Annotated in this window: 42 protein-coding genes and 1 pseudogene (1 of these 43 running past the window's edge); 11 read left to right on the top strand and 32 right to left on the bottom strand. The window is 47.6% G+C overall.

All coding sequences use genetic code 11. From position 1 onward, the window contains the following. From AC1RR2_RS18735 to AC1RR2_RS18725, 3 genes are all read right to left on the bottom strand, one after another. On the bottom strand, positions 1 to 162 hold the 5' end (the start) of the coding sequence (locus AC1RR2_RS18735) for a tetratricopeptide repeat protein (RefSeq protein WP_493223797.1). It extends 1,215 nt beyond the left edge of the window; 162 of the gene's 1,377 nt are visible here — the first part of the coding sequence; the start codon lies at positions 160 to 162; its stop codon lies off the left edge, out of view. Between the two features lie 101 nt (positions 163 to 263). Continuing rightward, positions 264 to 2,225, bottom strand: coding sequence for a CHASE2 domain-containing protein (locus AC1RR2_RS18730; RefSeq protein WP_493223796.1), 1,962 nt, complete (start codon positions 2,223 to 2,225; stop codon positions 264 to 266). 100 nt (positions 2,226 to 2,325) lie between these two features. Next, entirely contained in the window at positions 2,326 to 3,714 is a 1,389-nt protein-coding gene (locus AC1RR2_RS18725) for a FecR family protein (protein WP_493223795.1), read from the bottom strand. A 232-nt stretch (positions 3,715 to 3,946) separates the two neighbouring features. Between AC1RR2_RS18725 and AC1RR2_RS18720 the strand changes: the two genes are divergently transcribed. Further along, positions 3,947 to 4,651 (top strand): Crp/Fnr family transcriptional regulator, encoded by a 705-nt coding sequence (locus AC1RR2_RS18720; protein WP_493223794.1) that lies wholly within the window; start codon positions 3,947 to 3,949, stop codon positions 4,649 to 4,651. A 29-nt stretch (positions 4,652 to 4,680) separates the two neighbouring features. Here the strand turns inward: AC1RR2_RS18720 and AC1RR2_RS18715 are convergent, their stop codons facing one another. Both AC1RR2_RS18715 and AC1RR2_RS18710 read right to left on the bottom strand, forming a co-directional pair. After that, on the bottom strand, positions 4,681 to 8,067 hold the full coding sequence (locus tag AC1RR2_RS18715) for a glycosyltransferase family 4 protein (RefSeq protein WP_493223793.1): 3,387 nt from the start codon (positions 8,065 to 8,067) through the stop codon (positions 4,681 to 4,683). A gap of 13 nt (positions 8,068 to 8,080) precedes the next feature. After that, positions 8,081 to 9,601, bottom strand: a complete 1,521-nt coding sequence (locus AC1RR2_RS18710; protein WP_493223792.1) for a class I SAM-dependent methyltransferase — start codon at positions 9,599 to 9,601, stop codon at positions 8,081 to 8,083. A 286-nt stretch (positions 9,602 to 9,887) separates the two neighbouring features. On the opposite strand from AC1RR2_RS18710, the gene AC1RR2_RS18705 reads away from it, so the two are divergent. Genes AC1RR2_RS18705 through AC1RR2_RS18695 form a run of 3 tightly spaced genes read left to right on the top strand, consistent with a single transcriptional unit; the run spans position 9,888 to position 13,414 of the window. Continuing rightward, positions 9,888 to 11,345 carry a mannose-1-phosphate guanylyltransferase/mannose-6-phosphate isomerase gene (locus tag AC1RR2_RS18705; RefSeq protein ID WP_493223791.1) on the top strand — a complete coding sequence of 486 codons (1,458 nt, stop codon included), beginning with the start codon at positions 9,888 to 9,890 and terminating at the stop codon, positions 11,343 to 11,345. A gap of 24 nt (positions 11,346 to 11,369) precedes the next feature. After that, entirely contained in the window at positions 11,370 to 12,164 is a 795-nt protein-coding gene (locus tag AC1RR2_RS18700) for an ABC transporter permease (protein ID WP_493223790.1), read from the top strand. Beyond that, positions 12,161 to 13,414, top strand: a complete 1,254-nt coding sequence (locus AC1RR2_RS18695) for an ABC transporter ATP-binding protein (RefSeq protein ID WP_493223789.1) — start codon at positions 12,161 to 12,163, stop codon at positions 13,412 to 13,414. Before AC1RR2_RS18700 ends, AC1RR2_RS18695 begins: the two co-directional genes overlap by 4 nt. 21 nt (positions 13,415 to 13,435) lie before the next feature. Here the strand turns inward: AC1RR2_RS18695 and AC1RR2_RS18690 are convergent, their stop codons facing one another. The 7 genes from AC1RR2_RS18690 to AC1RR2_RS18660 form a co-directional block, all read right to left on the bottom strand. Beyond that, positions 13,436 to 14,548, bottom strand: coding sequence for a glycosyltransferase family 4 protein (locus tag AC1RR2_RS18690; protein ID WP_493223788.1), 1,113 nt, complete (start codon positions 14,546 to 14,548; stop codon positions 13,436 to 13,438). A 9-nt stretch (positions 14,549 to 14,557) separates the two neighbouring features. Next, positions 14,558 to 15,709 carry a glycosyltransferase family 4 protein gene (locus AC1RR2_RS18685; protein ID WP_493223787.1) on the bottom strand — a complete coding sequence of 384 codons (1,152 nt, stop codon included), beginning with the start codon at positions 15,707 to 15,709 and terminating at the stop codon, positions 14,558 to 14,560. Between the two features lie 5 nt (positions 15,710 to 15,714). Beyond that, positions 15,715 to 16,689 carry a GDP-mannose 4,6-dehydratase gene (locus tag AC1RR2_RS18680; RefSeq protein WP_493223786.1) on the bottom strand — a complete coding sequence of 325 codons (975 nt, stop codon included), beginning with the start codon at positions 16,687 to 16,689 and terminating at the stop codon, positions 15,715 to 15,717. Continuing rightward, positions 16,673 to 17,710, bottom strand: a complete 1,038-nt coding sequence (gene gmd, locus AC1RR2_RS18675) for a GDP-mannose 4,6-dehydratase (RefSeq protein ID WP_493223785.1) — start codon at positions 17,708 to 17,710, stop codon at positions 16,673 to 16,675. The genes AC1RR2_RS18680 and gmd overlap by 17 nt, the downstream gene beginning before the upstream one ends. 351 nt (positions 17,711 to 18,061) lie before the next feature. Further along, on the bottom strand, positions 18,062 to 18,727 hold the full coding sequence (gene pyrE, locus AC1RR2_RS18670) for an orotate phosphoribosyltransferase (protein ID WP_493223784.1): 666 nt from the start codon (positions 18,725 to 18,727) through the stop codon (positions 18,062 to 18,064). Between the two features lie 24 nt (positions 18,728 to 18,751). Further along, entirely contained in the window at positions 18,752 to 22,531 is a 3,780-nt protein-coding gene (locus AC1RR2_RS18665) for a glycosyltransferase (protein ID WP_493223783.1), read from the bottom strand. Between the two features lie 9 nt (positions 22,532 to 22,540). Continuing rightward, positions 22,541 to 22,972: a hypothetical protein gene (locus AC1RR2_RS18660; protein WP_493223782.1), complete on the bottom strand. Its 432-nt coding sequence runs from the start codon at positions 22,970 to 22,972 to the stop codon at positions 22,541 to 22,543. A 260-nt stretch (positions 22,973 to 23,232) separates the two neighbouring features. Between AC1RR2_RS18660 and AC1RR2_RS18655 the strand changes: the two genes are divergently transcribed. After that, the gene (locus tag AC1RR2_RS18655) at positions 23,233 to 24,003 is read left to right on the top strand and encodes an exodeoxyribonuclease III (RefSeq protein WP_493223781.1); all 771 of its coding nucleotides are present in this window, start codon (positions 23,233 to 23,235) and stop codon (positions 24,001 to 24,003) included. Positions 24,004 to 24,095: 92 nt separating this feature from the next. Here AC1RR2_RS18655 and AC1RR2_RS18650 read toward each other — a convergent pair whose 3' ends face one another. The 6 genes from AC1RR2_RS18650 to AC1RR2_RS18625 all read right to left on the bottom strand — a co-directional run bounded on the left by AC1RR2_RS18650 (position 24,096) and on the right by AC1RR2_RS18625 (position 31,964). Next, complete coding sequence (locus AC1RR2_RS18650; protein WP_493223780.1) at positions 24,096 to 24,992, bottom strand: M48 family metallopeptidase; 897 nt, start codon at positions 24,990 to 24,992, stop codon at positions 24,096 to 24,098. 92 nt (positions 24,993 to 25,084) lie between these two features. Further along, on the bottom strand, positions 25,085 to 26,392 hold the full coding sequence (locus AC1RR2_RS18645; RefSeq protein ID WP_493223779.1) for an AmpG family muropeptide MFS transporter: 1,308 nt from the start codon (positions 26,390 to 26,392) through the stop codon (positions 25,085 to 25,087). Positions 26,393 to 26,395: 3 nt separating this feature from the next. Beyond that, positions 26,396 to 27,001, bottom strand: a complete 606-nt coding sequence (gene metW, locus AC1RR2_RS18640) for a methionine biosynthesis protein MetW (RefSeq protein ID WP_493223778.1) — start codon at positions 26,999 to 27,001, stop codon at positions 26,396 to 26,398. Then, positions 26,998 to 28,125: a homoserine O-succinyltransferase MetX gene (metX, locus tag AC1RR2_RS18635; protein WP_493223777.1), complete on the bottom strand. Its 1,128-nt coding sequence runs from the start codon at positions 28,123 to 28,125 to the stop codon at positions 26,998 to 27,000. Before metX ends, metW begins: the two co-directional genes overlap by 4 nt. 309 nt (positions 28,126 to 28,434) lie before the next feature. Then, the gene (locus AC1RR2_RS18630; protein ID WP_493223776.1) at positions 28,435 to 30,651 is read right to left on the bottom strand and encodes a carbohydrate binding family 9 domain-containing protein; all 2,217 of its coding nucleotides are present in this window, start codon (positions 30,649 to 30,651) and stop codon (positions 28,435 to 28,437) included. 245 nt (positions 30,652 to 30,896) lie between these two features. Then, a complete protein-coding gene (locus AC1RR2_RS18625; RefSeq protein ID WP_493223775.1) occupies positions 30,897 to 31,964 on the bottom strand; it encodes a porin in 1,068 nt (355 codons plus the stop codon). A gap of 349 nt (positions 31,965 to 32,313) precedes the next feature. Here AC1RR2_RS18625 and coq7 point away from each other — a divergent pair, with 349 nt between their 5' ends. Continuing rightward, on the top strand, positions 32,314 to 32,943 hold the full coding sequence (coq7, locus tag AC1RR2_RS18620) for a 2-polyprenyl-3-methyl-6-methoxy-1,4-benzoquinone monooxygenase (RefSeq protein WP_493223774.1): 630 nt from the start codon (positions 32,314 to 32,316) through the stop codon (positions 32,941 to 32,943). Between the two features lie 4 nt (positions 32,944 to 32,947). Here coq7 and AC1RR2_RS18615 read toward each other — a convergent pair whose 3' ends face one another. From AC1RR2_RS18615 to AC1RR2_RS18595, 5 genes are all read right to left on the bottom strand, one after another. After that, positions 32,948 to 35,230 carry a UvrD-helicase domain-containing protein gene (locus AC1RR2_RS18615; protein WP_493223773.1) on the bottom strand — a complete coding sequence of 761 codons (2,283 nt, stop codon included), beginning with the start codon at positions 35,228 to 35,230 and terminating at the stop codon, positions 32,948 to 32,950. A gap of 128 nt (positions 35,231 to 35,358) precedes the next feature. Continuing rightward, on the bottom strand, positions 35,359 to 35,874 hold the full coding sequence (locus tag AC1RR2_RS18610; protein ID WP_493223772.1) for a 3'-5' exonuclease family protein: 516 nt from the start codon (positions 35,872 to 35,874) through the stop codon (positions 35,359 to 35,361). Between the two features lie 371 nt (positions 35,875 to 36,245). Next, a complete protein-coding gene (locus AC1RR2_RS18605; protein WP_493223798.1) occupies positions 36,246 to 36,704 on the bottom strand; it encodes a DUF2721 domain-containing protein in 459 nt (152 codons plus the stop codon). Positions 36,705 to 36,962: 258 nt separating this feature from the next. Continuing rightward, a complete protein-coding gene (locus AC1RR2_RS18600; protein ID WP_493223771.1) occupies positions 36,963 to 37,808 on the bottom strand; it encodes a hypothetical protein in 846 nt (281 codons plus the stop codon). 434 nt (positions 37,809 to 38,242) lie between these two features. Continuing rightward, complete coding sequence (locus tag AC1RR2_RS18595) at positions 38,243 to 39,775, bottom strand: response regulator (RefSeq protein WP_493223770.1); 1,533 nt, start codon at positions 39,773 to 39,775, stop codon at positions 38,243 to 38,245. 562 nt (positions 39,776 to 40,337) lie between these two features. On the opposite strand from AC1RR2_RS18595, the gene AC1RR2_RS18590 reads away from it, so the two are divergent. The 4 genes from AC1RR2_RS18590 (at position 40,338) to AC1RR2_RS18575 (ending at position 48,366) form a co-directional block, all read left to right on the top strand. Further along, positions 40,338 to 42,731 carry a DEAD/DEAH box helicase gene (locus AC1RR2_RS18590; protein WP_493223769.1) on the top strand — a complete coding sequence of 798 codons (2,394 nt, stop codon included), beginning with the start codon at positions 40,338 to 40,340 and terminating at the stop codon, positions 42,729 to 42,731. Positions 42,732 to 43,092: 361 nt separating this feature from the next. Continuing rightward, the gene (hsdR, locus tag AC1RR2_RS18585; protein WP_493223768.1) at positions 43,093 to 45,483 is read left to right on the top strand and encodes an EcoAI/FtnUII family type I restriction enzme subunit R; all 2,391 of its coding nucleotides are present in this window, start codon (positions 43,093 to 43,095) and stop codon (positions 45,481 to 45,483) included. Between the two features lie 281 nt (positions 45,484 to 45,764). Beyond that, complete coding sequence (locus tag AC1RR2_RS18580; RefSeq protein WP_493223767.1) at positions 45,765 to 47,207, top strand: type I restriction-modification system subunit M; 1,443 nt, start codon at positions 45,765 to 45,767, stop codon at positions 47,205 to 47,207. A 172-nt stretch (positions 47,208 to 47,379) separates the two neighbouring features. After that, positions 47,380 to 48,366 carry a tyrosine-type recombinase/integrase gene (locus AC1RR2_RS18575; protein ID WP_493223766.1) on the top strand — a complete coding sequence of 329 codons (987 nt, stop codon included), beginning with the start codon at positions 47,380 to 47,382 and terminating at the stop codon, positions 48,364 to 48,366. A gap of 12 nt (positions 48,367 to 48,378) precedes the next feature. Here AC1RR2_RS18575 and AC1RR2_RS18570 read toward each other — a convergent pair whose 3' ends face one another. The 3 genes from AC1RR2_RS18570 to AC1RR2_RS18560 form a co-directional block, all read right to left on the bottom strand. Next, complete coding sequence (locus AC1RR2_RS18570) at positions 48,379 to 48,693, bottom strand: hypothetical protein (RefSeq protein ID WP_493223765.1); 315 nt, start codon at positions 48,691 to 48,693, stop codon at positions 48,379 to 48,381. Positions 48,694 to 49,303: 610 nt separating this feature from the next. Continuing rightward, positions 49,304 to 49,543, bottom strand: coding sequence for a hypothetical protein (locus tag AC1RR2_RS18565; protein ID WP_493223764.1), 240 nt, complete (start codon positions 49,541 to 49,543; stop codon positions 49,304 to 49,306). A 128-nt stretch (positions 49,544 to 49,671) separates the two neighbouring features. Then, positions 49,672 to 50,463 carry a DNA adenine methylase gene (locus AC1RR2_RS18560; protein ID WP_493223763.1) on the bottom strand — a complete coding sequence of 264 codons (792 nt, stop codon included), beginning with the start codon at positions 50,461 to 50,463 and terminating at the stop codon, positions 49,672 to 49,674. Positions 50,464 to 50,628: 165 nt separating this feature from the next. On the opposite strand from AC1RR2_RS18560, the gene AC1RR2_RS18555 reads away from it, so the two are divergent. Beyond that, positions 50,629 to 51,396 (top strand): hypothetical protein, encoded by a 768-nt coding sequence (locus tag AC1RR2_RS18555; protein ID WP_493223762.1) that lies wholly within the window; start codon positions 50,629 to 50,631, stop codon positions 51,394 to 51,396. A gap of 1 nt (position 51,397) precedes the next feature. Here the strand turns inward: AC1RR2_RS18555 and AC1RR2_RS18550 are convergent, their stop codons facing one another. The 6 genes and pseudogenes from AC1RR2_RS18550 to AC1RR2_RS18525 form a co-directional block, all read right to left on the bottom strand. Next, on the bottom strand, positions 51,398 to 51,910 hold the full coding sequence (locus AC1RR2_RS18550; RefSeq protein WP_493223761.1) for a hypothetical protein: 513 nt from the start codon (positions 51,908 to 51,910) through the stop codon (positions 51,398 to 51,400). After that, on the bottom strand, positions 51,907 to 52,884 hold the full coding sequence (locus AC1RR2_RS18545) for a lysozyme family protein (RefSeq protein ID WP_493223760.1): 978 nt from the start codon (positions 52,882 to 52,884) through the stop codon (positions 51,907 to 51,909). Before AC1RR2_RS18545 ends, AC1RR2_RS18550 begins: the two co-directional genes overlap by 4 nt. 277 nt (positions 52,885 to 53,161) lie before the next feature. Continuing rightward, on the bottom strand, positions 53,162 to 53,482 hold the full coding sequence (locus AC1RR2_RS18540) for a hypothetical protein (RefSeq protein ID WP_493223759.1): 321 nt from the start codon (positions 53,480 to 53,482) through the stop codon (positions 53,162 to 53,164). 21 nt (positions 53,483 to 53,503) lie between these two features. Then, complete coding sequence (locus AC1RR2_RS18535) at positions 53,504 to 55,246, bottom strand: hypothetical protein (protein WP_493223758.1); 1,743 nt, start codon at positions 55,244 to 55,246, stop codon at positions 53,504 to 53,506. Positions 55,247 to 55,272: 26 nt separating this feature from the next. Next, positions 55,273 to 56,196: a hypothetical protein gene (locus tag AC1RR2_RS18530; RefSeq protein WP_493223757.1), complete on the bottom strand. Its 924-nt coding sequence runs from the start codon at positions 56,194 to 56,196 to the stop codon at positions 55,273 to 55,275. After that, positions 56,196 to 57,671 (bottom strand): annotated as a pseudogene (locus AC1RR2_RS18525) (hypothetical protein); the annotation flags it as partial. The gene AC1RR2_RS18530 and the pseudogene AC1RR2_RS18525, both read right to left, overlap by 1 nt.

Here is a 57,671-nt window from a genome sequence, read left to right as displayed (position 1 = left end):
CTTCGCTTCACGATAGTAAGCATAGACTGATGGAAACTCTTGCAATTTAGCGAGTAAAACATCCTCGTGTTGATTGACCTTTTGCGCAAATGCTGGCGACGACAGCAACTGTGACAGCAAGATGAGTTGACAACACACTAAAATGTGCAGAAAAAAACGCATGTATGTGAATAAAATTCGGGCTAGGATTGCTTCAATTAGCTGGATTATAAGGCTTAATATAAGATTTAAGATAAGTAAGCCATATCTATACGGAAATTCTTTCAAAGCGCAGATGGCGCATAAACCTGAATCATTTGCTGACGACCTCGTATTGAGGTTTGCCCTATGTATTCAATATGATCAGGTCTTAGGTGTTGAGCGCAAACCTGTCCAATCAGAATGTGCTGCTGAAATTGTGCCGCTAAGCCTTCAATCCTGCTGGCCAAGACGACGGTCTCGCCGAGCGCCGTGTAGGTACGCCGGTGCTCTGAACCAAAATGTCCTATCAAAGCGTGACCAGACTCCAAACCTATGCTTACGCTCACTGGTGCGATGCCGAGTTCCATACAAAAGTCTGCCAAATTGCGAATTCTTTGCAGCATTTCTTGCGCCGCGTCGAAAGCATGCTGTGCATGATCAGGGTCATCATCAGGGGCATTCCAGAATGCCATCACCGCATCACCAATAAATTTGTCTATCGTGCCATGATGATTCACCACAGCATGCGCCATTTCACTAAAAATCTTATGCATTAAGGTGGCGACAATTTCTGGGCTTTGGGTTTCAACTATTCCTGTAAAGCCACGAATATCGGCAAACAATACCGTCACCTCACGCCGTGCAGCGTCAATCGTCGTATCAATCTTTTTCCCATTTTTTCCACGTCTTGCCGGCAGCACCAAACGTTGCGCAACTTGTTTAGGCAGATAGGCCGACAACAGGCCGAGCACACTAACGTGAGCAGAACTTGAGCTGTACAAGGCTAACAAAATGCAAGTCAAAATAGCGAGTGGCGGAAAGAATAGAAATGCGCCCAAGGGTAAGGATAGGTTGACGAACACATGCAAAGCCAAAGCACTTACAAACCCAAAACTCAAAGACAGGATTAACCAGCCTGGATAAAGCAGCATTATCGCTGTTGGCGCATGTACTTTTCTTATCATCCAGTGCAATAACCATGCCATTGGTAATAAAATCAAGGCAACTAACAGCAACGCAATCCGCGGCTGGTAAGGAAAATGATTGTCGAACAAAGCCGACAATACCTCAGCATGCGGCACCAGACCGGCGGCGCCTGGGTTAATCGGAGTTACTATCACGTCCGCCATGCCCAAGGCGGTTGAACCGACTAAGGCAACACTCCCTTTTAATTGGGCTGGTTCAATTTTTTTCTGCAAAATATCAGTGGCGGAAAAAGACATCCAGCCACCCTGATTATGTCGGTATGGCACGGTAATTAATCCTTGCTGGGTGAGCGGAATACGCGCGATGGCCATATCTTCGCCATCCATGACCAACATTTCCCAGGGTGGCGCCAACCAACCATTACCTGCCTGCAGTTTTAATGTAGGCCTGTCTAATAGACCTGAAAACGCGGCAATTTCAAGTAAGGGCATGCAACGTGCGAAAGTCGTCGGCGCACAAATAATCGGCGGCAAACTGCGAATCGCGCCATCACTATCTATCATCGGTGTGATATGGCCTACGCGGGTTGGCATAATGAGCTTATGATTACTGGTGGTCGGCAAGCCTGTTGTACGCGGCGCTGCAGCAGTGATACGGGTACCGATCACGGAGGGCAAATCTTGACTTAACTCAGGCAGTTCACGATTCAATAAATCATACACCACCGCACCTGTGACCTCGGGGCGCTGTATCTGGCTCGCTAAAACCTCGTCTTTTTGTCGCACTTCGGGGAACACAATATCAAGTGCAACGCCGGAAATTTTGTAATCGTCGACTAAAGTTTTGATCAGTGCGCCGACTTTATCTCTAGGCCAGGGCCAAGGTCCTTCTTGCGCCACACTCTTTTCGTCAATGTCGATAATAACCAGACGCCGTTCTCTGGTATCCCAGCCTTGTCTATGGGCGATAAAGTCCGTCCACTGGATCGCAACTTTAGTCCGCCAATCACTGAGCGCATGCTCGACTGGCGTCGTTAATCCAGGCAGTAATTTATCAATGAATAGCGAAGTCAGCAGAGCGAATATTAATACCAGAAGGCGAATTCGTTCACGTGACATAATGGATTCTTAAAACAAAAAATCAGGAGACTTCTCCTGATTTTTTTTTAGCCGCTGAATGAAAGGATTATTCAAAATTGACTTGTCATCGCCAGCAGATTTATTGTATCCAGCGTGTGGCACCAAAAATCGTCCCGCTATTGATATTCCGTTGAAAAAGATAGCCGACCTGATCACCATTTTTGGATAAGCTACCTGCCACTATCGTATCTGGCGAGGTGGTTTCACTCAAGAACACGCCTTGGAAAGAAATATCACCTGCGGCACGAATTTCTGTTGGAGAAATTCCTTTGACATTCACGATCAGTGAGGTATCAAATTTTCGGTTGGCAAAATCAATCACCAGATTGGTGTCGGAAACGCTGCCTGCCGTCAAAGACTTATCAGGATTCATCAGATAAGTTTCGGAGTCGGCTAATTTAAATTTAGCCACGCCGGAACTTGGTACGAAAACTTCACCTTTTTCGCGCGCCATACCGAACACCACATTACTAAAGGTCGTTTCACGATCTGGTGCTAATGCAGAATTAGTGGTACCGCCATCCGCAACAGTGGTCCAACGACCCCACCAGATTTTTGCTGGAACCACAGGCTCTGGTATGACTTCGGCTGGCTTTTCAACAGGCTTGTCGATAGGCTTATCAACTGGCTTTTCATTAGGTTTATTCGCACTCGCCAAAGTATCAATTTTGGTCTTAATCGTCGTCACCGTCACAGCTTGGTTAGTGTCTTGCTGTACCGTCGATACGGAAGACGTTGATGACTTATTGCCGCGATCCGCAGCCGGCTCTTCAGGACGAGGAGGCGACATCAGATTTGGGGAATTCAGGGATTTTTCTGCAGGCACCAAGACCGGCGCGTCTTTTTTATTGCGCAACTCAAGATATGCATCGCGCATCGCAGCTGTCAAGACGCGTGCAGTGGCGTTATTACATGGACCAAAAGAGGTCGATAAACATTCTTCGCTCAAGGGCGTCATGACAATCGCACCACTCTGTACGATCACACGGGTCACATCTTTTTCGGTATTCACAACAAAATCAGTACCACGAATCCCGATGGCGGCCAATGGTGTATTGAGACGATAGGATTGCTTTGATGCTTCACCCGCTTTGCCAGTAATGCTGCGTGCCGTACCTTGTTCGAGTACAAATTTGATGCGGCTGTTCTTTGGCTCAACTGCATCGTACTTATATTCTTCGATACGGAAACGTGACATCGGACGAATGCTGACAAAGGCACCATCTATCATTTTAATATGTACATGGCCGTTGGCACCTGTCAAAATAATCTGACCGGCTTGCAGTTTGTCGCCACGTGAAATCGCCTGGCTGCTCTTCGCGTCGGTGGAAGAATTCGCATCACCAATCACAAACGATACCGTACCCACAGCCTCACTGGCGTACGCCACCGAAGGTAGAACAAGTACGCCCAACACGACAAAGGAAGTCGCCAAATATTTTTTAAGACGGAAGAAAAAATTCTGCATAGCGCCCAACACTTTTTTTAAAACAGCTAAAATCGACTTTTAGTGGTAGTTTACTAGCGCTTATTGGCTAGCGTATACCATAGCTTAAACTTTTATACCCTTTTACTTTACACCCGATTTTACCGCATTTCAGGTATCGTGTTGTTTTTATGGATGTTTTTCTTCATTAAATTAATTTTTTATTATCTCAATAGTATCAATTCCAAACTCCTGACCACTAACAAATATATTCATGTCAATTGCAATAGAAGTAGCGGCTAATATTCCCTTATTCAAAGATTTCGACGAGCCATCCTTACAAAAGGTTGCCAGCCTCATGTCGAGCCGCACTTTTTTGAGCCATGACATCGTCATGCGCAAAGGCGAAACCGCAGAAAATCTTGCTTTTTTACTCAGTGGAAAACTGCAAGTGGTTGATTTAAGTGAAGAGGGTCGTGAGATCGGCATTCACTTTATTCAACCAGGAGCTTATTTTGGAGAACTTTCAGTCATCGATGGTTTGCCGCGCTCAGCCTCGGTCATTTCAGTAAAATTATCGGAAGTCGCATTTCTCCCAAGCAATCACGCCCGCGAATTAATTTTTCATCATCCGCTCATTGCGAAACGATTGATGACACATTTTGCTCAGATCGTGCGCGCCGCTTCGAATCAACGCACTTTACTGAGTATTCCGAATGCCTTTCAACGAGTTTTTGCGCAACTGCAAACCTTCGTACGAGAATCAAAAGATGGGCAAGTAATCGAAGGCATGCCTAAGCAACATGAAATCGCGATCATGGTCAATACCAGCCGCGAAACCGTGTCGCGCGCCATTCATACTTTGATGAAACTCAACATCGTGGAAAAGCAAGGCGCAATACTTATCGTAAAGAAGCCTGAACAGCTTAAGCATGTTGCTACTGTCGGCGTGGATGAAGCGAGTATGCCGAAAAAATAATCCGATTGAGCCCTTAACAGCTTGATTCTTCAGCTTGATTCTTCAGCCGACTCTAATCGATTGGCCACACCATCGATCAAATTTAGCAAGCGTCGTGATAGGCCAGGCCAACGGCGCTCTTGCAACCAAAGCTCCGCTTGCTTCATTTTTTCCTGTAAGTTTTGCGGGGCATCCAATAATTGCGTAATGCCGAGAGCCAAATCACTTGGGCTAATGCCAGCCAATTTCGACACGGCATCCTCCACATCTTCGAAGATGCTCAAGGGCGTCACTGCCACGGGACGACCACTGGCGAGTCCTACCCGCACCGCAGCACTAGATGATTCTTGCGTTTGTTGATAAGGAAAAACGATTAAGTCCGCATGAGCCAGCAAATTTAGCGTTTCGGTGTCTGACAAAAAATCCGTCAGCAGGCTGACCTTTTCTTGCAAACCCAGTCGGGCGATTAATTCTATGCAACGCTGTTTCAAGTCCGCCGATACCGGAACTGGGTATAAGGAATTAACTAGCATGAGATGGTAATCACGCTGCGTATGATCGAGTAAAGAAAATGCTTCTATCAGCTCGGGAATGCCTTTATGCGGTAGCAAAAATCCATACGAAGCGATCATGGTTTTTGGGGAATCTTTGACTGCAGCCTGCGCAACATTCATCGCCACAGGTGGCAATGCAATACCATGCGGGAAGTAGCATACATTCTGAATCAGATCCCAGTTCTTCAAGCGGTTTATGTCGTCGATACCATGCACGAATATTCTGTCGACTATGGACAAGTGCTGGCGAATACTCGATAAGGTCTTGGTTTGCTCAGGTAGTACGACGTCCGCGGTTGAATGAAAAAACACATATACCGCTTTACCGCGCGCCTTAAGTTGCTCGATGGCGCCAGCCAAAATTGCGAGACTAAAGAAGCTGAAATTGTATTGAATCACGACCACATCTAAGTCAAGCTCTTCCACCAATTCAAGCACATAATCAAGCTCCCCGGTTTCGCTCGCGGTCCAACAACGAATGACATTAGTTTGATCGACGTCCATTCTTTCGACGATATGATTCGCCAAAATAGTCAAGCGCCCCACAGGAAATGCCTGCGTCAAGTAATTTGAATAATTTGCGATGCCACATCGTGCATTCCAAGTACTAATCCAGGCGATCTTCGGTTCATTTCTCAATAAGGGCTGCTGCGATAGGGCATTCACTGCAGCACGCACTCTTTGCGCCGTTTTTTCCCAAGTAAATTTTTCTGTAATTCTAAGTCGTGCCAACTCACTTTTTTGTAATCGCTGGACCTCGTCAAGCGCATGCACTTGTCGCATTAATTGCGCTAAATGCTGCAAATCTGGCTCTGCCCATAAAGAGTGTGTGAGTTGCATGTGGGTCTGCGCCTTTTGGAAGGTAAAGTCACAACACCACGCCGTCGTATCATCACAAAAATCAGTTTGCCCCCCCCAAGCCGTAGTGATCACAGGCAGATTAAAGAGCATCGCCTCGGCTATAGGCAAACCCAAGCCCTCACCCCGGCTAGGTGCCACAAAAGCGTCGGCAAAATGATATAGCGCGACGATTTGAGCATCGTCCCAATCTTCACTAACGATGAGCACATGCGGGAATTGCGCATCGGCCTGCTGACAGGCGCGCAATTGCTCAAGCGCTGTATTATGAATATTAGGAAAAGTCTTGATAATCAGGCTGACATCGTCACTGGCACGAAATGCCTGGCCGTAGGCCCGCAACAAAACATCCACGCCTTTTCGAGGAAAGCAGGAAGAAATATGCAAGAACCGAAAGCTCCTACAAGCCGCAGTCATTGATTGGGGTAATGGCTTTGCTTCGATTTGCAATAAATGATCGACGCCCGCACCGGTGACCGCAATCGGTACCCGCACACCTTGATCGCGCAGGGTTTTTGCGACGACTTCGGACAAGACAGTAATCAAATCCAGACGCCGGTTAAATTCTTCAACATAGGCGATGGGAAAGCCCGTTTCTTCCCAGCCGTAGGAATGAATCGCTCGCACTGTGGCTGGCATATTATCGAGGTGCGGCGGATAGCAGAATCGCAGCGCCGCATAAGGCGGCAGCTGCGCCTCCACCGACGCCTGATACAACTTGTGACAAACCGGATCGTTGCGCAAAAATCCTGCTGCAGGGACAAAATCGCCATGCCCTTCATGTGAACGCAATCGCACAGCGAGCTGGTCTTGGTCTAAAGCTTTGGCTAATTCACGATTCACGATAGCGAGACTATAAGTGGAATCGAAAGGACCTTCAATTTGCCAATCTTCTGAGGCTTCTGGCGTATCCAGTCGCACATTCGATACGGGCACATCGACTTGAATTGAGTATAAATACTCGACCAGTTGCGTCGTCACAGTGCTTAATGAAAAACGCTGCAGATTGACCAGCTGACGCTCTATCATCTGACGTCGCAAACCCGGCTCTTGCGACAAGGTCCAAACTGCGTGCGCACAATCCCAAGGGCTGCTATCGGCCGGCATCAGTAAACCACCGACACCCAAAGTATCAGCAATATTGCTACTGTCACGCGCTATCACAGGCAATTTGTAGCGCATCGCTTCTATCAAAGGCATACCAAACCCTTCGTGCGCACTTAAGCATACAAAGACGTCGGCACTACGATACAAACCTATCAGTTTTGCATCGCTCACTTTGCCAGTAAACAACACTTGATCTTGCAGATTTAGCTCAACGATTCTTTGATCGATCAAAACTTTATAGTGACCGCTGGTGACTACACCTGCGAGTATCAAGCGCACCGGTGTAGGTGATTTATGCTTTAAGTGATGAATCAAATCAATCAGTTCAAGTTGCTTCTTATTTTCACAGATACGCCCGACGAATAAGACATTATAGGCATCACGCAAATCCGCCAGGCCCTCCACATCAGGTAGGATCTGCGTCAATTTTTCAAAATCCACCAGCATGGGTATGGTGGCGACATGAGCGTAATTATTCGCTAGCAATTCCTGTGAATTGAGTTGCGATACCCCAATCGCTCCCAAAAAATGCGGTGCCCAATCTCGTAATTGCTCGCGCCCCAGATCCGCCCAACGACGAATATCGCCATCCTCTGGTAGCAACTCTGTCGGTGTAATATTGTGATACACCATGACTTTAGGCATGCTTAATGCAAGCAACCATTTCCAGTTGTCGTAGCCAAGACAATGATGCGAAAACAGCAGTACATCATCACTCACGGGCAGCTGCGAAATATCGAATACTTCGTCGCGCAAGTCTTCCGGAATCGTCTCAGAATAAATGTTGGAAATAAAACCTAAACTACGCAATAACTTACGAATATAAAACATACTATTCGTCACACCATCGCCAGTATTGCAGGCAAAGCTAAATTGATGAATTTGTTTAGGCGACATCTTTTGTACTGATCCGGACATAATCGAATGCATATTATTTGCGCGCAATCACTGCGTAATCTTGAGCGCTAAAAAGGAATTTATTCAGCGTCTGTGCAAGCTGGCTTTCGCCAGTCATTTGATAATCATCTGGGAATGGGTGAAGACGTTTAATTTCCACATGACGAAAACCGCGCTGCTTGGCAATGAATTGCGCCACATCTGGCACGATAGGTTTTAGATGCGTAGGATCGTAATAAAAATTGCATGCGCCAATGATGAGATTTTCTGGATTTGGAGTTTCAAAAATCAAAATACCATCATCACTCAGGGCATCGTATGCAGCGTCGAATAGGGCAATCAATTTTTCAAACGGCAAGTGTTCGATGATATGAAAACCACTCACACCTGCCAGGCTGGATTTTTCTTGCTGCTGCAAAAACGCGATGCCATCAGCGACTTTCGCGGCATAGCCTTTTTGAAGACAGGCATCAACCATGCTCGCATTCGAATCAATTCCGATTGCGGGTATGCCTTGTTCACTCAATAACTCCAGCCATTCGCCACGACCACAACCGACATCGACAAACAGTTTTCTCTGCTCAACTGGCTGCGCGAGCAGGCGATCAAAATAAGTTAAGTAGACTTGTTGACGCTGTTTGATTTCAGCGCGAGAACCACGAAACTGGGCTTCGAAATCCAGATAGAATTTAGCCAGATCGAGCTCTTGCTGCTCGTCTGAAACCGCCGGCTTTTCGGCTCCTGCATTTTTTATCCCGGAGTTATCGGCGGCTTGCTCCAGCGCTTCTATCCTATGCAACAAGGTGGCATAGATTTGTTGTTCCCGACTTTGATCGATTTGATTTATACGCATCAATTGAGTGAATTGTTTGAGCTTGCGCGCAAGCTCTAATTGCTCAATCTGCATTAAACGTTTACCAATATCGAGATTGTCGAACTGATGCAAGCGCGCCGCGATTTTTACCGCTTCAAGTTTCTCGATACGCACCAGTAAGCTTTGCATGCAATTCAGCACTTCCTGATTTTTCAAGCTAACAATGTGCTGAACGGCATTTATCCAGGTATCGGCATATGGTTCCAACTGGTTGATGCGTTGGTTTACACCATGCAATTGTGCCTGTAGTAATTGATTTTGCTGACGCAAGACATCAATCGCGACTGTATGACGATAACGTGTCAAGGGCAGACGAATAAAGGCATTGATCCAGCCAAAGCCGTAGCCTATCAAAGGCAAAGAACGCAAGCGGCCTTTCAATGACAACCGGGGATCGAACAAGGCGGCAATACGCGCTTTGGCATAAGGAATCAAGCCCTGTGGCCAAACTTTACCTGGCATTTCTTGTGGAAAATCCTGCTGCAGGTTGTCATGACTCGCTGGAAATACCGGTTTCTGCGTCGAAACATGGGGATCAATCTCACCCGGCGCTATGACTTTTTGATGCAGTGAAACACCCACATCCATGTGCGAAGATAGTCCCCGCACGCCGCCCGTATTCGATAGCATTCGTTGGCGGATCAAAGCATCGTCTGCAACATGTGGCTCTTGTGTTTTCATAATATAACTATTCTTCGCCATCCGGCTAACGCATCGCTGAAAATGTCTCAGTATAAATGATCAAGCTACTACTGCGCTCTATAGATCCTGTGTTTCTACAATATTTACACAAACTTGGACAGAGATAAGATCAATCTGCATGTACAATAAGCGATTTTATTGTTTGCCTGTATTTACTCATGGCGTCATTTTTTATGCCTGTTTGCAAAGGCGATCAAGCCTGACCCACAACAGGCCACAGTAGAGTATTCAACACATCAGTAAGAAACAAATCTGAAGGAAGAGCATGTTACTTCAACCGGTAATTTTGTCGGGCGGTTCCGGCACTCGTTTATGGCCACTGTCACGCGAAAAACACCCTAAGCAATTACTCTCGCTGTTTAATAATGAAACGATGTTGCAGGCGACGGCACAACGCGTCAGAGATTTTCAAGGCGATATCGCCGTCAGTCCAAAGTTAATCGTCGTCTGCAATGAAGAATACCGCTTTATCACCGCTGAACAATTACGCGAAATTGATTATCAAAATTGCGCGTTGATTTTAGAACCCTTCGGTAAAAATACAGCGCCCGCGGTTACTCTCGCTGCGTTGAACGCCTGCGCCAATGAGCAAGACAGTGTGCTCTTGATTATGCCTGCCGACCACGTGATTGCGGACGAACAAAAATTCCACGCTGTGGTATCGAGCGGATTGGCGCAAGCACTGCAAGGTGCGATGGTTACTTTTGGTATCGTGCCAAGCCGACCAGAAACCGGTTATGGCTATATAGAAATTGGTGCGCCAATTAATGGTGGCGTCCCAGTCGAACTAAAAAATTTCGTGGAAAAGCCTTCACATGAAGTCGCCCAGCAGTACATCGCTAGCGGCAATTATGTATGGAATAGCGGCATCTTTATGATGCGCGCCAGTGTCTGGCTCAAAGCGATTCAGCATTTCAATTTGCCTATGTTTCAGGCTTGCGAGCGATCTATACAAGAAGCGAAGGTCGATAATGACTTTGTTCGTATAGACAAGCTCGCATTTGCTGAATGTCCATCCGACTCTATCGACTATGCGGTTATGGAGAAATTGGCGAAGACGCCTGAACTCGGGATCCCTGGCTGTGTTGTGCCGTTTGACGCTGGCTGGTCTGATGTCGGAGCCTGGGATGCGGTCTGGCAAGTTTCCGACAAGGATGCCCAAGGCAATTCGGTGCGCGGCGATGTCTTGATGGAGAGTTCAAATAACTGCCTGGTGATTTCCGACAGTCGTCTGGTTGCCTGTCTCGGCCTCGATGACGTGATTGTGGTTGAAACGCCGGACGCAGTGTTAGTCACCAACAAGCAAAATACCTGCAATATCAAGCGCATCATCACTCGTCTCAAAGATAATAGCTATGTGCAGACGGACAATCATCGTAAGGTATATCGGCCATGGGGTCATTATGATTCTGTCGATAGTGGCGCGCATTTTCAGGTGAAACGTATCGTGGTCAGACCGGGTGGGAGCCTGTCGATGCAGTTACATCATCATCGCGCTGAACACTGGATAGTCGTGACTGGTACAGCCCGTGTGACCCGCGGTGAAGAGGTCATGACTTTGAGCGCAAACGAGTCAACCTATATTCCACTAGGAGTAAAACACCGGCTAGAAAATACGGGCGACATTGATCTTGAAGTAATTGAAGTGCAATCTGGCACCTATCTCGGTGAAGACGATATCGTACGTTTTGGCGACATTTATGGTCGTGTTGATAGTGAATAATTTTCTGCGACTGCGAGCGATTAATTGAAAGCCCTTCTCGCCTCTTTATGGGGTTTCCGTTTTTTTATGCTGTCCTCCATCAAGGCCGAATTTCGCGGCCGTTTTGCACGCAGTAAATTGGGTGCTTTATGGATGATATTAAACCCCTTAGCACAAGCGACTATCTTTGCGATTGTTCTATCTGAAGTCCTAGCCGCGAAACTACCGCATGTCGACAGTAAAACTGCGTATGCGGTCTACCTCATGGCGGGTACCGCGGCCTGGGGTCTATTCGCGGAAATCGTCACACGCTGCACCACTGTTTTTATCGATTATTCGAATACGCTCAAGAAGATTTCATTCCCGCGTTTATGCTTGCCTTTGATCGTAGGCGGCAGTGCGCTGCTGAATCATTGTTTGTTATTAATGGCAATCCTGGTGGTATTTTTGTTTTTGGGGCACGCGCCAAATGTTGCTTGGTTGATACTGCCCTTAGGAATGTTACTTATCGTACTATTTGCGTTTGGGCTGGGCATCATACTCGGCTTACTCAATGTATTTTCGCGAGATGTCGGCCAAGTTCTAGGGATAGTGATGCAATTGTGGTTTTGGCTTACACCCGTTGTCTATCCAGCAGATAGTCTGCCGAAACGCTTCAATTTTGTGTTGGCGATGAATCCTATGTCAGGACTAGTGAAAATTTATCAGGATGCCTTGTTATATGGGCGCTTACCGAATTGGGAAAATCTGATTACGCCTTTCGTCACTGCAAGTATCTTATTTCTATTCGCCTTTTGGATTTTCAGAAGAGCCAGCGCAGATCTGGTGGATGCACTATGAGTCAAGTAAATCAAACAGTTCTGAAAATTGATCAAGTCGGAAAATGCTACGCCAAATTTGACGGCAATTTTTCGCGTCTGCTCAATTGGATAGGCTTTACAATTAAACCAGCTTACGAGTATTGGGCCAATAAAGATATCAGTTTTACCGTTGAAGCCGGACAAGCGATTGCGATTATCGGTCAAAACGGCGCTGGCAAAAGTACCTTGCTCAAGATGATTACGGGTACTGTCCGCCCCACCGTGGGCAGCGTCAACGTCACGGGTAGGATTAGTGCCATGCTCGAACTCGGTCTAGGCTTTAATCCTGAATTTACCGGACGTCAAAATGCGTATATGGCTGGCGGTCTGATGGGTTTTAGCAATGTTGATTTAGATCGCCTGATGCCAGAGATTGAAGATTTTGCTGAGATCGGCGATTTTTTTGATCAGACTTTACGCGTATATTCCAGCGGCATGCAAGCGCGACTGGCTTTCGCAGTCGCCACAGCGGTGCGTCCTGACATATTAATTGTCGATGAGATTTTGTCAGTAGGCGATAGCTATTTTCAACACAAAAGTTTCGATCGTATTCGTCAGTTTAAGGAACAAGGTACATCCATCATTTTAGTCACGCATGGGATGAGCGATGTTCGCTCCCTATGTGATCATGTCATCCTAATTGATAAAGGGCAGATCCTTAAACAAGGTGCACCAGATGAAGTAGTCGATTTCTATAATGCCTTGATCGCACAGAAAGAAAATGAAAAACTGGCGATAGAACAAAGTCGTGACCCGCAAGGTTGGTTAAAAACCCGGTCAGGCTCAGGTACTGCGGTGGTAAAACGTCTTATCCTACAGGATCAGGATACTCTGGAAGAAGTCGCGGCAGCACGAGTAGGCCAAGCAATTCAATTATTGTGTGAAGTGGAAGTCGTCGCCGATATCCCCGAACTGGTATTGGGCATGATGCTGCGCGACAAGCAAGGCAGTGTCATTTGGGGCAGTAATACCTGGCATACCAAGCAGGTGCAAAATAATTTGCAGGCAGGTGCCAGACTTAGTTATGTTTTACCGTTCCAATGCAATTTAGGACCGGGTTCATACTCAATCACTACAGCACTCACCAAGAGTGAGTCGCATCTCGATCAAAATTTCGAATGGTCAGATAATTTATTGATATTCGATGTGATCAATGTCGACAAAACCATTTTTATTGGTAGTCAATGGCTGGATACACGATTCGTAGTCACACAATTGAATTCGCATTAACTGCAATTCGTATGACTGCGATTACTTTGACAGCACATTCTGATACAGCGTTTGATAGCTCTTGGCCATGCGTTCCGCTGTAAATAACGACAGATAACGTTGTGCGGCTTGTGCGCCCATTTGTTGTGCCTGTTGCGGATGATTGCATAAATATTGCATCGCCTGACGGAATGCAATAGGGTCATTGGCGGGCACTACCAGGCCCGTTTCTTGATTGATATTGACATAGGAAGTACCGGTACCGATTTCACAAGAAATCATCGGCTTCCCAAACATCGCCGCTTCCAACAAAGTAATACCGAACGCTTCCGAGCGCAGATGCGATGGGAAGACCAAGGCATGGCATAAAGTGAGTAATGCTACTTTATCTGCCTCGGGCAAAGCACCTAGAAAATGAACATGATTCAAGCCTAAGCGTTTCGCTTGTGCTTTTAATTCTGCTTCAACCGGACCATCACCCAAGATGACTACCGGCATTTGCGTACCCGCAACGGCATCCAACAATACGTGCAGTCCCTTGTAGTAACGCAGCATACCGACAAAGAGAAAAAACGGCTGGGGAAATTGAGTACGCCATTGCCGCAATTGCGCCTCTGTCGCGACCGGATAAATATCCTTATCCAAACCGTAAGTAATAATCTCTGTCTTGTCTTTATACTTTGCCAGAATAGGGCTAGTGGCAAAATAATTTGGCGAGGTTGCGACAATGCGATCAACGCTATTGAGAAATTTTGTCTTCAATGGCCGGTAAAGTTTCAACAGAACTTTCTGCCTAACGATGTCTGAATGATAGGTCACCACACTAGGCTTCTTAATCGCACAGGCAAAATGTGCCAAGTCCATAAACGGCCAGGGAAAATGATAGTGGACGATATCTGCCTGTGCCGCAAGCGCCTTAAAGCGCGCGAAGGCAGACCAGGAAAATCCCGTCGATGCGATCTCGACATTTAAAGGCACGCGATGAACTTTATGTCCTTCGAACTCAATTTCCAAGTTGTGGTGATCGCGGGTTAAGGTCAGTACTTCGGCATCGATGCCCAGGCGTGAAGTCCCCACCACCATCTGACGGATCACTTGCTCTACGCCGCCAAAACTGTCGGGGTAATAGGTACGATAGAAATGCAGAATTTTCATTTTTTATTCTTACCCAATAGTTTGGGCAACTTGATATGCGTGAACTGTCTGATTCACACAATTTTCCCAAGTTAGTTCACCGGCTCGTATTAAGCCCTGTAAACAAGCCTGTTGACGCCATAATTCATCTTGCAAGCTCAGTGCCAAACCATCACAAATCGATGCCACATCTTCCGCATTCACCAAGTACGCAGCACCCGCAGCTACCTCGGGCATAGACGATGAATTGGCAGTCAATACTGGCACACCACTCGCCATCGCCTCGATGATAGGTAAGCCAAATCCTTCGTACAAAGAGGGGTAGGCAAACAAACGACATCCGGCATACAACATGGGCAAAGTATCTTGTGGCACATAGCCCAAATATTTTAACCATCCTTCATCGGCAGCTTGTATCAGCTGCGCATGAATATCCTGGCTATTCCAACCTTCGGACCCAGCAATCACCAGCGGCCAACGCTGGCGTACAGCCGCCGGCAAACGTCGATAAGCCAAGAGCAGACGTGAAATATTTTTGCGTGGCTCTATCGTCGACACGAATAAACTATATCCGCCGTAGGTCAAACCAAATTGACGCATGACAGCCTCGACCTGCTCCGCTGTCCTTGGGTGATAAACAGGATCGACACCAAGAGGAACAGCCTGAATCTTCTTTTCAGACAAACCGAACTCTTGCATCAATTCCAGTTTGGTGGCTGCAGAGTCGGTTATTACCAAGTTGGCTCGCTCTACCGCTTGCGGAATCAGCTTACGCATACGATCAATTCTGGTTCTAGGGTGCCAGCCATTTAAATGATAGGCTGATAAGTCATGTATGGTCACCACACTTGGCAGATCGGACTGAGGCACAAAAAAATTCGGCCCGTGAAAAATGCCATTCTTAATTTGATTTAGCTGACGTGTCGCCATGACAGGCATCATCATGCCGTACAGTTTCGATACCAGTGGAGACTGTCCTAGTCTATGACGCAAACGGCTAGAAAAATTGCCTGCCGGGGATCGATGGTGATGATTATCAAGATCAGGCAGCCCGCGCCACAAACCATCCGACAAATAACGGATTGATTCTATTTGAGGATGCTGAGGTAGCCGCGTTGCCAATTCCCACACATATCGACCGATACCCGCAAGAGGAGGACGCACAGCCTCGATCGATAACACGACATTCACTCAATAACCTCGACCAACTTTGGTGTTACCGAAGCTATTGATAACTTTGCCTGTTCGGGCATTTCACGTCCTAACATCCATGCCAAGGTTTCCCGCAAAGTGATTGTTGGCAAACTACCTATCGCGCTTACTAATTTCTGTGGATTACCGACTAGTTTTCGCACCTCATTCGGACGTACAAAGGCTGGATTGACTGCCACATTAATTTTATAGCCCGCAAGTTCCTCGACCATAGCGATCACTTCGCGTAGCGTATGTGGCTTGCCTGAACAAATATTAAAAGTCTGTCCTGCTGGTGCCAATTGCAGCAATTCGCGATAGGCGCGGGCGATCGTTCGAACATCGGAGAAGTCTCGCGCAACATCGAGATTACCCAATTCAATCTGCCGCAATTGCTGTTTGAAATGACTAACGATCTTAGGGAGTAAAAAATTTTCAGACTGTCCAACACCAGTGTAATTAAATGGTCTGGTGATAAAAATCGGCAATTTATCCATCCAGATTCGTGCCACGTGCTCGACCGCAACTTTGGAGACGGCATAATCATTGGCGGGCAAAGGCGGCTCTGATTCGGCGATGACTTCCGAAGTGCTATTTCCATACACATTAGCACTACTTGCCACCAAAATAGATCTGGCCTGATATGGACACTGCGCCAGTGCCTCTAAAACATTACGCGTACCAACCACATTAATCCGGTAGATATCTTCAATATTCCCATGCGCGACAAACGAAATCGCCGCCAGATGGGCGACGATATCAGGCTGGACTTGGTTGATGAGCTCTCGCACGGCGGTTGGGTCGCACAGATCGACATAAAATACGCGCTCACCCAAAGCCTCGTTGCCGAAAGCCGTACCATACACCTCGTAGCCACTCGCTTCCAGTTCGTGCGCTAAGTACTCGCCGGTAAAACCGCGCAAGCCAGTAATCAGCGCACGCGGGCGCCCGTGTTTAGAACGAGTGTCCATGAGTATTTCGTTGAATATCTGCTTGTACCATCATCTGACACAATTGCTCTAAAGTGGTTTTTGGCTCCCAACCTAAGACGTCTTTTGCTTTTTGTGGATTGCCAATCAACAGCTCCACTTCGGCAGGTCGATAAAACTTGGGATTCACTTTGACTAAAATTTTATTGGTCGTAGCACAGCGAGCAACTTCTTGCTCGGCTACACCTTCCCACTTCAATTGAATATCCGCCGCCTTAAAAGCCATCGTCACAAAATCACGCACGGTTTCGGTACGATTTGTCGCTAACACAAAAGTATCAGGTACATCTGCCTGTAACATGCGCCACATGCCTTCAACATATTCTTTGGCAAAACCCCAGTCGCGTTTCGCGTCCATATTGCCAAGCTCAAGGCATTCCAATTTACCCAGTTTGATTTTTGCCACTGAATCGGTAATTTTGCGGGTCACGAACTCACGACCACGCAAGGGCGACTCGTGATTAAACAAGATACCACTACAAGCAAAAATATCATATGACTCACGATAGTTGATCGTCATCCAATGCGCGTACAACTTTGCCACGCCATAGGGACTGCGTGGATAAAATGGTGTCGATTCAATTTGCGGTACGGCTTGTACTTTACCAAACATCTCCGAGGTGGAGGCTTGATAAAAGCGGATTTTAGGATTCACAAGTCGAATCGCCTCTAACAGATTTAAGGCGCCCAAGCCTGTAATTTCGGTGGTGGTCACTGGCTGTTCAAATGAAACGCCGACAAAACTTTGCGCTGCCAGGTTATAGACCTCTGCCACTTCTGTTGTCTTGATTAAACGTATGCTCGCAGACAAGTCAGTCAAATCATACTCAAGCAAATGAAGCTGAGGATGCTGATCAATCCCCAGCTCTTCGATACGCCAAAAGTTAACCGAACTGGTGCGTCGGTAAGTGCCAAACACGGTATAACCTTTTTCCAGCAGCAATTGCGCCAAATAGGCACCGTCTTGCCCTGTAATACCAGTGACTAATGCTTTCTTATTCATTCAAAAACCTTTCGCCTGAGCGAACATTAATATTTAATTATTTCTTAACACTCAATAAGGATAGGACTTACGCAAAATTGCGCTGTCTAGAGCCTGCCCTCGAATGCTTGAGTCGGGGGCGTGGAGCCGAAGACAGTGCAATTGCACGGCGAGGCGAACACAACAAGGCCAGCGTCTGTTTTGCCTAAGTCCTAAAGGAATGTTTTCACGTTGTGAACACTATATCTGTGATAATTATCACATGCCCACAGTATACCTTCTCTTCTTCGCCAAAAAACTTAGTTTTTATCATCAAATTGCAAGCAAACTATTTAGAAATAAATAACAAAAGCTTTTTCATGTATACCAGTCTTAAATCGCACCGTACTTTTGGCGATAAGCTCCGACAGCATCTTTGTACTGCGCGATCGGTGAGGCGGCACTTTCATTGGACAGACATTCAAACAAATCATTCAAATTCGCAATTGCGATGACAGGAATGCCATATAGCTGACTGACTTCCTGTACGGCGGAATGAGCCGACAGTTGATCATCTTTTCCGGCGCGCTCCATACGATCCAAGGCAATCAGCACCGCCGCTGGTGTCGCCCCTGCTGCGCGAATCATCTCGACCGACTCTCTTACCGACGTTCCCGCAGAAATCACATCGTCAACAATCACGACACGACCTGCTAATTTGGCACCTACTATCGTGCCGCCTTCCCCGTGATCTTTGGCTTCTTTGCGATTGTAGGCGAAGGGGTAATTGCGCCCTTTATTCGCCAGCGCCACTGCGGTGGCTGACGCTAAGGTAATTCCCTTGTAAGCCGGGCCAAATAACATATCAAATTCGACCCCAGACTCAATCAAGGTTTGGGCGTAATAATTCGCGATTTTGCCTAAATTTGTACCGTCATTAAACAAACCCGCATTAAAGAAATACGGCGAAGTTCGTCCGGCTTTAGTGATAAATTCGCCAAAACGAATCACTTCAGCATCGACTGCAAATCGGATAAATTCTTGCTTTAAATTGTTCATTTTATATTCACTCTTTCTCAGTATTTACTTATACTCATGGCCCGTGGGTTCGCCATCATCCTCTATTAGCTCAGTTTTTTGCTGACTAAATCTACTGACAGCCGCGCATAATTGCTTGGCGCTCTCTTGCCAGGTTAACCATGGCATATGCTGTATTTGAGGAAGTTCAGATTTCGCAAAAAGCTGTAACCAACGCTGAATTTGATGTGCCAAGGCGCTTGGTGATTCACCCTCAAAATAGCTTATGAAGTTACCGCAAATTTCTTCAAATACGGGCAATTTACGAGCCAAAACAGCTAACTCATATCTGGCGGCTTCAATTAATGGCAAGCCAAAACCTTCACCCCAGGATGTCATGAGCAAACAACTGCTACGGCGATATAATTCAGCCAATTTTTGGTCATCAATACCTTTGAGCCAAAACAGGCGTCGCTGATTTTCTGGATGTACTTCGATGCGGCGTGCTAATGCCTCGGTTTTCCAACCTTGCCCACCAACAATCACCAAACAAGCATCCACGCCCGCCCGCCAGACTTCTTCCATAGCATCCAGCGCATATTCATGTCCTTTGCGCGGCTCCACGGTACCCACCATCAAAAAACAAACCTTGTCTTGCAAAACATTTTCTAAGGCAGTGTCAAAGTGCGTCGCCCCAATGACGGGCATGCTGGACTCTATATCTGCGCCTAAGTGAAAGTGTTCAACCCCGAATTGCTTACTTAATTCTGGATAATGCGTATCTATCCACTGCTGTAATTCGACCGCAACCGCATTTGAAATACAAATTGCACCATCGGCATTTTGTGCCAGGACATGGATCCATTTTTCAAAAATACCTGACAAGTCTTTTTCAAAGAAGTGAGGCGCGATTATGGGCAATAAGTCATACACCACGAAATACACTTTGACACCGATAGTCCGCATCCTTTGCAGCACATAAGGATATTGAACGACCGGACCACAATTAAGATCTAGTCCCAAGAAAATGTCCTTGGACGAGAGTTCGAGTAAATCGTCTCCGCTACTTAAATCGGGCAAACCAAACTGACGACAAGTAAAACCTCGTGCATATTTCAAACCATGTTCAGTAAGTATGACTGGTTCGACTCTACCAGCAAACAACGGCGATGTGAGCAAGGCAGACAGAATCGCCCGGACCACGCGTTGTATGCCTGATTTCGCATCCACTTGGGCTAAGGTGGTCACATCAATCAGCAAACGGTTTTGTGCCGCTAGCATCGTATTCGCGGCAACACTGCGCGCCATTTCAGATAAGTCAGCATCTGTCGGCAAGGCAGCCTCTGAAATTGCGGCTAATTTTCGCAATAGAGCTTCACTGCCGCTGCTGGCTAGATTGGTATGGCTGCGTTCAATTGCATTGGCATACTCGCGCGCAATTACATAGGGTTGATGAGCCTGAGCTATGTGGTCAATGCTACGGTTCCCCAACATGCTTCTTAAGCCAGTATCCTCAAACAAGTTCAACAAATAATTAACCAGCTCTTGATCGGAAAATTCATCCGCCAACTTGAGCAATGCCTGATCCGGCAACTCGGCCATGGTGCCGTTTCGATTAATAATAGTCGGAACGCCATATGCCATACAATCGAGCACCGTACCTGAAGTTTCTCCACGTGACATGGTACGCAACTGAACCGCCGCATCGGCAGCCATCAAGTAGCGCCGGAAGACGACGGGATCAGCAAATCCCGTGATACGAATCCGGTCGCCACAATTTGCTCGCTTGATTTGGTCGACCATCTCTGCACCATATTGCGCACCATCATTTTGGCCAACGAATACGAGATGACAATGTTCGTTTTGTGCCAGTCCAGAATCTATCCAGGCTTGCAATAAGCGGTGATTCAATTTAGTCGGACCGAGCATGCCAAAAGCACAGACTAAGAAATCATCATCACTTAAATTCAAGGCTTGTTTTGCCGCGATGCGATCAAATTTTTCAGGCAAACAACGAAGATGGGGGATGAAATTCCAATCGGAAGCCAATTCCTCGCCATACCACTTCTTAGCCAAATTTTTCGAAAACTGAGAATGCACAATCACAGCTTGAGCTGCACGAATGACTGGCAAGCTACAAGGATACTTCCAAATAATCTGATGGATATTCGCCGTATTTTTATTTTCTATCAGTGCGTTATAACCGTGTGATTCATACAAGGCGTCGAACCAGGCGCCTTTTGTCACGCCCAGATAATCGAGGTGAGACACGACATTACTTAAATAGAAATCGTGCAAGACCAGTACACCGGGATGTTTCTTCAACAAAGCAAACATGTGCCCGTGAAACGGGGAATTCCCAAAGTGATACATAATGCGATCAAAGCGATGCGCGTTCTGCTCAAACCATGCGACTGAGCGCAGAGGGAAATTCGCGCTAAGCCAGGGTGTACTGATTGTTTTTTGATCGCTGATTAAATCGATGTCGTAATAGCGTGCCAATTCTGGCAAAAGCTCTGCGCTGTAATCAGCGATCCCTGTTTGTTCGGGCGGCAGTGGTGACACGTAGGCTAATCGAGGCTTTTGCGAGAATTGCGGCGCAACCGTGATCGCGTTTTTTGCGCGCTGTCTCTCATCACTTGCTTCAAACGCCGCGATGCTAAGCCGTGCAGACTCATCCCATGAAAACTTTTTACACTGCACCAAGCCATGTTCGCGAAGACTCAATCTAAATGCGTCGTCACTCAAAGCCTGCACCATTTTCTCTGTCATTGAATGCTGAGAAAACGGATCAAATAATGCATCGGCACGCCCTATAACTTCAGGCAAGCTGCTGGTATTGGCCGCAATCACAGGAGCACCACAAGTCATCGCTTCCAAAGCAGGCAAACCAAAACCTTCATGCCAGGAAGGAAAGACGAACAAACGGCAGGCATGATAGAGAATTGGCAGCTCTTCATCAGGAACAAAGCCCGTCATCACTACCGATCCGATTTCCAGGCCTTGCTGTGCAGCGAGTTGTAACAGGCGTTCTTTCTCTTCTGGATGCACGCTACACACGATCGCAAGTTGATGATGCGCCCGCAAGGAGACCGGCAGGTTAGCGTAGGCACGAATAAGTCCGTCGATGTTCTTTCGCAGATCAATTCCGCCGGTATACATGATGAAATGCTGACGTAAACCATGACGTGTCAGTACATCATCGACCTGCTCTGGCGCGTACTGAGCCACAAAGAATCGTTCATCAACCGCCGATGAAATATTTACGACATGATCGTTCGGCAATTGCAGATAATCAAGCGCTTCTGATCTTGAGGAATTTGATATTGCTAACAATAAATCAGCGTTTTTCAGCGCTTGCAATTTTCGGTAATACCAGGCGCTCATTTTTTCATCGCGCAAGTAATGTTCGCGATGAATCAAGGGAATCAGATCATAGAGCGTCACTGCGGATTGAATCGATGATGCGCTCTGAATATCGGTTACAGCATCATCAATCCAACCTTCAAACAAACTACTGACATGCACCAGATCGGGTTGAAATTGGCGATAGGCATGCTCACGAAGCATCTCACTAGCGCGACGGCGCCAGGCATTTTGCGCATGGACACCAGAAACACCACTTAATGCAAACCAGGTATGAAATTGTTCGTGTGAAAGCAGTCCTGCGAATTCATTCCGTATCGGCCCTATGGTTTCGGGGAAGGCCGCACTGAGCAAAATACGCAAGTCGTGTGAACCGGCGCGCTGTACCATCGCTTTTGCCAGAGACATCGAGTAACGCCCAATACCACGCGTGCGGCTGCCTGTCGATTGACAGGCTTGTAGATCAATGAGAATGCGCATAAATGTCGATTATTTTTTTGTTATTATGTTTTCTTGAAATAAGGCATATAGTTGTTGCGCTTTTGGCGTTAATCCTACCGTGCCAGATCGCGCTGGTTCATTTGAAAAGCTCTGAGAATGAGTCTGCGCTTGATTCAAGGCACCAACCGCACTGCGCACCCTCGTTTTCAATTGTGGGAATCGATTTAAGCATCGTTTTCCCAATTGCACTAAATATGGACGACGCGCCAAAATTTGCAGGAAACGAACACAGGCACGCTTGGGTGAAGTCAGAACAAACTTAACACGTCTTAAATTAAGAGATAGGAATCTCAACGGTGCAGTGAGTCGCCAAGACCAACTATGGTAGACGGCGTGCAACTCGGCACGTAATTTTTCTTCATTCATTTTTGGCAGCAATGGTAATTCCAATTTAACGATCGCATCAGTATAGCCGATCAAGCCAGCTTGCTCGTCATGGTAGATATTAAAAGTACAGCAAAAGTGCCCTACAGATGCATCCCTTTTTTCTTAAATTGGCTCAATACTTAATTGTCATGCAACTAGGGCGTGTTGACATAATATTTTGGCATGCTCTAAGTAAATGTAAATCGATATCCTTGTATCCCATTTTGTTGGCGAAACATGTCTTTGGCAGTGCCACGCAGAGTGCGCATTTCTGCTATTCTGACGCCATAAAAAATCACTCAATAATCTAGACAATGACAAAAATCATCTCCGCCAATCTGAATGGCATACGCTCTGCAGCAAAAAAAGGCTTTTTCGACTGGATGAAAAAAGAAGCTCCTGATTTTCTCTGCGTGCAGGAATTAAAAGCACAGCAAGACGATATGACGGAAGATTTCTTGCAGCCGCATGGCTATCACGGGCATTTTCACTATGCCGAGAAAAAAGGCTACTCCGGCGCTGGCGTGTACAGCAAACAAAAACCGGATGCAGTTCACATAGGTTTTGGCAGCACTGAGTTTGATGCGGAGGGACGCTACGTGCGTTGTGACTTCGGCGATCTGTCCATCATCTCTGTGTACTGCCCTTCTGGTTCTTCTTCACCGGAGCGGCAGGAAGCCAAATTTCGCTTTATGGAAGAATTCACGCCGCATCTAAAAACCTTAATCAATGCGGGCAGAGAGTTGGTGATCTGCGGCGATTGGAATATCGCGCACAAAGAAATCGATTTAAAAAATTGGAAGAGCAATCAAAAGAATTCGGGCTTTTTGCCAGAAGAGCGTGCCTGGATGACGCATTTATTTGAAGACATGGGCTGGGTTGATGTCTATCGCCGCCTGCATCCTGACACCACAGGTGAAGCCTATACCTGGTGGAGTAATCGTGGTCAGGCGTGGGCGAATAATGTAGGTTGGCGTATCGACTACCATGTGGCGACACCGGGCATCGCCGCCAAAGCGAAGGCCGCGGCGATTTATAAGGATGAACGTTTTAGTGATCACTCACCGCTGATCATTACTTATTGATCGTCATTGCGTATGCGACAAAAAGCCGCTTGCCAAACTCTATCGAGCCTTGTCCAAGCGGCTTTTCTACTTTTCAAGAAACTAAATCGATATCAATTCTTCACATCAGGGATTGATTTCACATTGCTACGGTAAGGCGGCAAACCCTCAATTGATGTGCTCATCGCTTTGGCGTAGAGCGGCATCACTTCAGGGAAATGCTTACGAATTTCATTGATCCTGTCAGTGCCCGCTGGATGCGTTGATAGCCATTTTGGTGGTGCTTTTTTGTTCACGATACCCATCTTTTGCCAGAGTACGACACCGGCACGAGGATCGTAGCCTGCGCGTGCGGCGATATCGAGACCGACGATATCGGCTTCGGTCTCGTCGTCGCGGGAGAATTTCAACATCATCACGTTCGCTCCTGCGCCGCCTAACCCCGCCACGGTTTGGCTGTTATAGCCTTTATACTCAGCGAATAGTGCAGCGCCTTTTACCAGTAAACTGGTAGCCATCGATTTACCAGCACGCTCAGCGCCATGTTCACGTAGTGCGTGGGCAATTTCATGCCCCATCACAATCGCAACTTCGTCATCGGTCAGTTTTAAGGTATCGAGTATGCCGGTATAAAACGCGATCTTACCGCCCGGCATGCAGTAAGCATTAATTTGCGTAGAGCCTAATAAATTTACTTCCCATTTCCATTCCGCGGCGCGATCATTCCATGGTAAGGCGAAGGGGATCAGTTTTTTTGCAATCGCACGCAAACGGATGACTTGCGGATGGTTATCTGGCGCCAGCGCACGCTTTTGCTCGGCTTCTTTCATGGTCTGCACATACTGCGCAGCCGCCTGCTGATCTAAGGCGCCACCAAGGTTACCCAATTTACGCATCATCGACATCTTGCCGACTTTGACACCGTCTTGTGGCTCGTGGTCTTGTGCCAACGCAGTGACGGGCAATACAAAGGCGCTTGCCAGCGACAAAGCAATCAAAGATTTTTTCATAATGAGATTGATCTCCATTTTTATGCACAGAATGGTAGCAGAATCAGTATTTTTCAATTGCAAAAGATTGCTAACCATTTTTATCGAAACATTTAATTAGCCGAGCTTGTTGTATCCGAAGATTTGACCTGATCACCATTCCAAGGGGCGACTTTGAATAAAAGTAGCATGCCGGGAATTGCCAAAGCAAAACAAATCAAAAAGAAATTAAACCATCCAGTGCTGGCAACAATAAACCCTATCAATGCGGTGGTGAAAGTACGTGGCACAGCGGCCAGGCTGGTGAACAAAGCAAATTGCGTGGCGGTGTAACGTGGATCGGTGGCGCGAGCAATATAGGCAACAAAGGCCGCGGTTCCCAAACCAACACCAAAGGCTTCCGTTGCAAGTACCACACCTAGCATGACAGGATCAGGGCCTAGTTTCGCAAGTAGTGCGAAACCCAAAATACTCAAAGCTTGCGGCACGCCAAATATCCACAGTGCGCGATTAATCCCAAGCTTGATCATCCAGACGCCGCCAACCACACCGCCCGCGATACTGCCCCAAAACAAAGTCAACTTCGCAATAGTCCCGATCTGCGACAATTGAAACCCCAGATCCAGAAAAAACTTGGTCGCTAATGTTGCCGCCATCGTGTCGCCAATACGATATAAGAAGATGAAAGCTAAAATCCAAAACGCATGCAGCCACCCTGAGCGCGTCACGAATTCACGGAATGGCAGAACGACCGCCTCTTTCAAATCTTTTGGCGGCACGCCATAAGCCTTCGGCTCTTGCACCAGCAAAGTACAAAACAAACCAGGCAACATAAACGCTGCAGTAATCCAGAATACCCAAGTCCAGGAAATCATATCCGCCAAAATTAAAGACAATGCGCCCGGCACTAAGCCGGCTACTTTATACGCATTCACTTTAACGGCGGCTCCCAAGCCCTGCTCGTTATCGTCAAGAATTTCACGACTAAAAGCATCGATCACGATGTCCTGACTGGCGGAGAAAAACGCAACCGCAATAGCTAGCGGAATCACCCAGGAAAACTGGGCAATAGGATCAAGCATGCCCATAGCGCCTACGCAAAAGAACAAGGCGACCTGAGTAAATGCCATCCAACCACGACGCCGCCCAAGCGAACCAAAACTAAATCTATCCATCAAAGGCGACCAGATGAATTTCCACGGATAAGGAAACATCACCAAAGTAAACAATCCCAGCTTCTTGATATCAATACCCGACTTCGCCAGCCACGCCTGCACCAAATTGATCAGAATAAACAATGGCAATCCTGAACTGAAACCCAGAAAGACCAAAATCAACATGCGTTTATTGAAATAGGTTTGCCACTTATTCACGGCGAGTGCTGTCTGCTTTTGATCGGATTTCTGGTCGTGATGGCTCATCGTTTAAGCTCTCTTCTTGAGACGGAAAACCGCAAGACTACCACGCAAATTGGGCAACCAGTGTATCTGTTTTCCCTCGTGTAGCGCGACGCATTCCATCACTTGTAATCCGACGTCGTCGGCCAGATCGGCAAAGTCGTAGATCGTGGCGCAACGCACGTTGGGCGTGTCGTACCATTCAAACGGCAGCGATTTAGATACCGGCATTTTTCCTTGCAACAAAGCAGTGCGATGTGGCCAATAACCGAAGTTAGGAAAAGACACGATGGCTTCATTGCCGACGCGGGCGATGTCGCGCAATAAGGGTTCTACATGCTTCATCATTTGTAACGAAGACAAACATAACACCGTATCGAAAGCATGTTCGCCAAACATACTCAGACCATGTTCCATATCTTGCTGAATCACATTGATGCCGCGCTTGGCGCATTCCAAAACTTTGTCATCGGCGATCTCGATACCGTAGCCGCTGCATTGTTTATCGGTGCGCAGATAGTCGAGCATCACACCATCGCCACATCCGACGTCGAGTACATGCGAAGCAGGCTTGATCCAATCCGCGATGAAGGCGAGATCGGGGCGATGCAGTTTTAATTCTTGTACGTTCATGCGAACTCCTGCGCGATGCGATTGTAGTAAGCGGCCACAAAATTAAGGTAACGTGCGTCATCCAAGAGGAAGGCATCGTGTCCGTGCGGGGCATCGATTTCAGCGTAACTGACCGTGCGTTTATTATCGACCAAGGCTTTGACGATTTCACGGCTGCGCTCAGGTGAAAAGCGCCAATCGGTAGTGAACGACGCGAGTAAAAATTGCGCTTTGGTACCCGCTAGCGCCTTGCTTAAATCGCCGCCATGTTCACGCGCAGGGTCAAAATAATCGAGTGCTTTGGTAATCAGCAAATAGGTATTCGCGTCGAAGTAATCGGAGAATTTATCGCCTTGGTAGCGCAGATAAGATTCGATTTCAAATTCCACACCATAACCGAATTGGTAATCACCTGTTTTCAGTTCGCGTCCAAATTTTTCCGCCATATCATCGTTCGACAGATAAGTGATGTGACCTATCATACGTGCTACGCGCAGACCATTTCTGGGCACGACTTTGTGCGCATAGAAATCGCCGCCATGAAAATCCGGATCGGTCAAAATCGCCTGCCGTGCGACGTCGTTAAACGCGATGTTTTGAGTCGAGAGTTTAGGTGTGGAGGCAATCACCACACAATGACGCAGGCGCTCAGGAAACAAAATGCTCCACGCCAAAGCTTGCATGCCACCGAGCGAACCGCCCATCACAGCGGCAAATTGAGTGATGCCGATTTGATCGGCAACCCGCGCCTGAGCCCGTACCCAATCTTCCACCGTGACGACCGGAAAATCCGCGCCGTATTGCTTACCCGTTGCCGGATTGATATGCATAGGTCCAGTGGAACCAAAACAGGAGCCTAAATTATTGATACCAATGACGAAGAATTTATTCGTATCTAAAGGTTTTCCAGGCCCGACCATGTTATCCCACCAACCTATATTTTTTGGTTGGTCAGCATAATAACCGGCGACATGATGCGAGGCATTTAAGGCGTGACAAACCAGTACCGCATTTGACTTATCGGCGTTCAATGTGCCGTAAGTTTCGACCATTAAGGTGTAGTCGGCAATACTGGCACCGCTTTGCAAAAGCAAAGGATCACTGAAGCGATACGCTTGTGGCGTGACGATTCCAACGGATGACATAGATTTTTCCCTTGAGACTATGAAGGTCTCATTTTTAAAAAAACAAATTTAAAAAAGGGGCTAAAAGAGGGGCTGAATGAGGAGAGAGGTACTGCGGCATTCAAGCTCGCTTTAGCCGTATTTATTTGCTCAAATATCTTTTCAGATACTTAAACTGCGCCCGCAAGCTGATTTCAAATCGGCGCAATGTGCGAAGGATAACGAAGTCTGTGGCTGTCGTCAAATACGACTTATTAACTAAAAGACATGCAACAGCTTGATTACCCTATTATTTTGTATCTAGTAGATTTGAGCTACAGGGATTCAACGTTAAATTTGCCAAGATAATTTAGCAAACAATTCTGCTTGCTTACGCTTTGCAACAAAACCTGGTGTCTCGGATTTGGTCATAGTCCAGCCCAAATAGGTCGCAGTACCCAGACCAGCACGATGTGTATACACCAGAGAATTCACGCTGCGACTACTTTCGGGCGCTACCGTCATTGCATACATCTCAGGATTGCGCGTAGTGCGGGCATCTTGCACGATAATGCGCAGGGTATCTTTTGAACTCAAGTGCACAATGCTATTAATTTGCAATGCCGATTCCATATAGGCACGACCACCACTACGAGTATTTTCCTCATTTATCCAACTGGTGGCATAGCTAGGCTCAAATTCAAGGCGATCGACAGGACGCAATTTAGCGCCCATGGAATAGGAGCCACCGCGCCCTAAGCGATTTGCCAAGATATCAATCACATCACCAAAGGACATATCGACCGCGATTCTGGCGATTTCCTTACTTGGACTAGCGGCAAAGCCAGTGCCTACGCGTGCTAATGAAAACAAATCGCCGTTTTGATTCACTCGATTTTTTACGACAGGACTAAGGTTGACATAAGCGGAACTATCGAAAGGCCCAGATATCCGCACGCCCGGCGTCAGATTCCTCGACATCACATTACCATCGCTGTCCAATTTGTATTCGCCAGACACGTACACATTTAACTCATGTAATGCGCCTACGCGACCAAATTTCTTGGTGAGGTCAGAGTTAATGCTACGAAATCCTACCTGTGAAAAGAAACCGTTATCGGCACGAAAATCTTTGCTCAAGTCTCGAAAACTAGCTGACAAACCCCACTGGTCATTGCCACGCGACCAATCAAAATACGCAGCATGTCCGTGACTGGTGGTGCCGCGTATTACATTACCATTGTCATCGGTTTGTGCATTAGTCGAACTCATTAAGAGCTGTCCGCGCATCAATTGATTGCGGTCAATTTGCCAAACAAAATCCGGACCTGCAACCCGGTTATACCCTTTATCGTCAGCATAAGTTCTATCGGTCGCAATCGCACCGATAGAAAGTGAACCGATACGGAAGTTAGCACGTGCATCGGTCGCCACTGACGCCACCGAACTAGTCCCATAGGCGGTGTAGTAGGTATGGGGCACCAGCACCAAGCCACCGGCCGCATCGCGCGCAGTCACAACACTAAAGTCTTTGTCGGCATCTCTTTGGGTGTAACGCAGACCAGCATCAGGGTCGGCAATGCTACGGGTGCTAATCGCGGTAAAAGGGGTACGAAAAATATCGGCGCCTTCCAGAAAAAATGGTCGCTTTTCCTGTACAAAAATGCTGAAACGAGTATTGCCAGATAACTGGGGTGAATCTAATTCGATTTGTGAAAAATCGGGGTTAATTGTGGCATCTATCGTGGTCGATGAGTTCGGTCTGTACTTCATATCAAGGCTTACATCATTTGAACGTGCAGATTTCGTCGCTCTACCGGCTTGCTCGTCGGTCGAGCGACGCATCACCAACTGTGGCGTTGCACTCCAATTCACTCCTGATGGCAGCTCCTGCATCCCCGTAATCGCATCCGAAAAACATAAATTGCAACTGGTCGCACGAGTCACTTCACCGCTGTACATACGATAACGCTGATCGCGCGTCATATTTCGCATGACCAACAAGCTCCAAGGCGTCGTGGAATGCTTGTCATAAGCAATCGATGCGAAAGGAATCTTGTACTCAGCACTCCAGCCACCATCAAAACGGGCAGTAACCACTGAGAATTCGTAGTCGGGGGCAGTGTCATCGCCACTAGTGTCACTATAGACACCATCCATGACGGTGCCGCGTGCATTCACATAAAAAACTTGCGCCGCTTTGTGACCGCCGCTCGGATCAATGAACAAACCAAAGAAGTCCTGATCAATACTCACTTTATCTCTGCGCGAGAATGAATCTCGGATCTGACTCGGGTCCGAATCAAATCCTTTTACACCCACATACAAGAAGCGCTGATCGTACAACACGCGAACCTCGGTGCGTTCATGCGCTAAGGTTTTATCAAACGGCTGAGTCTGATAAAACCGATCGAACACCTCAGCATCTTGCCACTGCTTTTCATCTAATTTACCGTCAAGCTTGATGCTATGTGCTTCAGAATCCAGACGGAGTGCCTTAAATTGTGCTTGTGCCGGACAGGTCACCAACAAGAACAGGGCGCTCAAAGCAAATAGAGATTTCTTCATAATGTCAGGTAAAGAGATTTTGATCTTTAGTTGGTAGTTGAGTTGGTCGTTGTCCAAATTCTCAACATATGCAAAACGAAACCCTTTAGGCATCGTCTTTCGATGTTGGCATAACGATAGGGGGATAGTACAGCCAGAGAGTAGCAACAAAAACTTCAGATTTAGAGCAATATATTTAAAATATAGTTCAAAAAAAAACTGCCCGAAGGCAGTTTTTTTATTTTTACTTTGCTAAATCAAGCAAATTAGAATGCGTGATTGATACCGACTGCAACACGATTTGCAGAACGGTTGTTAGCACCGATGATCAAGCCGATATCGGTATCTTTAGCCAATGAAGAGCCTGCTTTTGCATAAGTATAAGAAGTGTAAGCAGTTGTACGTTTGCTGAAAGCGTATTTGCCCAAGACCACGAATGTATCTACTTTACCTTTTACATCGCCAGCGCGACGTGTGCCATAGTAACCAGCAGTCAAAGTAGTTGCAGGAGCAACAGCGAAATCAGCACCTACGCCGAAAACACTGATATCACGACCCGTTGTGTTAACTTCATTATCAGCGTAAGTAACTTTCAATGTTACATCGCTATTTACAACAAACTTAGCACCACCTGTGTAAGCACGCAAAGTGGAGTTATTCGCTGCATCACGCAATTGTGAGTAAGAGAATACTGCTGTCAAACCGCCTTCAGAGAAGCTTGCGGATGCGCCAGCGTAGCTGCTTGCAGTTGCATCGCCAGCTTTTTCGCCGAAACCATACATACCGCTAAACACGATGCCACCCAATACGCTTGGAGCTGCATATTTGATAGAGTTGTTTTGACGTGTAGCAGAGGAAATACCATTGCTAGTACCATGTGTGCCGTACAAACCAACATTGTTCAAGCCACCGAAAACGATGTTCGGGTTAGTACCAACGTGTGCCACACCGATAGGATCAACTTGAACCAATGTGTCATATGCCAAGTTAGTTTGACGACCTGCATTCAATGTACCAAATGTTGTGCTAGACACACCAACAGTTGCGATACGGTCAAACAAAGAACCTGCTGTACCTGCGTCAACACTTAAAGAACTTTCCAATTGGAAGTTTGCTTTCAAGCCATTACCCAAATCTTCGCTGCCTTTGAAACCCCAACGTCCAGAGCTCAAACCGCTTGGGTCCATAGACATCTTCTTGCCGCCTGTAGTAGTTTGGTTGGACAAGTAAGTCGTGTTGACGTCAACTACGCCGTACAAAACAACAGAAGACTGAGCGGAAGCAGCAGATGCGAATGCACCCAGAACTGCGAAAGCGATAAGTGATTTTTTCATTGAAAAACTCTCCAAAGGTTAATAAATTTCTTTAATAAACAGTATTATAAGTTAATTATCTGTCATAAATTTGTCTCTTGGTGCCGCCACGCAAATAAAGCGCGGATGCGTTTTGCCTCGTATACTAAGTGGCATTGGAACAAATATCACTCTTTTGGGCAAATTGAATCACGCTATTATAAGACATATTTAGAATTTATGTGGCATTGCAACAACAATGCCTGATTTAAACACAAAAAAATAGCTACTAAATCAATTTTTCTGTTAACGCTAAATTTGGACGCAATCACGGTTTTCAAGCGATGGGCGCTTACAATAGGCGTTTTTGACGGGCTTACACAAAAATATGATGAACAAAAAATTCGATCACTTTTTGATTAATTTTGACCGCGCCTTACGCGTAGTCTCTGGGCAAGCTAGGGCATCACGCAAAAACCCGGGAAATACCGAGACGGAACAGGCTTTATCTGAGGCGGAACAAAAACACAGCGCCGGATTAATGCGCGTCAATCACGTCGGCGAAGTGTGCGCGCAAGCCCTATATGATTCGCAGGCGGTGTTTTCAAAGTCAAACGAAGTCCGTCAGCAATTTGCTCGCTCCAGCATAGAGGAAGAAGATCATCTGGCCTGGACAGCGGAACGGCTGCAACAACTTAATTCACATACCAGTGTGCTCAATCCCCTATGGTATATGGGCGCCTATGCCTGCGGTCTTGTCGCCGGTCGCTGCGGTGATGCAATCAGTCTGGGATTTGTCGTGGAAACCGAAAAGCAAGTGGAAGCCCATCTCAACAGTCACTTGCAAGAATTGCCATTAACAGACCATAAATCGCGTGCAATCGTCGAACAAATGCGGGTCGATGAAATCGCACATGGTGCCGCAGCACAAAATTTAGGTGCGAGCGACTTACCCACGCCAGTCAAGGCTTTGATGCGCGGCATGGCCAAGGTGATGACCACAACCGCTTATCATATTTAAACCCTTAAATCCGGTCTAATTTGGCGATGCTCAGATCAAGCAACTTCATGCCAAATTTGCCAAAATTAATGTGCGCGCGTGCATTCGATCCCCCGCCTTCAATATTGACAATCACGCCTTCGCCAAACTTGGCGTGGGCAACGTTTTCACCTATGCGCCAAGCGTTTCCACTACTCGTTTGTTTTTTACTGAAACTCTGTGCAATGGCATTCGCGCCGGATTCAGGGGCATCGTCCCACGCCGATTTTGGACGCGCAAACCAACTCGCTTGAATTTTAGGTGAAAGCCATTTCAGCGAAGCTTCCGGCATTTCATCGAAGAAGCGCGAACGCATGTTGTAGCGAGTCTGTCCATGCAACATGCGAGTTTGCGAAAAAGTTATGTATAAGCGTTGCCGGGCACGAGTGATTGCCACGTACATCAGGCGACGCTCTTCTTCCACGCCAGATTCTTCCTGACTACTATTTTCATGCGGGAACAAACCTTCTTCCAAACCGCCGATGAACACCGCATCGAACTCTAAACCTTTTGCCGCATGCACCGTCATCAGTTGCAAAGCATCTTGACCCACTTGCGCTTGATTATCGCCCGCTTCCAAAGAGGCATGCGACAAGAATGCGGACAATGGCGACATCACCGTAGGCAAGGCCGCATCTGCATCAATAATCTCGATGCCATCGACGTTCGCAATCAAACTACTCGCTGGTCGTGATGCTGGCCCAGCCAGAGCAGGCGCATCATGGCCGAAGCCTTCTTCGGAGACAAACAAAGTTGCCGCATTCACCAACTGCTCTAAGTTTTCTATGCGATCTGCGCCTTCTTTTTCAGTTTGATAATGCGTCAGCAAAGTGCTCAGATCAAGCACCACTTGCACCATTTCTGGCAAAGGCAAATTCTGTGTTTCAAAGCGTGCGCCTTCGATTAACTTTACAAAACCTGCTAATGAAGAACCCGCTTTACCGGCCACATATGGCACTGCTGCATACAGAGAAATATTGTATTGCTTGGCGGCGTCTTGCAGCTGTTCTATAGAGCGCGCACCAATACCGCGGGTAGGAAAATTCACCACGCGCATGAAGGCTGAATCATTATGTGGATTATCCATCAGCTGCAGATACGCAATGGCATGTTTGACCTCAGCCCGGTCAAAATAGCGCTGGCCACCGTACACACGATAAGGCACATTCGCCGAAAACAAGGCATGCTCGATCACGCGTGATTGCGCATTGGAGCGATATAAAATCGCAATCTGACTGCGTTCGAAACCATCGCGGATCAGATTCTTCGCCTCTTCCGTGATCCATTGTGCTTCTTGAATGTCGCTACTGGCTTCAAAAATTCTGACCAGTTCGCCATGCCCAGCGTCGGTGCGTAAATTTTTTCCCAGGCGTTTGCTATTGTGTTCGATCAGTGCGTTCGCGGTATCCAGAATATGGCCGTGTGAACGATAGTTTTGCTCAAGTTTGATGAGATTTTCAACATGAAATTCTTTCTCAAACGCCGCCATATTGCCGACATTCGCGCCGCGAAACGCGTAAATACTTTGGTCATCATCGCCCACCGCAAATACCGCACCATGCGTGCCCGCCATCAATTTCAGCCATTTGTATTGCAAATCGTTAGTATCTTGAAACTCGTCGACCAAGATATGTTTAAAGCGCGCCTGATAATGTTCACGCAAAGGCTGATTACGACTCAATAATTCGTAAGTGCGCAATAAAAGTTCGGCAAAATCAACTACGCCTTCACGCTGACATTGCAGATCATAAAGGTCGTACAGCGCCACCATTTTGCGATTGAAATCGTCATAGGCGTCGACCTGCACCGCGCGCAAACCCTGGTCTTTGGCGCTATTGATAAAGTACATCAAAGTCTTAGGCGGATATTTTTCGTCATCAATATTGTTCGCTTTCAGTAAGCGTTTGATGAAAGAAAGTTGATCGCCTGAATCCAGAATCTGAAAAGTCTGCGGCAAACCCGCATCGCGATGATGCGCGCGCAACAAACGATTACATAAGCCGTGAAAAGTACCTATCCACATCCCACGCGTATTGATCGGTAACATCGCCGATAAGCGCGTCAGCATTTCTTTCGCTGACTTGTTGGTAAACGTCACCGCTAGGACGCCATTCGGCGAGATCTGTCCGGTTTGAATCAACCAGGCGATACGCGTCGTCAACACGCGGGTTTTACCTGAGCCTGCACCGGCCAGAATTAAGGCAGATTGGGCTGGTAAAGTGACGGCAGCGAGCTGCTCGGGATTGAGATTGTGTAGGAGATTTTGCATCCCGATATTATACGGGAGTGTATGAGGCTGTTTCCGTGGATCGACAAAAAAGACTGATTTTTTATACAGGGCATCTCAAATAATTCGAAATTTTCCCGCAACAACGGATGACCGCGAAGTTTGGATTATTAGATATGCCCTGCCGTCTGTTTCTTCGCATCGTCAAAGGTACGCAGCCAAGTCAATTGCAATACCCGTGCATCGCTGCTGGCACGATGTCTCGCCACGCATAGCTCTTTAGCAATTTGCTCTTTGGTGACATGCCAATTTGGCATTTGTTCTTCCTCGATAATCTCAAAAAGATCATTGAGTTTGAACTTAGGCGTGATCTGCGCCGCATCGAACAGGCGCGCCATCCAAACATAATCTTGTCCCCAACCATCGGTATAGACAGTGCGACCACCAAGGAAAAAGTTTAATTGTTCAGCAACAAAATGTGAGGTATTGCCACGCTCTACCAAAATCTCGCGCGGAATACCATGAATCTTGGCAGCCTCGTCATCCCAATGATGCCAATCCTGTTCGGGGCGAATCAAAGAGCACCAGCCTTCGCCATGACGACCAGAAAATCCGACTTCAATTGGATAGCTACCCTGTCCAAAACCAGATGCTTCGAAATCTATAATGATGGGCACAGTCATCATCGTCAACTCCTGTCGGGAAGTAGGTATTTCGTTGATCTAAGGCGCGCGCAGGAGCTGGGGCTAAAAACGCGGCATCCAATTCAATTTGAATTTATTTGATTACTCTGGGGTTCTAGCAAAAGCCCGCTTTTTTGCTGCAAAATTGTAGGGCGGATGCAAACCACGCCACCTATATATCAAGCACCTGCGCAATGCGGCTTGCCCCCGCCCCTACGAAATTGCTTAACTAAGAACACAGCATCAACAAGGCGATAGCTGATTCCATTGTGCCTCAAATGAAAGTCAACACAAGTCTTAGACGCTGGTTTCACGCACTTCTGCTAAGGAGCGTGGTTTTTCGTTCACGCTCGCAAGAAATTGATAGCGATTGATTAAGGCAAAAACTTAGCCCCATGTTCACGCTGGCGTCTTAAGGTCTTGGTCGCCACAAAAATTTCACGTAAAAAGAAGATAAAACTGCCGATCAATGCCAATACGGCAAGTACAAATAAAGCGGCAATCACTTTATCGAGATGAAGATCCAAGGCATCGCCAAGAAACAATGCCGCGATGACCAAACAGACTAATAAAGCACACGTTGAGCTCAAAGTGATTGCGCGATTAATTAAATGCGAACGTTGATATAGCTCGTCTAATTCTATCCGCATAATCGGCGTTAAGCCTTTCTCTCCCTGCAAAGTGACGATTTCTTCCAATACCCGGGAGCGATCAATAATGCGTGCCAGTCGATTGGTCAGGACAGTCAAATTGGTACCGACACCGGTCAGCAAAAAAACAGGCGCAATCGCCAGTTGAATAATTTGCCCGATGTTTCCCAGATGTAGGCTGATCACAATATGTCTCCCGCTTTTAAACGCATTTGAACGCTTTTGAAGAAATCAGCATTTTAACATTGCCATGCGGCATCGACCGTCATACCTGACCTCTGCGGTTCACGCAAACTCCGCCCCAACAAGCGACATTTGCACCTGGCATCGGCGCACAACTTGGCGTATTAAATTGTGCTTTTTTCTCAATGTGTTGGCGGATGTACGCGGGTGAGAATCTGAGCAATTCCGACAAAATTGCGCTGAACGAATTGATACCAATTAGCGCTTAGGTTTGGCGAATTCAGGAAACTCTTCCAGCATAAATGCTTCTAATTCTGCACTATCCTCCACCCGTGCCGATAAATTCACCACCCTTCCCAAACGGTTCGACTCCCAACGAAAATCGCCTTTGTAATGAGTGCGGATAATTTCTATCATCTTACGAACCATGGCCAAATCAATATTGCCGTTCAAACCAGCATCAACTTCGATAGTCTGCTTCCAGCCATTGCTATTCACCTTCCAGCCACGGAAAGAGAACGTGCCCATACGCACACTCTTACTAATAATCTGAAATACGCCACTGGTACCATCTTGCCCCGAGGCTCTTTGCATACTGCGTTTCACATTGGCTTCGGCAATTTCTTGTGGGCTTAGTCCGCGCTGGCCTTGTTGTGCAGCCTGATTTTCGGCCGCAGCTGCGGCCTCTGATTGCTGCCTGCGTTCACGTGCGGCATTAATCATGCTCGCCATATCGGGCAAAGGCTCTTCAACTTTGACAGGTTTTACCGGTTCTTGCGTAGGCTCTACGATAGCGTCGGGATTGACAGGGCGCGAAATAGCTTTATTAGTTGACTTTGGCGGCGCCTTCGCCAGTGATTTCTTAGGTGTGGGTTCGCCCTTCTTGAGTTGAGCGATTTTATCCATGATAAAGACCATAGGCCCACCGACTGGTTTGCCGTTTTGAATATCAGTACGAATTTTTAACAAGAAAAATAGCAACAAGCCGTGCAATAACAGCACCAGCACTATCGCGGCCAGACGCCTAGGTCGGATGCGAATATGGATCTGAATAGTTCCCTGCTCTTCTAGCTCGCGCTCTCGTGATTCTGTGTACAACTTCATGCGGTTCTAATTCAAATTGCTTTGCTTTTTCATGGAAGTTGGCAAGGATACCTCAATCTGAGCCAAAGCTTGTATCAAAGCGTTACAGACGCCTGACTTACTGGCATTTTTAACTAGGGTCTACCGCACAACTCACGCGTTTGAGCAAAAGTTGCATCAAAACTTGATGGCAAAACACAGTAATATCGGTAATACCGTGCAGTTAAGCGAACAAGATGGTTGATTATACTTAAAACCCCCTCAGCGTCTCGGCGTTGAGGGGGTTTCATATTTGTCCAAAGCCACAAAGTCCATTCGGATAGCGATCTCGTCTTTTCTCACTGAGATGTTCTCATATTCGTCTTAACTGAATACATCCACCTGGAATCTGGCGATTTTGATGTTAACAGACCTAAAGTAACAGACACTAAGTAACAGACACTAAGTAACAGACCCTAAGCTTGTAAGGGAAAACGCAGCGACACTGTGGTGCCGTCTTCGTCTGAGGTTCGCATACTTACCTTGCCGCCATGCGCCTCGGCAATCAATTTCGCAGAATAGGTTCCCAAGCCAGTGCCACCGACTTTACCGTGCGACACATATTTTTCAAAGAATCGCGACTCCACTGCCGCAGGAACCCGGCCTGAATTATGCACACGAATATCAACCACCTCATTATCAATAACAGAGAGCTCGCACAAGACGCAATCACCAGCCTGGCTGGCCTCGGCAGCGTTCTTGAGTATATTGTGCAACATGGAATACAGTAGTAATTGTTCCCCCTGTATCAGTTCGCCATGGGCCAATCCCCCGGTCGAGAATTTTGCCTCGATAACCACGCCTTTGCTCATGAATAGTTTTTGATTTTCTTCACACACTCTGTGTATCAGCGCATTCAAATCAACCCGCTTTGATTGCAGAAAATAGCGACCTTGCTCAATTTTCAGCAGGTCATTTGAGAGATCGATTAATTGCAAAATGTCATAAGTACTTTGCTCAATGATTTTGATTTTGCTGCGCTGTTCATCAGTCAAACCAGCATCTTCAGAAAACGTCGCGGTGTGTCCTAAAATGATTGCTAAAGGATTCTTAATATCGTGGTGGGCAATCCGCTCCACCTCTTCCCGCAGGCGCGAGTTTTCCATCAAGAGATCATATTTCTCACGCATATGTTCGTGATTAAGTGAAATACGTATCGCGGCAGCGACGCGCGCTTTGAGAATAACGGGTTCGATAGGCTTGGTGACATAATCCACCGCACCGAGCTCAAAGCCTTCGGCAATCTTGTCGGCATCACCAATTGCGGTGAGAAAAATAATGGGGACGTGGGCTGTTCGGGGATCGGACTTGAGACGACGGCAAACTTCAAAGCCATCGATCTCGGGCATCATCACATCGAGTAGCACTAAGTCAGGTGCGGAGGCTTGGCATATATTGATCGCTTTTATGCCATTTGCTGACACCTTGATTTGATACTGATCTTGCAGAAGACCCGCCACCATTCTCAGATTAAAAGGCGTATCGTCCACCACTAATACCGTGGGTCGTTTATTTTCGGGTTTGCTAGCAACTGCTTCGGCGTTACGGCCTTGATTGGCCGGTGTGCTATAAGAATTGGTAAGCGCATTACGTACTTTACGCGCTAACTCGTCGGGCTTAAATGGCTTAAACAAAAAATCGGATACCCCCGCTTGTATCGCCTGCATCACATAATCACGCTGCATTTCCGCCGAAACGATAATAACGGGTATGCTACTCAGACGCGGATCGCGGCGCACGGCAAGTAATAGCTCTAAGCCACCCATCACCGGCATCGACCAATCAGTAATAATCAACTTCGGCGATATCACTTTCAGTAAACGTAAAGCTTCTTCTCCATTCGTAGCAACCTGGATTTTAGAATACGCCAAGGCTTTGAGCTGTTGCACGATGATGTCGCGGATAGCAGAAATATCATCCACGACCAAAATTTCACAGAAGTCAGTCATAGTCACCCAGTCTTTAGATTAAGGACAACAGCAAATTCAATCCGATAGTGGTAAAGAAAATACCCGCATTCGACACTAGAAGCAAGATGAAAAAACTATCTTTATCATCAATGCCACATGGGACCGCCCAAGTCGCACTGCCTGTAATTTTAGACTGAAGGAAATTCAAAAACTTTCACAGCACATTAGCTGAGTAGCACAGAGCCAAGAAAAAATACGCCTTTGCTTTCCCTGCTTTCCCTGAGTGTCCTTGTGTCGGTGTTATGGACTATAATTTTTCAACGCAATAGATTGAGCTAAAACTATCCTAGGCCGAAATCGACAAAAGTCAGCGGCAAACCCGCACCGCAAGATGACAGACTTCACATTGTCAATTCAGCAGAAGATATTTTTTTGCCATTAAAAAGCCTGTTTTTAAAGCTAATTGCATGATTTTTAAGCGAAAAATAGCAAAGCCATTAGGCATAAACAGCATCTAAGAGTAAACTACGGCCTTATGCTTTTTCGCATCCTGTGAAAAACGCGCCTCTTGTACCCGATGTTCCTCTAGTGAGCCCGCCCCATGTCTGAAGCCCAATTATCCCCGACTATCACCTTTGCTGACTTGCAATTGAGTGAAGCCATCCAACGCGCCCTGAGCGACGTTGGCTACGAATCGCCATCGCCGATTCAAGCCGCAACCATCCCCACTTTGTTAGAAGGTCGTGACGTTTTAGGTCAGGCACAAACGGGAACCGGTAAAACCGCCGCGTTTGCCTTGCCGATTTTGTCGAACATCGACATCCGTCAAACCGCACCACAAGCGCTGGTCTTAGCACCAACGCGTGAATTGGCGATTCAGGTGGCAGAGGCATTTCAGACGTACGCGCGTTACATCCCGGGCTTTCATGTCTTGCCAATTTACGGTGGCCAAAGCTATGGCCCGCAATTATCCGCTTTGCGCCGTGGTGTGCATGTCGTAGTCGGTACGCCGGGTCGCGTGATTGATCATTTGGACAAAGGCTCACTCGATTTATCCCAACTCAAAACCTTGGTGTTGGACGAAGCCGATGAAATGCTGCGCATGGGCTTTATCGACGACGTAGAACGCATCTTGCAAGAGACACCAGAAGGTCATCAAACCGCGTTGTTCTCGGCAACCATGCCATCCGTGATCAAACGTATCGCGCAAACGTATTTGAACAAGCCCGCCGAAATCACGGTAGCTGCAAAAACCGGCACGGCCGACAATATTCGCCAGCGTTATTGGTTAGTCAGCGGCATGCACAAGCTCGATGCTTTGACACGTATTCTGGAAGCAGAAACTTTTGACGGCATGATTATTTTTGCGCGCACCAAACTCGGCACCGAGGAACTCGCTTCCAAATTAGCCGCACGTGGTTTCTCAGTCGCAGCGATTAATGGCGATATTCAACAGCAACAACGCGAACGCACAATTCAACAATTAAAAGACGGCAAGATCGATATTTTGGTCGCGACTGACGTTGCGGCGCGCGGTCTGGACGTAGAACGTATCAGCCACGTGGTTAACTACGACGTACCGCATGATCCAGAAAGCTACACCCACCGCATCGGCCGTACTGGCCGTGCAGGCCGTAGCGGCGAAGCGATTTTGTTCATCACACCACGTGAAAAAAATCTCCTAAAAGCCATCGAACGCGCGACACGTCAACCGGTATCCCCATTGGAATTGCCAACCATACAGGCGGTTAACAATGTGCGTATTTCACGCTTTAAAGATCAGATCACTGAGACTTTGGCACAAGGTGAACTCGAACAATTCTTGAACGTGATCGCCGAATACGAAAGCGAACACAATGTACCTGCATTTGAAATCGCAGCGGCATTAGCCAAGATGGCACGTGGCGATGAGCCACTGCTACTCGACAAAAATAAGCGTGAAGTCAAAACCGATGACAGCTGGCGCGATGAAGCACCTGCGCGTAGCAGCCGCACTGAACGCGGTGATCGTCCAGCACGTGGTGATCGCGGCGACAGCAATGAGCGTGGCAGCCGATTTGGTGACCGCAGTGATCGCGAAAGCCGCGGCCCACGTCGTGAACACAGCCCACGCACAGCCGAACCAGGCATGCGCACTTTCCGTATCGCAGTTGGCCATGAACATGGCGTCAAGCCAGGCAATATCGTCGGCGCAATTGCGAATGAAGCGAACATCGATTCCAAACATATCGGCCGCATCGACATCTATGACGATTACACCGTCTTGGATCTGCCAGAAGATTTGCCAAAAGATATGTTGTCGCACTTGAAGAGCGTGCGCGTTGCTGGTCAGGCACTCAACATCCGTGCCGATGGCGAAGCCGCTAGCAGCAATGATGAAGCGCCACGCAAATTTAGCGAACGCACAGAGCGCGCACCACGTGCTGAGCATAGTGAGCGCACTCAACGCACCGACAGTTTCGAGAAAAAATCAGACCGTAGCAAACTCGATAAAGTCGTTGAACGCGCAGCCACATTCCCAGCCGATGAAGCCCCAGCCAAAGCCGACAAAAAACGCGCCGACAGCAAAGGCAAAGTCGCCATCCCTATGCAAACTTTCCGTATCGAAGTCGGCAAGCAACACGCGGTCACACCGGGCAATATCGTCGGTGCAATTGCGAATGAAGCTGGATTGGATGCAAAATTAATCGGCCACATTGGCCTATTCGATGACTACTCCACCGTCGATCTACCAGTCGGCATGCCAAAAGACATACTCACGCATTTAAAAGGCGTGTGGGTCGCAGGTAAAAAACTCGACATCAAAGAAATCGGCAGCAGCACCATGTTAGTCAACGCAAGACCAGTACCGTTGAAAGAACGCGTCACCGGCGGCAATCGCCGCGTTGCTGAAAAAGACGCAGCCCCACGCGTCAAAAAACCAGCAACAGCACGCGGTGGTAGCAGCAATCGTTTTGAAACGGTTAAAGGCGTTAGTAAGGCTAAGAAATATTGATTTGGTGAAGTAGTAACTGTTTAGTTTCGATAGACAAAAAACCGCCTGATTGGCGGTTTTTTGTTGTCTGACTGAAGGATTAGTATTGACTATTGCGCCACAAAAAAAGATTGTAAACCCGTCGAATTCGATGGGTTTACAGGCACTGTTTTTCGACATGGTTCAATACATCTTTGTTGCAAAATCATATCGACACCTCAAGAAAATTCATTCAAGAACTTTTACATGTAAATTTACACGCCCATGTACCGACTAAAAAACACCACAAACCATCCCAATAAATCCCAAGAAAATCACCTTTCCCCTATAGAGACTGCAGTACAATCACTGCTCCTCATTTTGGTGGACAGTGGATTAGTCGATGGATAAAAAGAGCCTTTCTGAACGCGATATCTGCAGCAAATACATTACCCCAGCCATCCTCGATGCAGGCTGGGATTTGCACACACAAATTCGAGAAGAAGTCAGCTTTACCAAAGGCCGCATTATCGTGCGCGGTAAGTTGCATACGCGTGGTGAACAAAAGCGCGCCGACTACATCCTGTATTACAAGAAAAATATTCCTATCGCCGTCATCGAAGCAAAAGACAACAAACACAGTGTTGGCGACGGCATGCAACAAGCCTTGAACTACGCAGAGACCTTAGGTGTACCATTTGTCTTCAGCTCAAACGGCGATGCATTTCAGTTCCACGACCGTACAGGCAATGCTGCAAAAATTGAGATCGAGATTGGCCTCGCGCAATTTCCGTCACCATCCGAACTCTGGCAACGCTACTGCGTCTGGAAAGGCATCGCCACACCGGAAGCAATCCAAACCGTAGAAATGCCCTACTACGATGATGGCACTGGCCGCGCACCGCGCTACTATCAGGCCAATGCGATTAACAATACCGTTGAAGCGATCGCCCGAGGACAGCAACGCGTGCTGCTAGTCATGGCAACAGGCACGGGCAAGACCTACACCGCATTTCAAATCATTTGGCGCTTGTGGAAGTCGGGCACCAAGAAGCGCATCTTGTTTCTGGCTGACCGCAACATCTTGGTCGATCAAACCAAAAACAAAGACTTCAAGCCCTTTGGCAAGGCCATGACCAAGATAACCAATCGCCAGGTTGATAAGAGCTACGAAATTTACCTCTGCCTGTATCAAGCGGTGACCGGCACAGAAGAAGAACAAAACATCTACAAACAATTTACTCCAGACTTCTTTGATCTGATCGTGATTGACGAATGTCATCGTGGCAGCGCGGCCGAGGATTCTGCTTGGCGCTCAATTTTGACTTACTTCAGCAACGCTACGCACGTAGGCTTAACCGCCACGCCAAAAGAAACCAAAGAAGTTTCCAGCATCAATTATTTTGGTGATCCGGTCTATAGCTACACCCTCAAGCAAGGTATTGAAGATGGTTTCCTCGCGCCGTATAAAGTGGTACGTATCGATATCGACATAGACCTGCAAGGCTGGCGACCAAGCAAAGGCCAGCTCGACAAGCATGGTCAAGAGATCGAAGACCGTATCTACAATCAAGTTGATATGGACAGAACGCTAGTGCTAGAGAAACGCACAGAGTTGGTCGCGAAGAAGATCACCGAATTTCTAACAGCGACAGATCCTTACGCCAAAACCATCGTCTTTTGCGATGACATCGATCACGCCGAGCGCATGCGTCAAGCGCTGGTCAATCTCAATCCAGAGCGGGTAAAAGAAAGCCGCAAGTACATCATGCGCATTACCGGCGATGAAAAAGAAGGCAAAGCCGAGCTGGATAACTTCATCAATCCGGAAGAACGCTACCCCGTCATCGCCACCACGTCTAAGCTCATGACGACAGGTGTCGATGCGCAAACTTGTAAATTAGTGGTATTGGATCAGCACATCAAATCCATGACCGAATTCAAACAGATGATAGGCCGTGGCACGCGCATCAACGAGGACTACGATAAATACTGGTTCACCATCATGGATTTTAAAAAGGCGACCGAGCTGTTTGCCGATAAAGATTTTGATGGCGAGCCCGTGATTATCTACGAACCAAAGGGCGAAGACTCTCCAGTACCACCGGATGAAGTCGTCGAAGTCGCCTTAGATGAACATGGCAATCCTATCGCCCCTGACTATCCTGACGATCAAGATCCATTCACCTACGATCAAAGCCAAATCCATTTAGGCGACGATGAAATACGCCAAGGCCGCATCAAGTACATCGTCGGCGATGTCGATGTCTATGTCACCTCAGAACGCGTGCAATACATGGGGCCAGATGGCAAGCTCATCACCGAGTCACTCAAAGATTACACACGTCAAACCATACGTAAAGATTACTCTTCACTCGATCAATTCCTACTTCGCTGGAGCAAAGCGGAGCGCAAGAGCGCCATCTTGCAAGAGCTAGAACAACACGGCGTATTGTTAGAAGCACTGGCACAAGATGTCGGCAAAGACTTTGACGCCTTCGATTTAATCTGCCATGTCGCCTTCGATCAACCACCACTCACCCGCCGTGAACGCGCCGATCAAGTGAAGAAGCGCAACTACTTCACCAAGTATGGCGAACAAGCCAGACAGGTATTAGAAATTCTCTTAGAAAAATACGCAGACACAGGCATAGAGAATATCGAAGACATCAAAATCCTCACGCTAGATCCGTTTAAAAACATGGGCACCGCCAGCGAATTGGTCTCCGCCTTTGGTGGCAAACCCGCTTACATGGCGGCACTTGCAGAATTGGAGCAAAATTTATACGCCTAAGCTGTCGGCAAAAAAACATAGATGCAGCAAATGCTAGTTAACTCCCTCTCCCGCAAGCGGGAGAGGGTCGGGGTGAGGGTGCTTGAGCAGCGCACGACGCATGAAGATTGACGATATAAGCGAACAAATAAAGATCGAAATTCGTTGTTCTACCGCCCTCACCCCCAACCCCTCTCCCGCTTGCGCGGTAGAGGGGAGTTTAAAAAAGTACACAAGAAAACGAAGCAAGAACTAAATCAAAACATCAACAAACCAAAAAACCTTAAGCAGAAAAGAACACCATGAGCATTTCCAGCACCATCAAATCCATCCAAGACATCATGCGCAAAGACGTAGGCGTTGACGGCGACGCACAGCGTTTAAGCCAATTAGTCTGGATGTTATTCCTCAAAATCTTTGATGACCGCGAATCAGAATGGGAGCTGCTGCAAGACAACTACGTATCGCCTTTACCCGAGAAATACCGCTGGCGTAATTGGGCAGCCAACGCCGAAGGCATGACCGGCGACGAGCTCAAACAGTTTCTTGATGTTGACATGTTCCCAGCGCTACAAAAACTAGAAGCCAGAGGGGACGATCAACGCGCCTTTGTGATCCGCTCGGTGTTTGAAGACGCCTACAACTACATGAAGTCCGGCCAACTGATACGCCAGGTCATCAACAAAATTCAAGAAGGTGTCGATTTCAATAAAGCGCAAGAGCGCCACTTATTCGGCGACATGTACGAACAACTACTGCGCGATCTGCAAGCCGCAGGCAACGCCGGTGAATTCTATACACCACGCGCCGTCACCGCATTCATGGTGCAAATGGTCAACCCACGTCTCGGTGAAAAAGTGATGGACCCAGCCTGCGGCACAGGCGGTTTCTTAACCTGCTCGATCGAACACATCCGCAGCCAAGACGTCAAAACAGTCGACGATGAAACGCAATTGCAAAACAGTATCTTGGGCATAGAAAAAAAGCCCATGCCGCATTTGCTCTGCACCACCAATATGATCTTGCACGGCATCGATACCCCAATCAACATCCGCCATGACAACACCCTGTCCTACCCGCTAATCAGTTGGGGACCACAGCAGCGCGTCGATGTCATCGTCACCAATCCACCGTTCGGCGGGATGGAAGAAGACGGCATCGAATCCAACTTCCCCGCCACCTTCCGCACCCGCGAGACTGCCGATTTGTTTTTGGTACTGATCATGCAAATGCTCAAAGCCAATGGCCGCGCCGCCCTCGTTTTACCAGACGGTTTCTTATTCGGCGAAGGCATCAAAACCCGCATCAAAGAAAAGCTGCTGGAAGAATGTAATCTGCATACCATCGTGCGTCTGCCCAATGGCGTGTTCGCCCCCTACACCGGCATCAAAACCAATCTGCTGTTTTTCAGCAAAGGCAAACCAACGCAGGACATTTGGTTTTACGAACATCCCTACCCAGAGGGTGTAAAGAGCTATAACAAAACCAAGCCGATGAAGATAGAAGAGTTCGCAGCAGAACGCGCTTGGTGGGGCACAGAAGCGGATGGATTCAGTACGCGTACGGAAAACAGCCAGGCATGGAAAGTCAGCATAGGCGACATCAAAACGCGCAACTACAACCTCGACTGCAAAAACCCGCACGTAGGCGAACAAGAGATCCACGACCCAGAACAATTGTTAGCGCAATACGCCGTCATGCAAAATGAGATTGGTGCCCTCCGTGGGCACCACAGCATGAAATAGCAATACACCTTAAAAGCACTTTAACTTAATAGAATCAATAAGTTAAAGTGCTTTTTTCCTTTTCAGCCTTCCACAAAATACCGATAAAAACAGATAAAAACTGTTTGCCATTACACCAAATTTACACCAAGATACCGCTTTCAATAACTTTGATGATCTTATGGCGTCGTATTTGAAACGATCTGGTGGATGGCGTGCCCAGGTTGCAATAAAAGGCATTCGCGATACTAAAACATTCAGCACAAAGGCCGAGGCTGTGGCTTGGGCGACTGAAAGAGAAACCGCGCTTCGAAAGCAGACAACGACCGGCATTGTAGCAGACAAGACGCTTGGACAAGCTTTTGAACGCTACAAAGAAGAAGTGTCAGTGCATAAAGCTGGCCATCGATGGGAGTCAATGCGCCTTGACCTGATCGGTCGTGCAGTCATCGACAAACAGACGCTTTCTTCCATCATGCTGTGCAACATCACACCTGAGATTCTCGGCAAATGGCGCGACCATAGGATGCAAATCGACAAAGTATCTGGATCAACTGTCAATCGAGAATTTAAACTTCTAAGCAACGTATTCACCGTAGCGAGGCGTGAATGGCGGTGGGTCGAACATAGCCCTACCACCGATGTTAGACGTCCAAAAGAAAACAAAGCAAGAGATAAGCTCTACAACGACGATGAGATTCAACGCATTTCGCTTGCACTCGGATTCAATGAATCCATGGCAACAACAAAAAAACAGTGTGTTGGTATCGCCTTTTTGTTTGCAATCGAGACAGCCATGCGACAAAGTGAAATTTGCAACCTCACAGACGATTGCATTAGTGGAAGTGTCGCCCACCTCAAACAAACAAAAAATGGTGAGTCGAGACACGTGCCTCTATCCAAAAGAGCGCTAGAACTTCTGAAGCTGCTACCAGAACAAGAGAAAGATGGCACACTTTTTCATGTTAAAGCCAGTTCAGCCGAGGCAATCTTTCGTAAAGCCAAAACAGCCGCTGGCGTACTCGATGGAACATTTCATGACACCCGGCACCTTGCAATCACCAGACTAGCGAAAAAATTAAATGTGCTCGAACTTGCACGGATGGTTGGTCACAAAGACTTGAACGAGCTTCGCACATATTACAATGAGACCGCCGAAGAGCTCGCGAAAAAACTCTAACAAGACGCTGCCCTAGCGACCATGCGGCAACTCTGACGCATCACCCATGATGATCAGCCAAGATTGCGCCCAGTGCGTTGTGCCCATCGCATCGAAGCCAGTCAGCATCATCCTGTCGCCTTCGATCCAAAGAATCTGCGCATCGAACAATCTGTCGGTGTATTCCCCACGTTTGAACATGGCGAGTCTTGATAGCCGGTGAAGTTGCTTGTCTGTCGTTTCGCGCAGTTCCAATTCACCCGAGCGCAAATTGCTGAAGCGATCAAACAGCCTAGCTTTCGGGATCGCGACCCCTTGAAAACGCATATCAACTTTGTAGCACTTCATGATTTTTCAAAGACACTGTATATTTAATCAGTACAAATCATACTACCTAAGATGACTCAAAACAACAGGACGCAAATAATCACATGACACTGATTAAAAAATCAGTACAATTCTCTTTTATTTATTTAAACAAAAGTTTTTTTGATTAGGGAATTTAAAATGCTTCCATTGCACAGAAAAAGGCTTACCCAAGAGGTCGATGTTGAAATCTTAAAATATGTACGGAAGAAAAATCCTAAAGGATATTTTTTGTTTTCAAGCACGTTTGTTGCGACAAATATTTTGTCAATTGTCGCATTTACAGAAATTTTGATTTACATACTTTTGTACGCGTTACTTCACTACGCAAAGGTAGTTGATATCCCTGAATTTAAAACCGCGCTAGACGTCTACATTCAATTTGTTATGGCTACTATTTGCTCATTGGTAGTTTTGAGCATTTTGAATGATAAATTTTATCGAGACCTTCAAGGTCTTGTGAAAGAGGCCGCTCGAAGGATTACGTAAATTCAGAACCGAATCAAAACACAACAAACGCCCCGAAGTTTTGGGGCGTTTGACTTAGGAGACTTAGAACAATCCGACCGGATAGAGCGACCGATCCCAGCTATTAATCTTCGTAAAGCGTATTGCTCGGTGTGGCGATCCAGATACGCTGATCGCTTGAGCTTGCCAATTCTGTTGAAAATTCGCCTGACTTGATATTCGTGCCTGTTTTCCCAGTTGAGTAAAACATCTCATTTTTATGCTGGACACGAGCGGGTGCCCCCTGATGCATTTCGATCTTGATCGCCATTTTGCCGAGATCGTTGCCGTTTGTGTCAATTACGCTTGATTGAAATGTTTGCATTTTTTGATCCATAAGTGGGTTTCGATGCAAGTATCTTATGCCTCCTGGTCAAGATAAGCGACGTGCAAATTTCTATTATTTGCACATCGCTATCGCAATCTAAGCTAAGTCCCGGCTGGGTGAAATACCTAGAACAAGCCGACCGGATCAAGCGACCGATCCCAGCTGTAGATGATCACCTCCGCACGGTCGACAGTTTTTGCCCCACCACCCACGGTGTACTTGATCGGCACCGTGTCAATCTCAAAGTCAGCAAAGATTCGTCGAATGTCGGGGTGATCGTTCAAGCTCACGATTGCCTTCCCCTTGATTGACTTCAGCATTGCGGCCATCTTTTCATATTGGTCAATACCAAAGTCAACGCCATAGCCTTCAGTCTCCCAATATGGCGGATCGAGATAAAAGAAAGTATGCGGTCTGTCGTATCGCTCCATGCACTTGTGCCAGTCTAGATTCTCGATGAAGGCGTTCGACAGACGCAAATGGGCTGACGATAAGTTTTCTTCGATACGCAGCAGATTGACTGGTGGTGCGGTCGTGGCCGTGCCAAAGGTTTGACCATCGACTTTGCCGCCGAATGCGTGCTGCTGAAGGTAAAAGAACCGCGCTGCGCGTTGAATGTCCGTGAGCGTTTGCGGTGGTGTGTCCTGAAGCCATTTGAAGACGTCACGACTCGACAATGCGTATTTGAATTGTCGGACGAACTCTTCAAGATGGTTTTTTACAACACGATATAAATTCACCAATTCACCATTAACATCGTTAATGACTTCAACCTCGGCTGGATTCCGCATGAAGTAAAGCGCGGCACCGCCTGCAAAAACCTCGACGTAGCAAGTGTGTGGTGGAAATTGTGGAATAAGTTTATCGGCAAGACGACGCTTACCACCTATCCACGGGATGATAGGAAGTGTTGGCATAAGTAAACCTTTTTATTAATGATTATGCTAAGCTTTGCCCGCCCTCCGGAGGGTAGCAGAGCCTTAGCTTGATTTACTGCCTATACCAGTGATGAGAGGCCAATAACGCTGTTAGCGCAGCGTTATTGGCGCTCTGTTCTTTTTCAGTTCTAGAAGATTGCTACAATGACTACCAAGAAAAAGAAAGACACCCATTCCTTGCTATCTGGAATCAGAATCAATATTAAAGAATATTTTGTAATCTACCTGGCTGCAATTTTTATGTTGCCAGTATCAATAGCACTAATCACTTGGGCGCTTTCAGGGCTTTATTTTTTAACTCAAGAAGTAGCTCCAACTTTTGGCTATACGTTTTATCTTTCTGATCTAGTGAAAGGCGCAATTTTTACTATCAGTGGCGCATGCACTGTTGCTCTTATAGCATTGTTTGGAGTTCATAGACAAAACATCGGTGCAGCGACTCGTCACCAATCCGAACAAAATTTAGAGTTACGAAAGGAAATCATTCTTGAAACTGCGGCAAGTCTTGCTCAACAGTACAAATATTTACTCACTTACGCAATCCCCAATATGGATGATGATGAGCGTCAAAAAATCATCGAAGACTGCCAGAAAAATTTCTTTAAACTTCAGACTGTTTGTTCATTAGAAACGATAAAGGCGATGCTCGCAGCAAATGAAGCGTTTGCTTTTGCTTCGTTTCAAAACGCCATTGACCTATCGAGAGAACGAAAAAAAAATCTCGAACTTATAGCAGTCATCGAACGCGCAAAACCATACTTGGAAAAACTCGTACTTTTCAATGTATGCTGCCGTGATGAACTAAACTGCGATTTTGAGAATGACAATGAATACATTAGCATGATGCGCGAAAATTTCGGCTCAGTCCAAAATACAGCACAGAGATTTTTAGAGTCCATAAATGATAACTAAACTAAGGATCTTTACTTCTTAGTTCTTTCAGTCTTTGATAAGCTTCTCTCAATCCAAAGACTTTTTCCCGCCATGCGAAGCAGGCCTTTGCGTTGTGGGCGTCCGCTTCTGCAACTTCAATAATCGAAACTCCGGAGGGTTCTCCATCAGTACTGGCGGCAGCTCCGGCATCGGTGTTTGTCCAGGCAGCGTTGTAGCTACGCACGAAGCCGTCATTAACGATGCAGCGAGCATCAGCAACTGGCGAAATATAGTTTCTAACTGTTTTTTCAATTTCTTCTCCATTCAAGTAAATCGTTTTAATGCGGTCTCGGTACTTCGTTTCAATCTTCGTCACGACTACCTGCTGGCGTTGCATCAGCTTAATTGATGCACTTGCTTGATCCGTGATGTAGTCGAGATGCTTCTGCCCTTCTCGCTTCTCGCCATAGCGGACGCCGATGCCGAAGACCATCAGCAGCGCCATCCCGACAAAACCGATACGCGCATACCACGGCAATATTGCGGCCATCATGTACGCACCACGAACCGTCTGTACTTCTCATAGCGCACATCAAAAACCATACGCACGTGCTCCCGGTTGATCTCACAAGCTGACTGCCCGTACCCGCGCCATTTTGTTTTTGACTTTAGGCAGACATTTTCGACGTGGCCGTCCCAGATCTGCGGATCGCAACCTGTGCGCAGCCCGCATGCACGGCGCTCGGATTGCATGCCCGCGTAGCCGCCGTTGTATGCCGCATCACACATTCGCAACACTTGGTGCGGATCGTTGACCATACGGGATAGCCGGTTGACGCAATCGCGGTTCATCAAGACGATAGCGCGAAGTGCTAGATCCGGTCGCTGGTAGACGTTATCCCACGACCAGTCTTGCAGGGAGGGATCGAGCTGCTTAGCAGCACTGAGCGCATCAAACCGTATCGTTCCATCGGCGCGGAAGGCTCGTGTGATCTGTCCAAAGCTCGCGCCCTCTTCTCGATCTGTTTTGAGCCGAGCGTTTTGATTCCAGCAGCGCGGATGTTTGAGGTGGATGCAGCTCTCTTGCTCTACCAAGCTGCACAGCGCAGCCGGTGCGATATGTGTAGGCCAGTGCTTTGCCTTTTCCACTTGCAGCAGCGGACAATACTTGTATGCGCCCATTGGTACATACGTCTGCACATCTTGCGCATGCGCACGTGGCGAGAAGATGAAAGCCGCAGCCGCTAGAAATGCCATGTACCCGACGATGACAATGGCCGAAGGCAAGCTGCCATCTTCTGCTTTTTTTGCGTGCAATCGAAAGTTCACTTTATCGAATGTGAACTTGGTGATGATCGCGGCCAACGTGAATGCTAAACCCACGCTGAACAGGTTTAACAGCATGCCTTGTGTTGACTCGCCACGGTCGGGATCAGTGTAAAACAACACGCCAACGAACAACGCTGCAGCCACGCCCAAACCCCATAGAATCGGACGTTTCAAGAACTCTTTGATCAGGTCTTTCATTGTGTACCTTTCATTTTTTGGATAAAAAAAAGACGACCGAGTAAGGTCGTCTCATGGTTTATTGCGGCTAGAATTTGCGCCGTTTTTCTTTGCGCCACCTAGTTACAGGATCGGAGTGATAGAACTGAAAACAGACCCACAGGATCGATACTAACGCCGCAATAGGCGGAAGCCAACCGGCGAGGGTTGCGATGGTTCCGCCGATGCTTGCAGCGTCGATGATGTGCTTTGCTGTGTTTGACATGCCAGTCCTTTCAACTGAAAAATTTATGAAAATTTATTGAGACTGCAAAGCATCACGTTCGATTGCTTTTTGAATATAGAGTGAGTACATCGCCGCATAAATCTGTATTCCGGTCATCGTTACACCCGGGATCACCTCCCCTGTCTCAGGATTGCGCATTTGAATAACAATGCTCGGATCAAAATCAAATTGGATTCCCGGAAGCGACTCCGAAAACTCGCGCTCACCCACGTTTACGATTACTTCTTCGCTAAGTCGCACCATCGGCGCCCCGTTGCGAGGGTTGGTAATAAGCACTTGGTTGCAACGCTGCCAGCTTTTGCCAGTTAAATTTGTTTCGTTATAGTTGGCCATAAAATTTACCTTTCGATTTGATTAGAGTGCGACTTCCGCCGCGTGAACCGTTGCGCTCACAAATACCGCGCCCATTGCCGTCGCGCCCATGTTGAAAGTTAGCGCGAGACCTTGATTGGTCGTGTCTGCGGTAGCCGTCAACGTCCAGCCTGCTGGGACGGTTCCGCCTAAACTTGTGACCGTAGGCACCCCCACTAGCGCGACGTTGCCCGTATTACCTCTGCGGATAACTCCTTTAACTTCCCAGCCCGCTACCTCGCTGCCTGATGAGGCCGCGCGGCCTGCGGAAACTAAAGCGGTAAAAGTCACTAAACGCGAAAGAGGGACATTAATAAGATTTGACGCGCTAGCGGCTCCAGCGTTGTCCGCTGTTAAGACATAATTTGTGCTTGCGGCTGTTGCGTTTGCGGATAACACCGTTCTTGCGTACTGCGAATATCCGTGTACGCCGCCACGGGGCGAGTGCGCCCCATGTACATGTTTGCCCGTGAAATCTGCCAGCCCGAAAATACCGCAAGCGAACGAACGCAGGCCGCTTGCGGTATTTGATCCGATAGCAACGGCGTCTTGTCCCGAAGCCGTGCCCGACCCGAAAACAATAGCGTTAGTATTGGACGCCGCGCCCCCGCCTATCACTTGACTATTTGCCCCCGACGCTGTGCCTGATCCTATGACGGTCGCATTACTATTGTTTGCGGTTCCTGATCCTAAAGAAATCGCCGCAAGCGCCGACGCTGTAGCCGTGCCGTTTCCGCCGCCGATTGCAATTGAGCTTTGACCGGACGAAACGCCCGCGCCGAGCGCTATCGAATTAGCCCCCGTACCTGTAGCCGCAACGCTCTCCACTTTCCACTTACCGCCAACTGAGGCTGTAGCACATGAAATCGTGACGGATGAATTAGGTGGGACAAATACGCTTGCTTCGCCGCCTTGAAAAGTATCTGTACCAGCGCGAGTAATTAAGCGCACCGCGCTTGTTTCGTTCACATAAGTAAAGTAAAACCCTACACCAGCCGTGGCCGAAGCCAATAGCGTGATGTCCCCCGTGCCAGACGTTGTGCGAATTATCGAAGCATGATCTGCAAGTGTGACTGTGTAAGCCGCCGTCTTGTTTGATGAAATGCGTTTCGGGTAAGTCGAAACACCTGCTGGCGCACTAAGCGAGACAGTCCAAGCTGCAAGCGTGCCCGCGCCGCTAATCGTTGTGACGTTTACGATTAAAGCGCCCGTGCCCGTGTTGTAACTTGTTATGTCGCCATGCATCCAGATTGTGGGCGTCGCCGTATCTGCGATTTTTACCGAAGCGCCAACGGATAAAAGTTTGCCCGTTTGAATCGTGAAAGACTTCGAACCAAGGCCGACCGCAACACTCGTTGTGCTAGTCGCACTCGTACCGGGTGCGCTGACCGCCGTCGTTGCGCTTGCGGCTGCATCGCCTGCACTTATTACTGCGGCATTCTTACTATTGAGCGCATCTGTCGCACTATTCGCCGCGTTCACTGCCTGTGTTTCTGCCAAAGTCACCTGCGCAGCTGCAAGAGTTACTTGATCAGTAGCTGCCTCAACGCTCGCAGCAGCTAAGGCAGCGCTCGCGGCTGCGTCGGTCGCGTTATCAAACACGTTTTCAGCAACTGCGGAAATCGCAGCATCATTGACAGGCAATGACGCTGCCCACGGATATGCCAAAGCATTATAGGTAGCGCGGTTCGCTGGATTAGGCGGTGCCGGTCTTGCGGGAATTACTGGTGGTGGTGTGACTGCCATTGTATTTTTCCTCTTGAAAATATAATTTAGATTGATCCCTGAACACTAATATTGATTGTTGCGCCACCCTCGCCGTCATAAGTGACATACGACTTACCTAAGCCAAATACATTAAGTCCAGCGTAATCAGGTAGATCGCTGGCGATGTAACTCACAGGCTCATCAAGCACAGACTGTAATTTTTCCAGCGCTTGATTCGCTTGATTTAAAGGCAGCTCTACAACCGCTCGCATACCCGTTGCGCTTAGCCGTTTTTTGATTTCAAACGTGCCGTCTGGATTGGAATCAACATAGCTGTTGCTAACCGGCTCAGCGCTGCAACCATATCGAGTACCACCCCACTCACCGTCGCCATACAATGGGCTGTAGTCACCTACATTAATCATACCGATCGACACAGGCTCACCACTTGACGATGTCAATGTCAATGTGAGTTCTGCGCTGGGGCGAATCGGCAAGTCTTTGACGATTATTTTCTTAATGTACTTGGGTGGTGAAAAAAGGTACTCATAATCACCGATTGGCGGCTCTAACAAGTCGTAAGTCTCGTTATAAATTGGCGTACCTCCCGGCTCTGGTCTCAAGATGACAGTGAGCGATAGTGCATTCATCCCATACAGTGCTACGACATTAAAGTAGCCAGGACTCAGTACATAAGTAAGAGCACCAGTAGCTTTTGCAGCAGTAGACTTATAGGCATCAAACGGCGCATGTCGCTGCGTCGGGTTTTTATCAAGCCAGTATGCAGAATCATCTTCCGGAAACTCTGTGCGACCTGAATGCGCCTGCACGCATTCATACTCGCGATGGGTTTCGAGGCGGATACGCAAAGCGCCAAGCGCATACGAACCACCCGAAACCCACACAGTTTCACCGGCTGCTGGTTCCGCAATCGATGTGCCGCTGCCAATCATCGCTTCGGTGATTTTGATTGGAATAATGATGTGCATTACACAGACCTCGTTAACATTGGTTGTTCTGGACTACCATTGACTGCATCCGCTGTTCGACGTGCACTTTGATTGCCAGCCTCGGCAAGCACTCGCAGTCTCTGCACTTCCAAAGTCAAGCCTTCGACAAGCCGCTCCAGCCGAACACTGTTATCTGATGCAGCTGCTGAAGTACCTGACGATGGCGGGACATAATTAATACCTGTGTCAAAACTAACTACCGTCACGGGTATAGATTGCGTTCCACGACTTTGTGTTTGCAAAGCCGCAGTCAATCCTTGCATTGCAGCTTCCACACTCAAGACACTGTCATTGACACCGTTCAGCGCATCAACCTGCTGCCGTGCCAGCGATACTTGCGCATCGAGTGCAGTCAGTTGATTATTTGCAACCTGCAAAGCTTGCTCTGCTGCTGTGAGCTGCGGTGCAGCTATATCCCTTAGCTGACTTAGCTTTCCAGCCATGACTAAAGCAGCTCTGTCCGCCTCAAACTGACTTGCAAATTGGTCTGGATTTAAACTACCTCGCAACGATGCGATCGCTTCCGAAAGCTTCCTTTGATCGGGCAAATTTCCGGTCACTTTCGCACTGGCTAGCGCGTCATCAATAAAGCTAGTCGCCGCATTGACTTGCATCTCTCTTGTGCTATCGACTGAGCCATATATCTCCTCAATCTGATCGCGCAATAAAGTAAATACGCCAGTGATACTATTGAACGATTCCTGTGCCACGTCTCGAATAGCTGCCACTCGATCTTTCTCGACGTTGATCGATTTTTCCAACGATGACATTGCATCGTCGGTCGCTCGTTTCGCAAATTCGGCTGCTTGCTTTTGCGTTAAGAGCGCTTGAACTTGATCAAAGATCCCTTTTACGCTGTCATCGAGTGCGTCACGCTGGCGTGCAAGTGCTTGCGCCGCCGTGTCTGTCAAACTGTTTAACTGGTCCTGCCAAGTCGCTCTTTGCTGTGCGATCTCTGCGGCCTTTTGTGCTGCTTGCGCTTCGATCTCACGTTGTGCTGTGAGCGCTTGCACTTGATCGTAGATGCCCTTCACACTGTCATCGAGCGCATCACGTTGACGCGCCATTGCTTGCGCCGCCGTGTCTGTCAAACTATTTAACTGATCTTGCCAAGTCGCACGCTGCTGCGCGATTTCAGCAGCCTTTTGTGCTGCTTGCGCTTCGATCTCACGTTGTGCTGTGAGCGCTTGGACTTGATCGTAGATGCCCTTCACACTGTCATCGAGCGCATCACGTTGACGCGCCATTGCTTGCGCCGCCGTGTCTGTCAAACTGTTTAACTGATCTTGCCAAGTCGCACGCTGCTGCGCGATTTCAGCAGCCTTTTGTGCTGCTTGCGCTTCGATCTCACGTTGTGCTGTGAGCGCTTGGACTTGATCGTAGATGCCCTTCACACTGTCATCGAGCGCATCACGTTGACGCGCCATTGCTTGCGCCGCCGTGTCTGTCAAACT

It is taken from the genome of Undibacterium sp. GW821-FHT11H02 (assembly GCF_058808015.1).
Note: the sequence above shows the minus strand (reverse complement) of the source record. Positions and strands in the feature narration are given on the sequence as shown.

Coding starts and splice junctions, on each gene's coding strand:
- AC1RR2_RS18730 (WP_493223796.1), bottom strand. CDS start 2,225: ATGTCACGTGAACGAATTCGCCTTCTGGTATTAATATTCGCTCTGCTG.
- AC1RR2_RS18725 (WP_493223795.1), bottom strand. CDS start 3,714: ATGCAGAATTTTTTCTTCCGTCTTAAAAAATATTTGGCGACTTCCTTT.
- AC1RR2_RS18720 (WP_493223794.1), top strand. CDS start 3,947: ATGTCAATTGCAATAGAAGTAGCGGCTAATATTCCCTTATTCAAAGAT.
- AC1RR2_RS18715 (WP_493223793.1), bottom strand. CDS start 8,067: ATGTCCGGATCAGTACAAAAGATGTCGCCTAAACAAATTCATCAATTT.
- AC1RR2_RS18710 (WP_493223792.1), bottom strand. CDS start 9,601: ATGAAAACACAAGAGCCACATGTTGCAGACGATGCTTTGATCCGCCAA.
- AC1RR2_RS18705 (WP_493223791.1), top strand. CDS start 9,888: ATGTTACTTCAACCGGTAATTTTGTCGGGCGGTTCCGGCACTCGTTTA.
- AC1RR2_RS18695 (WP_493223789.1), top strand. CDS start 12,161: ATGAGTCAAGTAAATCAAACAGTTCTGAAAATTGATCAAGTCGGAAAA.
- AC1RR2_RS18690 (WP_493223788.1), bottom strand. CDS start 14,548: ATGAAAATTCTGCATTTCTATCGTACCTATTACCCCGACAGTTTTGGC.
- AC1RR2_RS18680 (WP_493223786.1), bottom strand. CDS start 16,689: ATGGACACTCGTTCTAAACACGGGCGCCCGCGTGCGCTGATTACTGGC.
- gmd (WP_493223785.1), bottom strand. CDS start 17,710: ATGAATAAGAAAGCATTAGTCACTGGTATTACAGGGCAAGACGGTGCC.
- pyrE (WP_493223784.1), bottom strand. CDS start 18,727: ATGAACAATTTAAAGCAAGAATTTATCCGATTTGCAGTCGATGCTGAA.
- AC1RR2_RS18665 (WP_493223783.1), bottom strand. CDS start 22,531: ATGCGCATTCTCATTGATCTACAAGCCTGTCAATCGACAGGCAGCCGC.
- AC1RR2_RS18655 (WP_493223781.1), top strand. CDS start 23,233: ATGACAAAAATCATCTCCGCCAATCTGAATGGCATACGCTCTGCAGCA.
- AC1RR2_RS18650 (WP_493223780.1), bottom strand. CDS start 24,992: ATGAAAAAATCTTTGATTGCTTTGTCGCTGGCAAGCGCCTTTGTATTG.
- AC1RR2_RS18645 (WP_493223779.1), bottom strand. CDS start 26,392: ATGAGCCATCACGACCAGAAATCCGATCAAAAGCAGACAGCACTCGCC.
- metW (WP_493223778.1), bottom strand. CDS start 27,001: ATGAACGTACAAGAATTAAAACTGCATCGCCCCGATCTCGCCTTCATC.
- metX (WP_493223777.1), bottom strand. CDS start 28,125: ATGTCATCCGTTGGAATCGTCACGCCACAAGCGTATCGCTTCAGTGAT.
- AC1RR2_RS18630 (WP_493223776.1), bottom strand. CDS start 30,651: ATGAAGAAATCTCTATTTGCTTTGAGCGCCCTGTTCTTGTTGGTGACC.
- AC1RR2_RS18625 (WP_493223775.1), bottom strand. CDS start 31,964: ATGAAAAAATCACTTATCGCTTTCGCAGTTCTGGGTGCATTCGCATCT.
- coq7 (WP_493223774.1), top strand. CDS start 32,314: ATGAACAAAAAATTCGATCACTTTTTGATTAATTTTGACCGCGCCTTA.
- AC1RR2_RS18615 (WP_493223773.1), bottom strand. CDS start 35,230: ATGCAAAATCTCCTACACAATCTCAATCCCGAGCAGCTCGCTGCCGTC.
- AC1RR2_RS18610 (WP_493223772.1), bottom strand. CDS start 35,874: ATGATGACTGTGCCCATCATTATAGATTTCGAAGCATCTGGTTTTGGA.
- AC1RR2_RS18600 (WP_493223771.1), bottom strand. CDS start 37,808: ATGAAGTTGTACACAGAATCACGAGAGCGCGAGCTAGAAGAGCAGGGA.
- AC1RR2_RS18595 (WP_493223770.1), bottom strand. CDS start 39,775: ATGACTGACTTCTGTGAAATTTTGGTCGTGGATGATATTTCTGCTATC.
- AC1RR2_RS18590 (WP_493223769.1), top strand. CDS start 40,338: ATGTCTGAAGCCCAATTATCCCCGACTATCACCTTTGCTGACTTGCAA.
- hsdR (WP_493223768.1), top strand. CDS start 43,093: ATGGATAAAAAGAGCCTTTCTGAACGCGATATCTGCAGCAAATACATT.
- AC1RR2_RS18580 (WP_493223767.1), top strand. CDS start 45,765: ATGAGCATTTCCAGCACCATCAAATCCATCCAAGACATCATGCGCAAA.
- AC1RR2_RS18570 (WP_493223765.1), bottom strand. CDS start 48,693: ATGAAGTGCTACAAAGTTGATATGCGTTTTCAAGGGGTCGCGATCCCG.
- AC1RR2_RS18565 (WP_493223764.1), bottom strand. CDS start 49,543: ATGCAAACATTTCAATCAAGCGTAATTGACACAAACGGCAACGATCTC.
- AC1RR2_RS18560 (WP_493223763.1), bottom strand. CDS start 50,463: ATGCCAACACTTCCTATCATCCCGTGGATAGGTGGTAAGCGTCGTCTT.
- AC1RR2_RS18555 (WP_493223762.1), top strand. CDS start 50,629: ATGACTACCAAGAAAAAGAAAGACACCCATTCCTTGCTATCTGGAATC.
- AC1RR2_RS18550 (WP_493223761.1), bottom strand. CDS start 51,910: ATGATGGCCGCAATATTGCCGTGGTATGCGCGTATCGGTTTTGTCGGG.
- AC1RR2_RS18545 (WP_493223760.1), bottom strand. CDS start 52,884: ATGAAAGACCTGATCAAAGAGTTCTTGAAACGTCCGATTCTATGGGGT.
- AC1RR2_RS18540 (WP_493223759.1), bottom strand. CDS start 53,482: ATGGCCAACTATAACGAAACAAATTTAACTGGCAAAAGCTGGCAGCGT.
- AC1RR2_RS18535 (WP_493223758.1), bottom strand. CDS start 55,246: ATGGCAGTCACACCACCACCAGTAATTCCCGCAAGACCGGCACCGCCT.
- AC1RR2_RS18530 (WP_493223757.1), bottom strand. CDS start 56,196: ATGCACATCATTATTCCAATCAAAATCACCGAAGCGATGATTGGCAGC.